We start from the raw sequence: 54,563 nt of genomic DNA, 5'->3' as shown, positions 1-54,563 counted from the left end.
CCGAGATTTGTCGTCATGAAGCCGCCAAGAGGACAAAAAGCAGTGAGACCGCCTGAGGTTTGTCGTCATGAAGCCGCAAAGAGGACAAAAAGCAGTGAGACCGCCCGAGATTTGTCGCCATGACACAAAAATCAGTAAGTTTATTAGAAAAAAGAAAAATTACCTGAAGCACACGTAAGTATTTAAAACAAACAGATCCACAGAAAGGAGCCAGTACCATTGAAGAATCAATCAAATCATGGTTTTGAGCCCTATAATATCTACAGCTATTTTGTCGGCACCAATCCACCAACATCTTGGAATCCCTGCCCTAAACCTCCAAAAATCCATCAGACTGCATTATTAAGCCCGTTTACCTTCGTTGCCGGGGATGTCACGATCCAGGAAAATACTTATGTCGCTCCGTTCGTCAGCATCAGGGCAGACGAGGGCACTCCTTTTTATATTGGACGTAACACCAATCTGCAGGATGGAGTCATTCTGCACGGACTTAAGGAAAAATATGTTGATAAAAACAACCAAAGATTCTCGATTTATATTGGAAATGGTGTATCATGTGCCCATGGGTCCCTCATCCATGGCCCAAGTTTAATAGAGGACGATGTCTTTATCGGGTTTAAAGCGATTGTCTATAATGCCGTGGTCGGAAAAGGCAGCTTTATTTCGTCTGCTGCAGTCGTGACTGCCGGGGTGACACTCAAGCCCAATAGCTTTGTTCCTCCAGGGGCTTACATTGATACACAAGCCAAAGCGGATTCGTTAAAAGCAGTGCCGACGACTGAAGAGGAGTTTGCAAAAGAAGTACAACGGGTTAATCAGGAATTCCCATCTGCGTACTCGTTGCTGTTAGGAAAAACGAGATGCTCCTGTGGGTTGGCCTGCTGATTCACTTCTAAATCATGAATACCATTTCACTCCTGGCAGAAGGGGAGTGAAATGGACGCAAAATTATCACTTTTATAAAAAATAAATAAAAAATAAATTTTCATTAAATCTTCATTGAATTAAAAAGAAAATCAATTAAAATAAAAGAAAACGATAACATGTTGTTTGAAAATGTTAACGTTAACATTATACTGGAGTTTAACACAGGGAGGCTGAATAATGAAAAAGTATGTCATTTGTGGGGTTAGTAATCGTGCAATTAATATGTTTATTAAACCTCTAATCAAAGAATTCCAAGAGGAGAACCAAATTGTTGGGCTGCTAGATCCTGATTCCCTTCGCTTTAACATTTGCAAAAAACAATTTCCACAGCTGGAACAAGTCCCAACCTATTTGCCAGACCAATTCGAACAAATGATGGAACAAACCAAACCGGATTATGTCATCGCAGCAGGCAGAGATGATTCCCATGTGGAATACATCATCGGCGCTTTACAAAGACAGGTAGACGTGATCACAGAAAAGCCGATGGTGACAAACGCAGCAGATGCTTTCAGAGTAATGCAGGCAGAAAAAGAGAGTCAGGCAAAAGTCATTGTGACCTTTAACTATCGATATAATCCATTCCATAGAAAAATTAAAGAAATGATCCTTGAAGGAAAACTAGGCAGAATAACCTCTGTTGATTTAAACTGGTATATCGATACCTTCCATGGTTCCAGCTATTTTAGAAGATGGAACCGAAACCGGGAAAACTCAGGGGGCTTATCCATTCATAAATCCACACACCACTTTGATTTAGTGAATTGGTGGCTAGATCAAAAACCTGAAGAAGTATTTGCCTATGGGGCATTAAACTATTATGGACCGAACGGGGAACACAATCCTCGTAAAGTTCCAAGCCGTTTTTGCGGAACCTGTGAGGATAAAGTAAATTGCGATTACTTCATGCGCTGGAACCCGCGCAGCGGCACCAACAATGTAAAAGATGACCATCTCCTTGCAGGCGTTTATAAGGAAGTTCCGTATTCCAACTATCGTCCGGATGCTTGTATCTATGATGAGGAAATCAACATTGAAGATACTTATACTGCGACAGTGAAATATGATGGCGGCAGTCTTTTAAGCTATTCGATTAACTTTTCGCTTCCGTATGAAGGTTATCGACTGGCAATTAATGGCACAAAAGGCAGGATCGAAACTACGGAATTCCATGAGCCGTCCCGGATCCCGTTTAAATACCCTGAGCAGACAATCGAATATTTTCCGCTTTTCGGAGCCAAAGAAACAATTGAAGTTGTTAAAAATGCAGGCGGACATGGCGGAGGAGATCCAGTGTTAATCGCAGACTTATTCCTCGGCCCAGACCCAGCAAGAAAATATCCAATTCTGGCAGGATCCGAAGCAGGTGCATATTCGATTGCTGTCGGGGAAGGCGTATGGCGCTCTGTTCAGGAAAATAAACCAATCAAGATAAAGGATTTATTACAGGAGCCTAAAAAACTAGTGAACAATTAAATTCATTTTTCAAAGAAAGAACATGCAGTGGGATTAGCCGCATGTTCTTTCACTTTCTTAAAATATTGAACAATATCCCAAAAATTATCAATTATGCTTGAAATCGTTTTCAATTATCATTAATACGAAGCTATTTTTGAAGGAGGCTAGGTGTTTTGTATAACATTCGAGAAAAAATTACTAGTTCCAAGCCGATTAAGTTAAAGCCTACGAGGTCTTGGAGGACCTATTTGGGCGGAAAAATGATTGATGAACTGCATGGCATTGATGATCCAAAGGATAGTCATTTCCCGGAAGAGTGGATAATTTCTATTGTTTCGAGCAGAACCATTGGCCGCGAGGACGACGGACTGAATAAAATCGACCTAAGTGATGCCGACATTACCCTAAAGGAAATTGTGGAGGCGGATCCGGAGGAATATTTAGGAAAAAGGCATGTTAAAAGATTCGGAGCTCAGACGGGGGTTTTAGTCAAGCTGATTGATTCCGCTGAACGTTTAATTATTCAGGTCCACCCTGATAAGGAGAAGGCCCAAGAATTATTCAATTCGAAATATGGAAAAACGGAGTGCTGGCATTTCGTGGGAGGCAGAGAAATAAATGGTGAGCCGCCTCACGTTTATGTTGGTTTTAAATCCGGTGTTACAAGGGAACATTGGGAAAAGTTGTTTCATGAACAAGATATCCAGGGCATGCTTAACTGCCTCCATAAGTATTATGTTTCACCAGGGGATACGTTCATAATTGAGGCTGGGCTGCCTCACGCCATAGGTCCAGGCTGTTTACTGGTAGAAATTCAGGAACCGACGGATTTCACCATTCGTATGGAGAAAACATCCCCTTCAGGATTGCATATTGAAGATTACTTGATTCATCAGGGGATCGGTTTTGAAAAAATGTTTGATATTTTCAAATACGAATCCTGCTCATGGGAAGATACGCTGAAAAAATGGCAGGTTGGACCCCGGATTTTAACAGAATCAAACGGGAATCGGGAAACAGAAATAATTGGTTATAATCGAACCCCGTATTTCCGGATGACCCAAGTGGATGTTGAAAATCAAATGGAGATACAAGGGAACAGCGTGTTTTCGGGTCTCTATATCCTATCCGGCAATGCGGAAATCGTTACGGATGGCAATCGCCAGGAAGTGAAAAACGGCGACCAATTGTTCATTCCTGCTCAAGTCTCCACCCTCACGATCGTGAATAATGGTAATGAACCTGTGAAAGCCCTAAGATTATTCGGTCCTGAAGTTTGAGAGGAAAATCACATGCTGACTGCTTCTCTGCTAGGGGCGGTCAGTATATTTCAAGTTGGAAAAATAGCAAATAAATTTTTTAGTGAGAAAACGGTTTAATAATTATGAAATATTGTTCAAAAATTTGCCCGAAATATCTTAAAATTTTAATCAAACATATTAAAATCTTTAATTTATTCGAGAAACCGTTTTCATTAGAATGAAATCAAGAAAGGAGGAAATCAGATGGATATTTCAAGTGGAGTCACTGAAACATCGATTGAAAGCAAGAAGACGGTGAAAAAAAAGAAAATAAACAAGGGAAGTATTGCCCCTTATCTTTTTATACTGCCTTCTCTTATTTTAATTATCGGATTCCTTTTCTATCCAATAGGAACCGTATTTTATTATAGTTTTCAAAACTATGATGTGGCGGCGCCATTCTATAATGGCTTTGCAGGTCTGGATAACTTTATTACCATTTTTACAGAAGATAAAATGTTTCTGCCCAGCTTGCTTAACAGCTTAAAGTGGGTTGTATCAGAGGTAGGACTTCAATTAATATTCGGTATGATTTTAGCTCTATTATTAAATCAAACTTTTAAACTTAGAGGTTTAGTTCGTGCAGTTGCCTTTATTCCATGGGCCATTTCCGGGGTGCTTGCTTCCACAATGTGGTCGTTAATCTTTAACGAACATATGGGAGTACTGAATGATTTGCTCATGAGATTGGGATTGATTGATGAACCGCAGGCTTTCCTGGCAAACACGGCAACAGCATTCACGTCGGTTATTCTCGCAGAGATGTGGAGAGGGATTCCATTCTTCGCGATCACCTTACTTGCTTCCCTGCAAAGTATTCCTGGTGAATTATATGAAGCTGCTAAAGTGGACGGGGCCAGCAGATGGAAGACATTTATCTATGTCACGATACCTCAGTTGAAAAATACAATTGTTTTAACGACACTACTAAGGGTTGTTTGGGAATTTAATAACGTCGATCTTTTGTTTAACTTAACTGGTGGCGGTCCGGCTCATTCGACAACCACACTCACGATGTACATCGCTGACTTAGCAGTCCACGGAAGCAATTTCGGGTATGGTTCAGCATTAACAGTGGTTACCTTCGCTATTCTGTTAATCTTTGCAATCGTTTATCTGAAACTATCCCGTTATGAAAAGGAGTGACGTCTGGGATGTTATTCAATAATAAAAAAGCTGACAAACTCATCACTTTCTATCTTCCGTTAGCCATGATGCTGTGTTTTACGATTTTTCCGATTTACTGGACGGTCAATACGGCATTTAAGCCTGAAGGAGATATTATCAAGCGTCCGCTGCAGTATCTTCCGACAAATCCAACCATTGATAACTTTGTCAATTCATGGACCAATATCGGTTTTGCCACTTTCTTTAAGAATAGTTTAATCGTTGGTGTCTCAGCTGTAATCGTGGTTCTCGTTTGTTCTACTTTATCTGGTTATGCACTGTCAAGGTATCAATTCAAAGGGAAAAGAGCGTTCATGCTCATGCTCTTGTGCACACAGTTCATTCCTAGAGCGATGATGATTATTCCGTTGTTCATCATTTTCAAGAACCTCGGGTTAATCAGTAATCCACTTTCATTGATCATTACGTATTCCGCGGTTGAAATTCCATTTACGACCATCTTAATGAGCGGATTCATTTCAAATGTTCCAAAGGAATTGGAAGAAGCGGCCATGATTGATGGCTGTTCCAAGCTGCAATCATTGCGGTATGTAGTCTTTCCGCTGTTATTGCCAGGTATTGTCGCAACTGGGGTATTCACCTTCATTTATACTTGGAATGAATTTTTAATTGCATTGATGCTGACCAACCAACAGGACAAGTTCACACTCCCTGTCGGATTAAGTACGATGATGGGCGAGTTTAACGTCAACTATGGAGCTTTGGCGGCAGGAAGTGTAATCGCTTTAATTCCAGCAATCATATTATTTGCCTATGCGCAGAAACACCTTGTCAATGGTATGGGTGGGGCTGTGAAAGGTTAATATAAAAAAAATTAGGAGGCAGTTTTATGTTAAAGAAAAAATTTGCAACGACTGCTCTTGCTCTGACCGTAGCATCCAGTATGTTTCTAACTGCTTGCGGCGGGGGCGGCAATGATGAAAAAGCCAGCTCATCCAAAAAATCAGCTGATAAATCTGACGAGCCGGTTACTCTAACGTTCTGGGACGAAAACGCAGGACCTGCACGTACACCGGTTTGGGAAGAAGTTATTAAGCGATTTGAAGCTAAGTATCCAAATATCACTGTGGAGTATGTTGGTATTCCTAACAGTTCCGCAAAATCAAAATATGATGCGGCCATTGCTGCTGAAGATACACCCGATATTGGTTCTGTACAAACGACATGGCTTCCAGAGTTCGCTATTCGCGGAGCTTTGAAACCGCTTGATTCTTATTATAAGGATTCAGAAATCAGCAAGAAGCTTAACAAAGGTGCAGTGGATGTAAACAAGGAAATTACCCAAGATAAAAAGCTTTATGGTATTCCTTACGCACAAAACTTGGATGCTCTATGGATCCGCACTGACTGGTTCGAGCAAGCAGGAATACAAGAGCCAAAAACTTGGGATGACTTCTTTGCTGATATTGAAAAATTAAGAGACCCAGCTCAAAACCGTTATGGTTTTACCATCCGCGGTGGTGCCGGAGCTTCTTTCACCATTCAAAGAGCCATGTTTGCTTATAGTGGATTGGATTACTTTGATAAGAACGGCAAAACCAATATTAATGATCCAAAACACGTTGAATTTGTTGAAAAGTACTTCTCTTACTATGATAAATGGACTCCAAAGAGTGACATTACAAATGGTTATAAAGAAATGATTGCTGCTTTTGATACGGGTGTTGTAGGAATGGTACACCATAACCCTGGTTCTTACGGCGAGCACAGCAAAGCGCTGCCTGAAGGCACATACAAAATGATTCCACTGCCAACGACAGATAAGGGCAATTATGTTGCTGAGGGCGGAAATGCGGTTAACCTAGCAATGTTCAAATCTACTAAAAATCCTGATGCGGCTTGGAAATTCATCGAGTTTGTAAACTCTGAAGAGGCACAAAGCTACTGGAACGAACAAACTGGCCAGATTCCAACCAACAAAGATGTCTTAGATGATGAATGGGTTCAAAATGCACAGCATATCAAGACGGCTTTTGAAGTGTACGATAATCCAAAAACCAAGATTTATATGCCGCCGTTCTATTTGCCAGACTACCGATCCATCCTTGATACGATTGTAGACCCAGGCGTACAGTCGGTAATGAGCGGAAAAATGACAGCGAAAGAATTCTTAGACCAATGGGCAAAAGCAATTGAAGACTCTAAAGCAAAATATGACGAGACCTTTAAGAAAAAATAAGATTGGTTTACTGGGTGTTGACGAACTTAGCACCCAGTTTCTCTATTGCATAGGTGAATGAAAAAAAATCAATTTCAAAGCAGGAGAGAGGAGAATGGGAATGACAACGAAACAAATCACAACACAAACTCCGCTGTTGATGGCGGAAAAAGCAAGCCGTGCACTGATGGAAAAATTCCGTGCGGAGGAGCTGCCTCCAGTGAATGCCTTCCATTATCATCAGGGAGTGTATCTTTATGGAGTATATCGAGTGTATCAAGCAACGGGAAATGAGGAGTATTTTGAATATATCAAAGCCTATTATGATAACTTGATAGATGAAGACGGTAATGTTTGCTTTGAGCGTGATCAATTGGATTCCACCATGGCAGGAATTCTGCTGTTCCCATTATATGAAAAAACAAAGAATCCAAAATATATGATTGCGGCGAAACGCTTAAGAAGTGCCTTGGATACCCTGAACAGAACCTCCGAAAATGGATTCTGGCACAAGGAAAAATATCCATATCAAATGTGGCTCGACGGCCTGTTTATGGGTGGACCTTTCATGCTGCTGTATAGCCAGCAGTTCCATGAAGAAGAACTGATCCAGATGGTCCTCTTGCAGGAAAAACTAATGAGAAAGCATATGACCGACGAAAAAACAGGCCTGCTTTACCATGCATGGGATGAGAAAAAGGTTCAGCCATGGGCAGATCGCGAAACCGGATGCTCTCCAGAGTTTTGGGGACGTTCTGTTGGCTGGTATGGCACAGCATTGATTGATTTACTAGAAATTCTAGGTGACAGAAACCGAGGACAAGAGGAATTAATCAAGTCCCTTCAAAGCTTTATTCCGGCGATTGTCCATTTCCAAGATGAAAAAACGGGTCTTTGGCATCAAATTGTGGATAAAGGCGATCGTGAAGACAACTGGCTTGAGTCTTCCTGCTCCGCATTGTTTATTTACTTCATTTCAAAAGCGATTCAACATGGCTATGTGGATGAGTCCTACCGTGCAGTCGTAGACAAGGCCTACCAAGGTTTGTTGGAGTACATGGTGGAAGAAAAGGAGACAACGATTGATCTGAACGGCATCTGTATCGGCACTTCTGCTGGCGTTTATGATTATTATGTGGAACGCCCTACATCTACTAATGATTTACATGGAATGGGTGCGTTTATTTTAGGAAGCATGGCCTACTACGACCTGATTAAATGATTTTGATTTTTGGCCTCTGCATATTCAACATATCATCAAAGGTATAAACCTTTTCTAATGCCGGTTTTTTAGGCAGGGAAAAGGTTTCTATACATTTTTAGGGGAAGGGGGACTATTGTACTAGACTGTTTTACAAAAGACATGTGAAAGGTGGAAAAGGAGTTGAAGAGATTGAAAGTGTGTCTTTCAATGATGTTAGTATTATTACTGTTTTTCAGTAATTTCGGTGCAAAAATACATGCAGAAACGCAAACGTCCGCACCAGCATCACCTGTAAACCTGCAGATACCGAACCTTGCTTTTGATGAAGACAGCATTACTCTTGTGTGGGATAAGCCAGAGAATTACAGTGATATTGTTGATTTTAATGTTTATATGAATGGCAAGAAAATCGGAAGCGCTTTAAAGGATAACAGCGGCCCGGCAAAGGCCTATATCGATAATTTCTATAAAAATATTGATCAAGACGATTTTCACGTGGATATTTTAATTCATAATTTCACAGTTGAAAATCTTAAACCAAACAGATCTTATGAATTTTATGTAACTTCAATCAATGCGGCTGGTGTGGAGTCGGCGCCATCCAACAAAATTGTTGGCCAGACAACGGCTGTTCCTGATGTTTTTAATATTGTTGATTATGGTGCTGTACCAAATGATGACAAAAAGGATACGAAGGCTATTCAGGCAGCCATAGATGCAGCAACCCCGGGAGCAAAGGTATTGATTCCAAAGGGTCAATTTATCTCAGGGGAGATCTGGCTGAAATCGGACATGACGTTACAAATCGACGGCTACCTGCTTGGCTCTCCAGATCCTGAAGATTACAGCCGAAATTTCTGGGTTTATGATTATTCAACGGATGAGCGCTCCTACGCCCTCATTAATGCTCACACCTATGATTATGGGAGCCTTAAGAATATTCGGATCGTCGGTAAAGGAACAATAGATGGAAATGGGTGGAAACAGGATCCGAGTTCCCCTGCCATTGATGAAGCAGGGAATGAACTCCCTCGGTTAATGGCTGGCAGCAATTCAAAAGTAACCGGTGATGTAAAAGTTGAAAATGGGAAAATGAGTCCGCTCGAACTTGCTTCCCCTAATACATATGGGATTTTGGCGGCAGCTCAAACCTATGCAGCTCAGGTGGATGGCATGAATGCCAAGTCTGCCTACTCTACCCGTTCCAATCTGATTACGGTACGTGGTGTTGATGGTATGTATTATGAAGGAATTACCCAGCTTAACCCCTCTTTCCATGGGATTGTCAATCTTCACAGTAAAAATATTGTAGTCAACGGTACAACGGCCAAAACATATGATGCTAATAATGCCGACGGCTTTGAGTTTGGAGATTCACAAAACATTATGGTGTTCAATAATTTTGTAGATACCGGAGATGATGCCATCAACTTTGCAGCAGGCATGGGACAGGCAGCAGCCGATGAAGAACCTACTGGCGAGGCATGGATCTTCAACAACTATATCCGCGAAGGCCATGGCGGAGTGGTGACTGGCAGCCATACAGGCGGCTGGATACAGGACTTTTTAGTAGAAGATAATATTATGTATAAAACAGATGTCGGTCTGCGTGCCAAAACTAACACGCCAATGGGAGGCGGAGCAAGAGATATCCTATTCCGAGATAATGCTTTGGAGGGTATAGATGGTGATGGCCCATTCGTGTTTACATCCTCTTATGAAGACGCAAATGCGGCGATCCTCTATGAGCCGGCACAGAAAATTTCTCAATTTAAGGATATTCGCGTAGAGAATACAACGGTCCGTAATCAAGGGGGAAGCAAGAAACAATCCATCTTGGTAACAGGCAATAGTGATGTGGGTGAGGTTTATCACGAAAATATTATTTTCAAAAATGTTAAGTTCGATAAAGTTTTCTCTGCCAACTTAAATTATGCAAAGGATTTAAAATTTATCAATGTTTCCTTTACAAATGTCCTTGATAATGGCGGAAATCCGTGGAGGATCCAAAACTCGACAGGGCTGGTTTTTGAAAATACAACAGCAGCTCCACAAAATGCGGCTCAAAAACCGCAATGGTCAGATGAAGCAACGGTACAAGCTGTGTCGTCGGATGATGGAAAGAGCGTCACATTAACTTGGAATGGTGCCTCAGACAATACAGGTGTCTCTGGATATACCGTCTTTAAAGATGGACAGAAAATCGGGACCGCGTATACCACAACGTCAGGTACTAGCTATACGGTAACGGGACTAACCCCAGCTAAAGAGTATACATTCAAGGTAGAAGCAGCCGACGCAACGGGCAATCGAACTTCAGACGGTCCACAAACTAAAGTGACAACGAGTGGAACAGCTGATGTAACTAAACCAGTTCTCCCTGCCAGCACTCAAATGAAAGAACCAACTACAATGATTCCTGCTAGTGATACTTTTAACGGACAAAAAGTAGAAGTGATTTACCCTGGATTTACCTGGGCATCCGTTACCTGGCAGCCGGCAAGTGATGACACTGGAATTGCCGGTTATAATGTATATGCTAACGGAGAATTTCATGGGTTTGCTGATTCCAATAACTATACCCTAACTGAGCTTCAGCCTGGTACAAAATATCGGATTGAAGTAGAGGCAGTCGACTTGGCTGGAAATAAAACACCATATGGATCCACGTATGAACTGGAAACTGCCGTCCCGTATGCAATTGGGGCACCGTCCTTTAAGGGCGGACTTCAAGCTCAAATGGGAGCCGATAAAAAAAGTGTCACTCTTTCTTGGAACAGGGCAACAGCGGAAAACCAAGAAGTCCTCGGCTATCGTGTTTATGTCAACGGTCAGCCTATTAAGCCAGAGGGAGCAGTATTTACACCTATTAATAATGAAGTAACCACGATTGAAACCACTTATACGATAACAGGCCTTAAACGAGGAAAGGAATATACCTTTAAAGTGGAAGCAGTCGGAAAAGGCATCAAATATTCCAAACGAGAAAGATTGGCCGGCAGTGTGGATTTTCCAGAAGGGCTTGTGGCAGTGGAAGGGTATAGATGGAGCGGGTTTGGACCTAGTAAAACCCTTACTCTCAATAAGGATTTTAACTCAAGCAACGGGGCAGGCAATGGCCAGATAAAATAGAAACAGCAAGGTATAAAAAGTTTTTTCTGAATAGAGGGCTTCTCGATTAGAGGGGGAGCTTTCTATTCACTTATGAAGAGAGAAAAATCACTTCATCATTTAGTAGTTTCAGATAAAAATAAACCTGTTTACCAAGCGGTAAATATAGATTATTGTTAAAAGGGAGGCAAACGCTTCCATGATCAGCTAACAGGGAGTCTGATAATGATGGCTGCAAAGATAAAAAACTTTTTCCAACATTATTTTTTCAATTCCTTTAAATCCACAATTAATACCCTTTACCTCCCTATCATTATTATTTTTATATTCATTTCAGGCTGGGTTTCATCCATGCTGGCTACCTCACAAATTGAAGAAAATGCCTATAAAAATGTCAATGATACTATCTTTCAGACAAAGAGTTATTTAGATTACATGCTATCAGATGTCTTCTTGCAGCTGGTGTCGCTGTCAAGTGACCCAAAGGTTCAGTCGCTCTTGAATGCGGAGGAATCAGAAATTTCACCTGAAACAAGGGTAGAGATCGATCGAAATTTACAGATGATCTATTCGCGCTATAGCGTGATTCTGGAGTCTGTACTGATTGATTACGAGCGGGGACAGCACCCGTTTTACCGTACTCCATATAATTCATATCCGTCTGTCAATTATGACGCTTATTTTTCAAAATATAAGGGGAATCGGGAGGGCTACTACTGGGAAAATCTTCACCCGGATGTCAATTTTAATAAAAACTATAAAGTTATCTCCGTATTGAGATTGATGGAAAGTGAAAAAACAAGAGGAATGGTGCTATTTAATTTAAGGACTGATTTCTTTGAACAGGTATTGAACAAATCATTGATCGGTAAAAATGGTTACTTGACGTTAATTAGCGCAGATGGAAATTTTGAATCAAAGACTGTGAAAGAGGAGTATAAGCTCGACAAAGAGACGCTGCATTCCTTGCAAATGGAGGACAAAGAAAACGGTCAGTTTACCTATAAGAGCAGTGTCGGCGAAAATATGATTGTCATTTACGATACCCTTGATTCGAATAATTGGAAATTGGCCGCCGTTGTGCCTGAAAGTGAAATTTTAAACAAGGTCAATTATATCAAGCATTTTACCATTTTGTTAATTGTCATTCTGGCCTTTTTTGCCATTTTTCTAGCTAACTTTATTGGTAGATTTATTTCAAAGCCAATCCAAAAAATGGCCAATCAAATGGCGGGATTTAATCAAAAGAACCTGGACCTTGACTATGATGTGACAGGCCCGGAAGAAATGAAAATTCTCCATAATGGCTTTAAGGAATTAATCGTGCGCATCCATACATTAATGGAGCAAATTCAATTGGAGCAAGAGGAGAAGCGCCAATTGGAATTTGCCATTATGCATGCCCAAATCAACCCGCATTTTTTATACAATACACTTTACTCTATTAAGGGCCTGTGTGATATGGGCCTTAATCAGGATGCCAGCCAAATGATCAGCGCGCTTTCCAGTTTCTTTCGGATCGGCATCAGCAAAGGACGGGAAATCATCAGCATTCAAGAAGAAATAGAACATATTCAGCATTACTTGTATATCCAAGAGATGCGCTACGGCGATGATTTCACTTACCAAATAGATGTAGATGAGGGAATTTTACCCTATAATATTATTAAACTCTCATTACAGCCCCTGATTGAAAACGCTATTTACCATGGTGTCAAGCAAAAGCGGGGCAAAGGGAAGATCACCATCAAAGGGAGCCAATCGGGAACTGACATTCTATTAGAAGTAACGGATGATGGTCAAGGGATTGAAAAAGGTAAATTAGATGAGATAAGGAGGGAAATGGAGTCTTCCTACCAAGATAAAAAGGCATTTATCGGGATTGGCCTGAAAAGTGTCAATGAACGAATTAAGATTCATTTTGGTAAAGAGTATGGTCTGACGATTTTGAGTGAACCTGGTCATGGGACAACTGTGAGGATGCGAATTCCCAAAACAAAAGGGGAGAGTGTGAAACATGCATAAAGTAATCGTTGTAGAGGATGATCGAATTATTCGCCGCGGGCTATGCAAGGCCATCCCTTGGGAGGAAAATGGATTTATCTTGGCAGGGGAGGCGGCTGATGGTGCCGTAGCCCTTGATTTAATCAAAAAAGAGCAGCCGCAAGTGGTGGTTTCTGATATTAATATGCCGTTTATGAACGGGCTGGAAATGGCCAAGCAGGTTAAGGAAGTCAGCCCGGACACGAAAATTATCTTTCTGACCGGTTACGAGGAGTTTAAATATGCCCAGGAAGCCATTAAATTGAGAGCGTTTGATTATTTGTTAAAACCCGTTACGGGTGAACTGCTGCTTCAGAAGGCAAAGGAGGCTGCAGCGGAATGGGAAGAGAAAGTGTTAAAGGACAAACGCTTCCATGAATCACTGCCGCTGCTTCAACAACATTTTTTCCAAAGGCTGGCCGAGGAAGGAAGCAGCCAGCAAATGGATATTGAACAGGAATTGGCTAATTTGGGCATCCAAATGGCGGGGCCATACTTTTCAGTCATTCTTATGCAGTACAACAGCGAGGGAGAAGTACAGGATTTTAAAGATCAGATGATGCAGCTGGCTGAAGCTTTGTTTGCCAGCTTAGATTCTATCGTGATGGAAGTGAGCATGAATCAACTGGCCATCCTAGTATCCTTGGAAAATGATTTCGATGGCACCAAGGCCATGCTTGCTCAAGAGTTATTTGATTTTGTTAAACAAAAAGCCAAGCAGCCAGTCACCATTTGCTATGGCAGAACCTATGCCAATCTATTTGAAATCCGCAAGGCTTTTCTGGAAGCCTGTCTCGCCATGGATTTGCGGCATATCATGGGAACTGGCAGAGTGATATCCTTTGAGGATACAGTTTCAAAGGTGGAACAGCAGGAAAATGAAATTGTGGAATTGCAAGTCAAAATGGAAAACCAAATTAAGCTGGGGCTGCCAGATAAGGCGAAACAAACCCTCGAGAACTTACATCAGGCAATCCTCGAAACAAAAGCGATGGGATTGGCTGACGTAAGGGTTCTTGCCTTGAAATTCAGCACCATGCTGTTTTTTGAAATAGAAAAATGGAATGAGGAACAAACCGGAAGCTTTAATTCTTCGGAAATGTATCAAGATATAGTAGGAGTGCAAACGCTTCCTGAGGTGATCGAGATACTCAATGAACTCATTCAGCGATGGTCTGAGGCCATGTCCAAACGGAAGGGGAAAAATCAATTCAGCCATGTTGACCAAGCGATCGAATACATGAAAGAAAATTATCAGGACCGAGGTTTGACCTTGCAAAAATTGGCTGATGTCATTCATGTCAGTACCCCTTATTTGAGCAACTTATTTAAAGTAGAGAAAGGGTTTAATTTTGGCGATTACTTGCTGGAATTGCGGATGAAAAAGGCGATGGAACTGCTTCAGGAGGGAAAGGTTAAAACGAGTGAGGTCAGTGATCGGGTAGGCTATAGTAACCCGCAGTATTTTAGTATTTGTTTTAAGAAATATACAGGTTATACTCCTGCTGAGTATCGGAAAAATTTTTAAAATAGACTCCATCAGCAGGGAAACGTTCATTTCTGCTGATGGAGTTTTTGCCATGTTTAATGGGTGCTTTAAAAAGGAAAAGCCGCATCTAGGTCCGCTAACAGGTTTTGCCTGCATTTGTTCATAGACGAGAGAGCGTTCTGCAGAACAGGTTCATTAACCCGATAATAAGGAATGCTGACACTAAAGGCACCGAAGTTTTTTCCGTTTAAGCTAAGACTCATGCCAATGCAAAATACTTCTTCCTCATGCTCTCGGTTATCAAAGGCATACCCCAGTTTGCGGATCCGGTTGATTTCCTCCATAAATGGCTGCTTTTCTGTAATCGTATACTGGGTGAACCGAGTAAGCTCTGTTTCACTGATATAAGTTTCGATTTCTGAATCCATCTGCTCAGCCAACATTGCCTTTCCCATGGCCGAACAGTATAGCGGCAGGTTTTTTCCTATTTGAGAATACAAACAAATCGGCTTATTGCTCTCAAGTTTATCGATATAGACAATGTGGGAGCCGTTCTTGATTCCAAGGTGGACAGTTTCTCCAGTTTCGGCTTGCAGCTGTTTTAAATATGGCTGGGCAAGGTCTTTAATGTCAAATTGATCCATCGCCCTGTTGGCATAGCGGATAAGTGATGGGCCTAATTTGAATTTTTTCGTTTCTTCATCTTTCCGTACATAACCAATTGCCGTTAATGTGTCGAGAATCTTTAAGGTGGTTGGATTCGTCAACCCTGCCCCTTTGGCAATTTGATTTAATGTTTGTGGAGTGTCCTTTTCGGTTAAGTACGTTAGTATTTGGTCTGCTTTAATCAGAACGGTGCCATAAAGCTGCTTTGTTTCTGCCATAGTTCCACCCGTCTTTTCGTATAATAAATTTTTTAGATACATAGTTTCGGATATTCATTGTAATCCCCAATATGATTATATATAATTGAGTTGTAAGTTTCTATATAATAAATGAAATTTCCAAATAAGAAATTAAAGGCAGGCAGGGAGATTCAATGAAAAAATTAAAAACGCTCACAAAACTAGTAGATTGTGGTGTAGTCGCCGTCGTTAGAGCAGACTCCAAAGAAGAAGCGATTAATATCTCAGAAGCATGCGTAAAGGGCGGAATTTACGGAATTGAAGTTACGTTTACTGTCAAGGATGCTGATGTGGTCATTAAGGAATTAACATCCTTCTATGAAACAAATCAAGATGTCGTGATTGGCGCAGGTACCGTTCTCGATGCTCAGACTGCAAGAATTGCCATCCTGGCAGGTGCCCAGTATATTGTCAGCCCAAGCTTTGATGCGGAAACCGCCAAACTTTGCAACCTATATCAAATTCCATATATGCCAGGCTGCATGACCATTACGGAGATGAAGCATGCTTTAGAAGCAGGTGTAGACATTGTAAAATTGTTCCCTGGAAGTGCTTTCGGTCCGGACTTCGTGAAAGCGGTTAAGGCTCCTCTTCCACAAGTCAATATAATGCCAACCGGCGGTGTAAGCTTAGAGAATGCAGACCAATGGATTAAAAATGGCTGTGTGGCAGTCGGTGTCGGCGGGAACTTGGTAGCCCCTGCAAAAACGGGCGATTTTGATAAGGTGACCGAAATGGCGCGGCTTTATGTAGAAAAAGTTCAAGCAGCAAGAGAGGCATAAATCTATGAAAAAAGTCGTTACATTTGGAGAAATTTTACTTAGATTATCGACCGATGTGGGAGAGCGGCTTTCACAGGCTAGACAAATCAATATGCATTATGGCGGTGCTGAAGCAAATGTCAGCGTGTCATTAGCGCTGTTTGGCCATGATGTTTATTACGTTAGCAAAGTGCCTAATAATGTCCTAGGAATAGCAGTGGAGAATCATTTGAAATCCTATGGCGTACATACGGATTATTTGTTAAAAGGCGGGGAGCGGCTGGGAACCTACTATGTGGAATCAGGTGTGGGCCCGCGCAGTGCTCAAGTCACCTATGACCGTAAAAACTCCAGTGTTTCGCAGCTGGCGGCCGATGAATTGAATTGGGATGAAATTTTCAAGGATACCTCGCTGTTCCATGTTACCGGCATCACCGCAGCATTGGCTCCAGCTATGAGAGAAGTAGTCTTATATTCTTTGAAAAAAGCCAAGGAATATGGAGTGGCGACCAGTTTCGATTTTAATTATCGGGCAAAGCTTTGGAGTCAGCAGGAAGCGGCCGAAGCGATTAAAACCTATTTGCCATATGTGGACATATGCTCATGCGGGGAATTAGATGCCATCTATCTTTTAGGAATGGAAAAAGCAGACGAGTCTTTGAAACCGGAAGAAAAGTTAGCTTACTACTATCAAATCTTAACAGAGCAGTATCCAAATATCCGCTATGTAAGCTCCACTTTCCGAGGCGTTCTCTCTGCTTCAACCAATACGCTTCAGGGGAATTTCTATAAGGATGGCGTACTGTACCAGTCAAAGGCATTTCAAATTGATCATATTGTCGACCGTGTTGGCGGCGGCGATGCCTTTGCTGCAGGAATCCTCCATGGCATTTTGAAAGGGCTTGCTCCAGAAGAGCTGATCACCTTTGCAACAGCGGCATCCGTGTTAAAGCATACGGTCCATGGTGACTGCAATGTATTCACGGAGGATGAAATTCTTGCTTTTGCCAATAGTGCACCTGGAAGAATTGTTAGATAACCATTTTTATAGTCAAAAATCATATTTTTAGGAGGAAAATGAAAATGGAAACACGTTATGCGAATCATCCAGAGGAAATTAAACGCTATACAACGGAGGAGTTACGGAAACACTTCCTAGTAGAAACACTGTTCGAGCTAGGAAAGGTTCACTTAACTTATACGCATGTTGACCGCATGATTTTTGGCGGCGTAACACCTGCTGAGGAAGAATTAACGATTACTCTTGATAAACAATTGGGTGTTTCTTATTTTCTTGAACGCCGCGAATTAGGAATCATAAATATTGGCGGGGAAGGCTCTGTTTTTCTTGATGGCGTTGAATATGATATGGTTCGCTATGATGGTCTTTATGTAGGAAGAGGCACGAAGGAAGTTTTGTTCCGCTCCAAGGATGCGGCAAATCCAGCAAAATTCTATATCAATTCAACACCAGCTCATCACACTTATCCAACGGTGAAAATTGATATTAATAAAATTAAGCCGCTTGAAGCAGGTGAACCAGGTACATTAAATGAAAGAAAAATTCATCAGTACATTCATCCAAATGTGTGCGAGAGCTGCCAGCTGCAAATGGGCTTGACGATGCTCTCGCCAGGCAGTGTTTGGAACACAATGCCATGTCATACGCATGAACGCCGTATGGAAGTATACCTATACTTTGATATGGAAGAAGATACTCGTGTATTCCACTTCATGGGCCAGCCAAACGAAACAAGACATTTGATTATGAAAAATGAACAGGCTGTTATTTCTCCAAGCTGGTCTATCCATACTGGAACTGCTACAAGCAACTATACATTTATTTGGGGAATGTGCGGCGAAAACATTACTTATGATGACATGGACCATGTCAAAATGGAAGAATTGCGATAGAACGACGGAAATGGATATAACTTTTATAAAAATATAAATATACCATTTGGAGGCTAAATCAGATGACTACGCAGTTAGACAACTTCTCATTAGATTTCTTTTCTTTATCAGGCAAAGTCGCTATTGTAACAGGAGGAAATACGGGCCTTGGCCAAGGTTATGCGGCAGCATTCGCAAAAGCTGGAGCTGATCTTTTTATCGTAACCTACGACAATAACTGGGATGAAACAAGAGAGTTGATTGAAAAACAGGGCCGCCGTGTTGAGTTTTTTCAAGCTGACCTGACAAATAGGGAGGCCATTAAATCCGTTGTGGCCGCCTGTTTGGATGCATATGGCCGAATAGATATTTTGGTGAACAATGCCGGCACCATCCGCCGTGCACCGCTTCTTGAGTACAAGCAAGAAGACTGGGATGCCGTCATGGATATTAACTTAAACTCTGTTTATTTCCTAAGCCAAGAAGTGGCTAAAGTTATGGTGGAACAAAAGAGCGGTAAAATTATTAACATTGCTTCGATGCTGTCGTTCCAAGGCGGTAAATTTGTTCCGCCATACACAGCCAGTAAGCATGCCGTAGCTGGAATTACCAGAGCATTTGCAAATGAACTGGCACAGTATGGTGTCCAAATCAACGCCATTGCTCCTGGTTATGTCGAAACAGCAAATACAGCTCCAATTCGTGAAGACGAAGAGCGCAAGGAAGAAATCACTGCCCGGATTCCGGCAGGCCGCTGGGCAACTCCGGCAGATCTTATGGGAGTAGTTGTCTTCCTGGCAAGTAAAGCATCTGATTATATGAATGGACATATCCTCGCAGTTGATGGCGGATGGCTTGCTAGATAATCTAGGATTGTCAAAGGAAAAGCCGTATCACACTGGAGAGTGATACGGCTTTTTTCCATCTAGTAGTGGCTGAAAAAGGGCAGGAGATTTGAATAGTGAACTAGTCGATTTTAGCACATGAACAATAGAACATTAATTTTCTATCTAAGCGGCAGGAGGCTGCAAAATGATAACAAAAGAGTTGTTTATTGAAAAAAAAGAAGTGTTAAAAAACATTGATCTACTAATGAATAATCTTACAACTATCAGGGATGATACAGGTGAATTTCTGCTAAACTTCGATGGCCTGGTGGTAGATGATAAGAGCTGGAATGTATGGAATTGGCCGCAAGGTGTTGGGTTGTATGGCATATATAAGTTTTGGAAATTGACCAATAGTGAACAGGCTATGGCCATCATCAAAGAATGGTTTGATGCTCGTTTTGAGGAGGGAGTTCCTCCAAAAAATGTGAATACAATGGCTCCTTTGTTAACATTAGCTTTTCTATATGAGGATACGAAGGAGCAGGTATTCGTTCCCTATTTAGAAAAATGGGCGGAATGGGTCATGCATGATATGCCTCGTACAAAAGAGGGCGGATTGCAGCATATGACCTATGGCCCCGAAAACAAGAATCAGCTTTGGGATGACACCTTGATGATGACTGTTCTGCCTCTGGCTAAAATCGGCAGATTATTAAATAAGCCAGAGTATATAGAAGAAGCGAAAAAGCAATTTTTAATTCATATTAAATACTTATCCGATAAGAGAACGGGACTATGGTTTCATGGATGGACATTTGAAGAAAACCATAATTTTGCAGAAGCATTATGGGCAAGAGGAAATTGCTGGATAACCATCGCAATTCCAGAAATTATTGAGATTCTTGATCTTAAGGCTGGAGACTTTTTCAGAGATTTCTTGATAGAGACATTGAATCGACAGGTGGAGTCGCTGGCAAAATACCAGCATGAAAGCGGCTTATGGCATACTCTGGTAAATGACCCAGCATCCTACCTTGAGGCCTCCGCAACTGCAGGCTTTGCCTACGGTATCCTTAAGTCCGTTCATAAGCGCTATATTAGCGGGGACTATGAGAAAGTGGCTTATAAAGCGATAAGAGGATTATTAAACGAGATAAGCGAGGACGGAACTGTCAAAAAGGTATCTGTTGGAACGGGGATGGGGGATACCCTGCAGTTTTACAAGGATATTAAAATTACGGCTATGCCTTATGGACAATCACTTACAATCCTTTGTCTATCTGAATTTTTGAATACGTATATTTAACAGATGCTCCCTTTCGATGGAGAAGCATATGTTCAATGGCTTATGCTTATCCTCACGTATGTGACGCAAGGAAAGGGGAATTCAGATTACTTAGATCCTCGGGTATTATGGGGAATGCCAGAGGCTTAAATCATTTCAAGGGGGAAATATGAATGACTTCACAATTAACTGATTTTTCGTTAGATTATTTTTCACTAAAGGGGAAAGTGGCCATCGTCACAGGGGGAAATAAAGGAATCGGTCAAGGGTTTGCTGTGGCGCTCGCCAAAGCTGGCGCCGACCTGTTCATTGTTACTCATGGCAGGGAGTGGGATGAAACTCGTGAGTTGATTGAAAAAGAAGGCCGCCGTGCTGAGTTCTTCCAAGCTGATCTATCAAATCGAGAAGTAATTGCGGATTTGGTAGCAGCCTGCAAACAGGCTTACGGCCATATCGATATTCTCGTGAACAATGCCGGCACAATCCGCCGTTCCCCTTTGCTAGAGTACAAGCAAGAGGATTGGGATGCCGTTATGGATTTAAACTTAGATTCTGTTTATTTCCTCAGCCAAGAAGCGGCTAGGGTAATGGTCGAACAAAAATCTGGAAAAATCATTAACGTCGCATCGATGCTGTCTTTCCAAGGCGGTAAATTTGTTCCTCCATACACTGCCAGTAAGCATGCTGTAGCTGGATTAACGAGAGCGTTTGCCAATGAATTAGCCCAGTATGGCGTTCAAATCAATGCGATTGCCCCTGGATATGTGGAAACGGCAAACACGGCTCCTATTCGTGAGGACCTGGAACGGAAAAAGGAGATCACTTCCCGCATTCCAGCAGGCTATTGGGCAACTCCAGTTGAGTTAATGGGATCAGTCGTTTTCTTGGCAAGCAAGGCATCCGATTACATGAATGGACATATTCTGGCCGTTGATGGCGGATGGCTGGCCAGGTAATCCTACAAAGAATAATGGGCCGTATCAATGAGGGTTGGTACGGCTCCTTCTATAAAAATACTTTTTCATTGGAGGAAACTGATGAAAGCAAATATTGGAATTAGAGCGCATGATGTTCCATCTCTTTCTTTAGAGCAATTGACGAAGGAAATTGCAGGCAAAGGGTTTACAGGGGTGCAGCTGGCATTGGCCAAGTCGTTTCCTGATATTAACACAGGGCTGGGAAGTTTAAGTCCCGGGCTTGCCCGATATATCGGGGGTGCCTTTCGTAAGGAAAACCTGCAAATAGCGGTGTTAGGCTGCTACATTAATATGATTCACCCGGATGTCACGGAAAGAAGAAAAGTGTTAGAACGGTTTAAAGAGCATATTCGCTATGCACGGGATTTTGGCTGCAGCATTGTCGGAACCGAAACGGGGAATGTGCATGCAGAAATTCATTATACAGAAGATAATTTTACCGAACAGCCCTATCAGCAGGTGGTTGAAAGTGTTCGGGAGCTTGTCAGCGAAGCGGAGAAATTCGGAGTCATCGTTGGGATTGAAGGGGGCGTCAACCACCCAATCCATACACCGCAGCGAATGAAGCGTCTGCTTGATGATATTCCATCCAATAACCTTCAAGTGATATTTGACCCGGCTAACTTTTTAACCATTGATAATTATCAGCACCAAGAGCAGGTCTTTGCAGAAGCATTTGAGCTGTTTGGCGACCGGATCGTGATTCTGCATGCCAAGGATTTTGTGATTGATGACAATTGGGTCAAAATGGCCCCGGTTGGGAAGGGGTTATTGAACTATGATGCAGTCTTTAAATATATCAAGTATCAAAAACCACATATCAACATCTTATTAGAGGATACAAGGGAACCCCATCTTAGCCATAGTAAAAATTATTTGCAGGAGAAATTTGAGAAAGCCTAGTATAACAGCGGCTGCAGACTCAGGCATGATCAAAAGCTTAAGTCTGTAACCGCTTTAAATTTATTTCTAAAAAATATTGCTAACTTTATTTTGCCAAGGTAAAATGGAGGAGAAGCTAAATTGTTAACGTGAACATATTTTTTTGCGGAAATTTGTTAACGTGAACATATTCTGAAAATATGAACCTATTCTATTGAAAGCTGGTGCTTTAAGTGAAGAAATTTATGGATGAAAATTTTCTGTTAAACAATGAAACTGCCATCCGCTTGTATCATGACTACGCAAAAGATATGCCAATCATTGATTATCATTGCCACTTAAGTCCAAAGGAAATTTTTGAAAACAAAACCTTTAAAAACATTACTGAGATTTGGTTATATGGCGACCACTACAAATGGCGGGCCATGCGTGCTAACGGGATTGAGGAAGAATATATTACCGGCAAAGCCAGCGATTATGACAAGTTTTTGGCTTGGGCAAGAACTGTTCCAATGACGATTGGAAATCCATTATATAACTGGACCCACTTAGAACTGCAGCGCTTCTTTGGTATAGATGAAATTTTAAATGAAAAAAGTGCACCGCAAATTTGGGAGAAGGTAAACGCCCTTCTTAACAGCGAAGGCTTTGGGGCAAGGGATTTGATCAAAAAATCAAAGGTAGAAGTGGTTTGCACAACTGATGATCCGGCTGACAGCCTGGAATACCATTTGAAATTAAAAGAAGATGCTGATTTTGATGTATTAGTATTGCCAAGCTTCCGCCCGGATAAAGGCTTGGAAATTAACCGCGATGGCTACCAGGAATGGGTACAAAAGCTGCAACAGGCATCTGGCATCGAAATCACTTCCTATGAGCAATTTTTACAAGCCATTGAACAGCGTGTCCGCTTCTTCCATGCAGCAGGCGGCAGGGTTTCTGACCATGCGATTGATACCATGCTGTTTGCTGAAACAACGAAAGAAGAAGCGGCGGCCATCTTTGCTGAAGCGTTAAAGGGCAATAAAGTTTCTCCTGAAGATGAGAAGAAGTATAAAACCTACACAATGAAATTCCTGGGCGGCCTGTATTCCCAACTAGGCTGGGCAATGCAGTTCCACATTAACGCATTGCGGAATAACAATACCAGAGGGTTCAGACAGCTTGGACCTGATACTGGTTATGACGCTATCAATGATGATCAAATTGCTAAACCGCTTGTCCGTTTATTGGATGCGATTGAGCAGGAAAACGGCCTGCCAAGAACCATTATTTACTCATTAAATCCAAGCGATAACACCGTTATTGCAGCGATCATCGGTTCGTTCCAAGGCGGCGGAATTCCAGGGAAAATCCAATTTGGTACAGCATGGTGGTTTAACGATAATAAAACGGGCATGCTTGAGCAAATGCAAGCTCTCTCCAACCTGGGTTTATTCACCCGGTTTATCGGGATGCTGACAGACTCAAGAAGCTTCCTTTCTTACACAAGACATGAATACTTCAGAAGACTTGTTTGTTCCTTAATTGGGGAATGGGTTGAAAACGGCGAAGTGCCAAATGATCTTGAATTCTTGGGCAAAGTGGTGCAAGGCATCTCCTATAATAATGCGAAGGACTACTTTCAATTTCAAGGGAAAGAGGCATTAGTTAGATAAAAAAATAACCTGGCTGGGCGGCTATCAATTATGTAATTTCCTGATATGATAAAATATAGGACAGCGAATGTGTAAAGGGTGAAATGATGGTTACTATTAAAGACATTGCTAAAATCGCAAATGTTTCCCATACGACAGTGTCACGGGCCTTAAATGACAGCCCGCTAATCAAACCAGGGACCAAGAAAAAGATTCTTGAGATAGCCTCTCAGCTGAACTATACACCAAACTATAATGCCAAAAGTCTTGTCATGCAGCGGTCCTATACGATCGGATTGTTTTTGACGAGCATTACTCAGGGTACTTCATCAAGCTTTTTTGTGGAAACGGTAAAGGGTGTTAATCAAATAATTAATCAGAATTATAATTTGTTTGTAAGAGGAATCGATGATATTCAAGACTATTCAATGATTCACAACAAACGGTTTGATGGCATTATTTTAATGAGCCAGAGTGAAGTCGACGATGATTTTATTGCCTACCTAAAGGACAAAGAAATTCCCTGTGTAGTATTGAACCGAGATATTGGCGACCAGTCCATCATCAATATCCTGTCAAATGACCGCGAAGGCTCCACACAGGTGGTCAAGCACCTGCTGCAAAACGGCCATCGTGACATCGGATTAATCGAGGGGATCAAAGGATTCAAATCCACTATGGAGCGGAGAGAGGGATATTTGAAAGCCCTTATAGATGGCAATGTTCCGCTAAAAAACGAATACATCATTCAAGGGAATTATGATATGGAAAGCGGCTATAATGCGATGGAAAAATTGCTGGCGCTGGACAATCCGCCGACAGCAGTATTTTGTTCGAACGATGATATGGCCATCGGTGCCATCAACGCTGCTTTTGCTCATGGCATAAGGGTCCCGGATGATATCTCCATTGTCGGGTTTGATGATATTGAATTCGCGCGCTACACCAATCCGTCACTGACCACTGTAAAACGTCCGATTGAAAAAATAAGTGCTCTCGGTGCTAAAAAGATTCTAGAAATGATGAATACAGAAGATCCTAAAGCTGGTGAAAAAATCTTTGTGGAAACGGAACTTGTCGTCCGACAGTCAGTGAAACCAGTTACGCCTTAAAACCTGCTAGCCAGCTGGCGGGCAGACATGATTTTGTTAACGTGTGCATAATCTGTATTAAACATGAGGAGGAGTTACAAATGGAAAAACTATCAAGGAATGTAGTGAAAAATGCTCCGAAATATCCGGAAAAGGTGCTTCAGTTTGGCGAAGGCAATTTCTTACGTGCGTTTGTCGACTGGCAAATTGATGTTTTGAACAAGGAAGCAGACTTTAACGGCAGCGTCGTTGTTGTTCAGCCGCTTGGCCAAGGTATGGTAGAAAAGTTAAATGAACAAGATGGACTTTATACGCTTTACCTGCAGGGGATGAAGGAAGGAAAAGCAGTCCGCGAGCATACAACGATTAACAGCATCAGCAGAGGCTTAAATCTTTTTAAAGAATATGACCAATATTTGGAGCTGGCGGCCAATCCAGAATTGCGGTTTATTTTTTCTAATACGACGGAAGCGGGGATTGCCTTTGATGAAAATGACCGCTTAGAGGACCGTCCACAAAGCAGTTATCCAGGCAAATTAACCGCATTCTTATATCATCGTTATCAAGTTTTCAACGGTGATAAAGAAAAAGGTTTTATCATCATTCCATGTGAGTTAATTGACCGCAACGGTGAAAAATTAAAGCAAATCGTCTTGCAATACGCAGAGCTTTGGAATCTTGGTAAAGGATTTGTTCAGTGGCTTGAGGAAGCTAACACGTTCTGCTGCAGTCTGGTAGACCGGATTGTTCCAGGATTTCCGAGAGATACCATCAATGAGATAACAGAGGAGCTTGGCTATAAAGATGATATGGTGGTTGTCGGAGAGCAGTTCCATTTATGGGTCATTGAGGGACCGCAATGGATTCGTGAAGAGTTTCCGGCACATAAAGCAGGGCTGAATACATTGTTTGTCAATGACATGACTCCTTACCGCACAAGGAAGGTTCGGATCTTAAATGGCGCCCATACTGCCATGACACCAGTCTCTTACTTATATGGTTTAGATACAGTGGCTGAAGCGGTTGATCATGAAGTGGTGGGCCAATATATTAAAGAGTTAATCTATGAGGAGATTATCCCGACGCTAGATTTGCCAATTAATGAACTAAACTCATTCGCGGCTGCCGTGTTAGAGAGATTTAGAAATCCATTTATCCAGCATTTCTTAATGAGCATCGCTTTAAACTCGATGTCTAAATTTACAACGAGGGACCTGCCGTCATTACTCGAATTCATTAATCGCAAGCAAGAATTGCCTAGAAAACTAGTATTCTCTTTAGCGGCACTGATTGCTTTTTACAAAGGAAAGCGCGGGGAAGAGGACATCAAGCTTGCGGATGACCAGGACATCCTTGAACTCTATACAGCACAATGGGGCGGCTATGATGGAACTATCGAAAGCGTGGAGACTATAGTTAAAAATGTGCTGGGTTATGAGAAAAACTGGGCAATGGATTTAAACCAAGTACCAGGATTAACGGAAGCTGTAACGAAGGATCTATTTGAAATTCTAACTAAGGGAATGCAGCAGTCGGTTCAGGCAGTGCTGGGTCAGAAAGCAGCGAATTAATAGGGGGGAAAGCAGATGTTGGATTTTACACAAATTAACGAGATCGATAATGTGGTTGTAGCACTGAGAGATTTACCAGCTGGCCATGTTATTACGGTAAAAGGGAAAAACATTGAACTGAAGCAGGACGTAAGCAGGGGCCATAAGATTGCCATTCAGCCAATCGCTGTTAATGAATATGTTGTGAAATATGGCTATCCGATTGGCCATGCGATTGCAGACATCTCGACTGGGGAACATGTTCATACTCATAATACGAAAACTAACCTGGATGGGATAAAGGAGTATCAATTCACTCAAAAGCTTAATTCCAACCCTTATCAAAAGGAGAGTCTGACCTTCCAGGGATTTCGCAGAAAGAACGGCGAAGTGGGCATCCGCAACGAGCTGTGGATTGTGCCGACAGTCGGCTGCGTCAACGGGATGGCAGAACGGATGATCAAGATTTTTGAAAAAGAAGTCGGAGATATCAGCCCATTTGACAATATCATGGTCGTAAAGCATAATCTTGGCTGCTCTCAGTTAGGGGACGACCACGAGAATACTAGAAAAATTTTACGGGATGCTGTACTTCATCCAAATGCCGGCGGTGTGTTAGTGCTAGGCCTTGGATGCGAAAACAATAATCTGCATGAGTTCAAAGAAAGCTTGGGCGAGTATGATGAAGAACGCGTGAAGTTTCTGGTATCACAAGAAGTGAGCAACGAAATTGAAGCGGGTGTGGAGCTGCTAAAAGAAATCTATGAAGCTGCTAAAAATGATAAGCGTGAAACCGTGCCTCTTTCTGAACTAAGGGTCGGCTTGAAATGCGGCGGTTCTGATGGATTTTCTGGTATCACTGCGAACCCGCTGTTGGGCAGATTCTCCGATTTTCTTGTTGCACAGGGAGGAACGACTGTTTTAACAGAAGTGCCTGAAATGTTCGGTGCGGAGACTATTCTGATGGAGCGGGCAGCAGATGAAGAAGTATTTGAAAAAACCGTTCATTTGATCAATGATTTCAAAGGGTACTTCCTAGAGAATAAACAGCCAGTTTATGAGAATCCATCTCCAGGAAACAAGGCGGGCGGAATTACGACTTTAGAGGATAAGTCACTTGGCTGTACACAAAAAGCAGGTACATCGACAGTTACTGATGTGGTTAAGTACGGTGACCGTCTGCAGAAAAAAGGCCTCAATCTGTTGAGTGCACCTGGCAATGATTTGATTGCTTCTTCTGCCTTGGCGGCAGCTGGCTGCCAATTGGTTCTATTTACGACGGGACGCGGAACTCCATTTGGTTCATTTGTGCCAACGATGAAGATTTCCACCAATACGCCGCTGTATGAAAACAAGCCGCATTGGATTGATTTTAATGCCGGGGTATTGTTAGAGAAGGAATCTGGTGTTGTGTTAAGGGAGTTTATTGATTACATCATTAGCGTAGCGAGCGGTGAACTTGTTAATAACGAGAAAAATGAATTTAGAGAGATTGCTATTTTTAAAACGGGCGTTACTTTATAGGATACCGGCTCGGGCAGCTTGCCCGAGCTTATATTTATCTGAATGGATGGCTATAAATAGTTAGTACGAATGTGAAATGGAGGGGGCTGTTTTGTAGCTAATTTGACCTCATGAGAACAAAAAGCATCCGAAACTCTCAAGAATTGTCTACAGGAAGGGCTGCCTCTCGCTCGATTTAAAAGCCATATGATGACTACAAACCCAGAAATAATCATTTTTTCCAAGATACTCATTTACCGCAATTTCTACTAACATCCTATAAGAAAAATGATTATATAGCCAATAGAATGCGAGCAATATACTCAATGTTAATAGAAACCCTGCCAATCTATTAAAGGGGGATGCGAGGAAATGACAACAGAACCAGGCAAAATACATCCATTCAACATTACCGTAGCTCAAGATGGAACGGGCGATTATCATACGGTTCAGGCAGCAATTGACGCCATACCAGAAAATAATAAAGACAAAATTGAAGTGTTTATAAAAAAAGGGGTCTATAAAGAACAGATCACTATCCCAGCAGATAAACCATTTATTACGCTAATAGGAGAAAATGACAAAAATACGATCTTAACCTACGACAACCACGCGAAAATTCCAAAACCTGAAGGCGGCATCATTGGAACCAGCGGCAGTGCAAGTATTTATATATTCGCTAGTGACTTTACAGCCAGAAATCTAGCAATGGAAAATTCGTTTAATCCAAAAAGAATGGCCGGAGAGACACAGGCAGTAGCTGTCTATGCTAGTGGTGAAAGGATGTTATTCTTTCAGGTGCGATTTCTCGGAAACCAAGATACTCTTTATGTGAAAAACGGAACCCACTATTTCAAAAAATGCTATATAGAAGGGGACATCGACTTTATTTTTGGAGGGGCAAGAGCTGTATTCGAAGAATGTGAGATAGTCTCCTTGGACCGTGGTTCTTCTACCGACAATGGATATGTCTCTGCTGCCAGCACCCACATTAATGAGCCATATGGGTTCCTATTTTTAAACAATAAATTTATTAGTCCAGCCCCAGATGGCACGGTATACCTTGGCAGGCCATGGCATCCAGGAGGAGACCCCTATTCAGCCGCAAACGTCGTTTTAATAAATAATTATCTGGGTTCACACATCCATCCAGAAGGATGGACGGATATGTCGGGATTTAGTGCTAAGGATGCCCGGTTCTATGAATCTAGAAATCATGGTCCTGGTGCCAATCCGGCCCGGCCGCAGCTGACAGATAAAGAGGCAAAAAAATTCACCATTGAGAATATATTAAATGGGTGGAACCCTGGAGTGAACTAAAGAAAAGGGGTGCAGTTTCATTTGTCTGCACCCAAACCATATTTATATCAAAATCCCTGTTGAGTTAACCACCCTGCACATAACTCTGTCCACTTTCCCACGATAGGTTCGTCTGAAGCAAGCCCTAATCCATGACGTCCATGTGGAAAAATATGCATTTCAAATGGGACCTTCTTTTTACTTAGAGCTGCAGCATACAAAAGACTATTTTCAACTGGAACCGACGCATCATCGGCAGTATGCCAAAGAAATGCGGGCGGGGTATCTGCTGTCACATTCCGGTCGCAAGACAATAAGGTTCGAGCTTCCTCATCAGGATGATCTCCCAGTAAATTGATCATTGACCCTTCATGAAAATGCTCCAATAAGGAGATAACCGGATAACACAGCACAGCAAGATCTGGGCGGCAGTCTTCTTGATCAACCAGATCAGAAAAATCAGTTCCATGATGATGGTACAAAGTAGACGTCGAGGCGGCCAAATGTCCGCCCGCTGAAAAACCAAGTATACCTACTTTCTGTTTATCCAAATTCCACTCTTCAGCATGTGAACGGACAAACCGGATCGCCCGCTGTGCATCAGTCAACGGGACGGGATGCTTATAGGGCGCTGTGCGATAATTTAAGACAAATGCCGAGATCCCAAGGGAATTTAACCATCTGGCAACAGGCTCTCCCTCATGATTGGCCCGATGGTGATAGCCGCCGCCAGGACAAACAATCATTGCTGCTTTATTTGCACTCTCCTTAACCAAAAAGGGAATAAGTGTTGGCGGATTTTCTTGGTCATCAAGTTGTAGAAAAGGAATTTCCCCATTCCAAAGAAAATGTTTCATTTTTTCAGCTCCTCTAAACAAAAGCATATAATCCTAATAACGGATGACAATCTGCTGCACAATAGAACTATTTTATACTAAATTATATAGCAATCTATATGTTATAAGGTATAATCATTATTTTTTACGATGTTCATTTTATCAGTTTTTTCTAACAACTGCCTTTTAAATCAGCATGAAGAAATGATTACGGGTGAGAAACGACATTGACATAAAAAATGAGATTCATTAAGGTAAAATTATGAAAGCGCTTAATGAGTGTTGAGGAGAGTTGAGAAAATTGAAGCATAAGCCAAAGTATTTTTATCGTATCTTTATTCCATTTATATTAGTTGGAACCATAGGAATGATCTTGTTTAATGGATTTGCTTATTTTTTTACCAAAAATTCTTTTGAGGAGAAAATCACAAAGGAAAAACAAGAAAATGTGGTCCAAACGATGAATACTCTTGAGCAAAAACTTCAGACATTGGATTATACGTTTAATTCATATATCCATGATACGGCCTATAAGTCCTATATACGGCAGCCGTTAACGGTAAAGCAATTTGATCAATATCGATCGATACAAGAACAATTAAATTATATCTCTTCTTTTGGGCCGAGCCAAACAACCGTCGATTTAGTTAGTCTTGAAGGAAATTGGGTGATCAATGAAAAAGGTTTGAAACAGCTTACCGAACAGGATAAAAAACAAATACAAGACACATATCTATCACTCCCGCATGATTCAACATGGCTTAAAGAAGAACAAAACGACCGAATCATTAAACTGGTTAAACGAACTCCTTTTTATCAGACCGCCAAATCCGGGGTAATCATTATTGATATTCCACTGAAATCTTTTTCAAATCTAATCTATCAATCTAACACTAATAATCCAATTTATATTTACAGTAAGGATGGAAAACGGCTTTATCCAACTCATATCGAAAAGGACCAAAGCATTAATATAAATACGCTCCAAAACTTAATAAATGAGCATGAGCCAACAGGAATAAAGGCTGTTGACCCAAAAGGGAAGGAAAAGTATCAAGTTGTGTATTCTAAGTCAGAATACAATGGCTGGCTATACGTATCCAAGATAAGTGATTCCGAATTGTCCCAGAATATGAAACCCACGATGGTTGCTTCTGTATTAATGAGCAGTTTTTTGTTAATCATTACGCTCATCATCGCCTACGTGAGCTCGGATTATCTTTCAAGACCAATCCGGGAACTGCAGAAATTTATCCCCTTGGCAAAGAAAGAGGGGATTAAGGATGAATTTGAACTAATCGGTAAGTCGATACGTGAGGTATTGGTGAAAAACCAGTCTTTAGAAGATATTGTGACAAGTCAGCAGGAACAATTAAAGACCTTGTTTATGTTTCATCTGTTCCATGGCCGGATGGAAGAAATAGAAATAATGGAAGAAATGCAAGGGTTTGACTATACACAGAGCTGGGCTTGTTTGTATGTAATTGTCATCCAATTTGATAGTTTGGAAAATAGCCAGTATACAAGAAATGATAAAGATCTGCTGCTGTTCTCGATCAATCAAATCGTGTCAGAGTTAATTGACCCAAGAGAGCGGCTGACACCAACTGTTTATGACTCAGAAACACAGGCGACCATTTTTATTTGCCAGGACACGGAATATGGGCAGCACGTGATTGAAATTAATCAATTCGGTGAAAAAATCCAAAGCCAGATTAAAGAAATATTCAATTTATCGATAAGTATTGGGGTCAGCAAACCCTTTGAAAATCTGACCGATAGTAAGAACGCATTACTGCAAGGTATTGATTCATTAAAATATCGTCTGAAATTTGGAAAAGGCTCAATTATCTTTTACGATAGCATTTCTGATATTTATACGAACAAGCAAATCAATACCTATTTTCCAAAAGTACTGGAAAATCAGTTGTTTGATTCGATTAAATTAGGGGAAAGTGAAAAGGCAAAGGAGATTTTGCATCTGCTGTTGGCTGACATGTACAAGCATAGCCCGACACCGCAAGAACTTGAACTTAACATCATGAGATTCATCAATGATTTAATGAGCTTAATGCAAGTGATGGGAATGGATACGATAGAGATTGATGGACAGAAGACCATTTACCGTGAGATATCAGACATGAGTACGGCAGAGGAAATTGAGCTGTTTATCAAGAACAAGATTGTCTATCCATTGACCGATATGATTGCTGAACGAACGGATTCCCAATTCAAAACGATTGCAGAAAAGATGGTTTATATAATCCATCATGAATATGATACTGACCTGTCATTGGAATCCATAGCTTCAAGGCTTCATTACAATAAAAACTATTTAAGCAGTATCTTTAAAAAGGAATTTAACCAGTCATTCAGCAAATATTTATCTTTATACCGGTTTGATATGGCGAAGAAATGGCTAATAGATACCAACTTATCGGTTAAGGAAATATCCGAAAGGCTTCAATATAATAACTCGCAGAACTTTATTCGTTCTTTTCAAAAAATTGAAGGGACGACCCCAGGGAAATATCGTGATCTCCATCGGGACGATACGCTCTTTTCCAGCTAATTGCTTATATCCACCAAAAAACAGCAGCCCATTGGCTGCTGTTTTTTGGTGAGCTCTTGTTTACTTCTTAATCAAGCTTTAACGGAACCCACCAAAGCTCCTTGGACAAAGTACTTTTGCAGGAATGGATATACGATTAGCATTGGAATCGTTGCTACGGTAATAACAGCCATTTTAACCGTTTGAGCAGGAGGTATGACATCAACTGCTGCTGAATCTGCCTGCATCCCGCTTGAAACAATAACGATTTGACGAAGTAACACTTGAATCGGCCACTTCGATGAGTCATTTAAGTAAAGAATAGCGTTTGTATATTGGTTCCAGTAAGCAACTGCATAGAACAGTGAAATGGTGGCAATCGATGGAAGTGATAATGGCAGCATGATTTTAAAGAAAATCTTAATATCGTTACAGCCATCGACTTTTGCAGATTCTTCTAAACTGTCCGGAATTCCTGAGAAGAAGTTCCTCATTATAATTAAGTTAAATGCATTAATGGCGATTGGAAGAATTAATGACCAGTAAGAGTTGATCAATCCCAAGTTTTTTACCACTAGATAGGTAGGAATCATCCCGCCGCTAAACAGCATAGTGAAAACCACTAAGAAGTTAATTAATTTTCTTCCATATAGGTATTTTCGTGAAAGAGCGTAAGCCATAAACGAGGTTAAAACCATACTTACGACTGTTCCGACCACCGTTACGACAATGGAGACTGTCAAACTTTTAAAAATCATCGGGGTTGAAAAGATATACTTATAGGCCCCCAATGAGAAAGTGGTGGGGAACAGGATAAAATCTTTTTGAATTACCTCCTCTGTAGTTGCAAACGAGCTGGCAATTACATTAATAAAGGGAATCAGACAGGCTAGTGAGATCAGTAATAGAATCGCTGCGTTAACAAAGTTAAACACGCGATTCCCAAGTGTTTTGTCGTGCATTTTATAAATCCCTCCATATGATGTTGATTTTTTCTTGATTTCACTATAGCAACGAGCAGATTGGTACGTCTATAATCATTTCTTCACCAACTATAATATGGAAATGACGGAGCAATCATCTGTATCCTCATGCGCATACGCAAAGATACGATGAAAATACTCATTTCCAAAAATACATAATCATTTCTTAAGAAAGGGCTTACATGATGGCAGCTAACAGACAATCTAACCGGATGATTGTAGACGTTATGGTTTTTTTTATATACCTTTGACATGTACTCAAAAAATCACAACAACGAAAAATTCAATGAAGGAGGAATTGTTAGTGAGAGAATCCGCTGCTGTTGCTGAAGATCAGCAAGGGGTCCTGATAGGTATCGATAAGAGCGCGAAAAAAATGGCAAGAAAAAAGACTCTCGCTGGTATGGTAAGAAATAGGTATTTGTACATAATGCTGATACCTGGGATTTTGTTCTTTATTATCTTTAAATATGTGCCAATGGGCGGTATCATCATTTCTTTCCAAGACTATCAGCCGTTTTTGGGGATTGCCGACAGCCCGTGGGTGGGATTAAAACACTTTGAACGGTTATTTACAGAACCAACGTTTTTTATGCTGTTAGGAAATACGCTGCTTCTATTTGCGTTAAACCTATTAATCTTCTTCCCAATTCCGATTATTTTGGCACTTATGTTAAATGAAGTAAGAAGCAAATTCTTTAAAAGTGCCGTACAAACGGTTATTTATATTCCTCACTTTATGAGCTGGGTTATTATCGTTTCAATCTGTTATGTATTTTTAGCCCAAGACGGAGGTGCCATCAATTCATTGATAGCGAGTATGGGCGGAGACAAGGTTCCATTCCTTACAGATGGCACATGGTCCAGAGTCGTTTACATTCTTCAAATCATTTGGAAGGAAATGGGCTGGTCAACCATAATCTATTTAGCTGCTGTGACCGCAGTCGATCCTCAATTATATGAAGCAGCCAAAATGGATGGTGCCAGCCGGATGAAACAAATTTGGCACGTTACTTTGCCTGCGATTCGCCCAATCATCATTATCATGTTGATTCTAAAAATTGGCCATACTTTGGATTTAGGGTTCGAACATGTTTATTTGTTAATCAACTCAATCAATCGTGATATGATGGAAATTTTTGATACCTATGTATATACAGCAGGTATGAAAAATGGCCAGTTGAGTTTCAGTACTGCTGTCGGACTATTTAAAGGGATCGTTGGATTAATCCTAGTAATGGGTTCAAACTGGTTAGCGAAGAAGTTTGGAGAAGAAGGCTTGTATTAATAGGCATATATTTTAGGAGAGGAGGTCCTGGGAGTTATGGATAGGCTGGGAGAACGTCTTAATGAATTGTGCATGTTGGTGCTGAAGCTTTTTTACATTCAAATATTATGGCTCTTATTCACCTTGCTGGGATTTATTTTATTGGGGGCAGGGCCTTCTACTTATGCGATGTTCACGGTGATGCGGCAATGGATCAGAGGAAATACTGACCTACCTATTTTCAAGACATTTCTTCAAGCATACAAAATGGGCTTTAAAGAGTCAGCAGGTTTTGGCATTTTGTATCTGGCGGCCGGAACGATTATATATGTGGACCTTCTATATGTGCACTCCCAATTATTAAGAGGTTTGCTCATTATAATCGGATTTATTTACCTAATCTCACTCACTTATATCTTTCCGATTCTCGTTCATTATGATTGGAAAGGCATCATGCTAAAAATGAAGTGTTCTGTTCTTTTTGGTATTTCACATTTGCAATATACGTTAATTTTATTTGTCGCACTTGCGGCGGTCTATTTTGTGCTCTTAAGGTATCCAGGGACACTGGCTTTTTTTGGAGTCAGTGCTGGCAGCTACATGATTATGTGGATGACTAATCAGGTTTTTAAACGAATTGAACTGCATGCAGCAGCTATAGATGCAAAGGACGAAGAACAGGCCATCAAAGGAGGTGGTGGGGCTTAAACGCCTTCTTTTTGAAAACGTTTTAAATCCTGCTAAAAAAAATAGGCTAGTTAAAAGGGAGAGGTCAAAATGGCACAATACAAAAAGTTTGGAAAAATTTTAGCGGCAGGCACATTGCTTGCTTCTGCATTGGTACTTGGTGCTTGCGGCAAAGAAGATGAGCAAGCCAGCGGTAAAAAAACGGATACGGGGAAGGTCGACTTGCATGCTAAAGCAGATATCAGCTGGAGCCCAATCCTATATGTGGCTACTGCCCCTACTGAAGTAGTAACCCAAAAGATTGAAGAAGCAACCAATACCAACCTTACGTTTAACTGGATTCCAGATGCCACGAAGGATGAACGGATGATCGCGGCTATTGCTTCAGGGGATATGACCGATATTGTTTCATTGCCAACAACATTGACAACTAACTCTTCTGTACGGCAAGCATTAAAATCAGGAGTATTCTGGGAAGTAAGCAAGTATTTGGATGACTATCCAAACTTGAAAAAAATCTCTGAAGACCGCCGTGAAGCAGCATCCATTGAGGGAAATTTATATGGTGTTCCATTCCAAAAAGATTTTGCGCGCGGAGGTTTGTTGATTCGGAAAGACTGGCTGGATAACCTTGGCCTAAAGGTACCTACTAATCTAGATGAATTATATGAAGTTGCTAAAGCTTTTACAGAGGATGACCCGGATGGAAACGGTAAGGATGATACTTTCGGATGGAGCGACCGGAATGAGTTAAGATATGGAAGCTTCAAAACACTTGCCTCGTATTTTGGTGTACCGAATGGATGGGCAGTGGATAAAAACGGCAAGTTTACTCCTGAACATGAAACCAAAGAATATAAAGAAACGATGGATTATTCCAGAAAGCTTTATAAAAATGGCTATTTAGATAAAGACTTTGCCGTAACTTCTAAAGATGACCAGCTGCAAAAATTTGCTCAAGGAAAAGCCGGTATTTATGCAGGTCTAATCAGCATTACTCAGCTAAAAAATATGGCTTCTGGAATCAATAATAAAATTGAAATTGTACCGCAAAATAAAATTGCGGGACCAGATGGCGAATACCGTATTTGGTCGGAAGGCAACGGTGTCAACGGCTTGTTAGCATTCCCTAAATCAGCCGTTAAAACAGAAGCTGAGTTAAAGCGGGTACTTCAATTTGTCAACGACATGATGAATGAAGATGTCTTCATGCTGATGACTGGCGGCATTAAGGAAACGCATTATACAATCGATGAAAATGGTGCTTACAAAATCCTGGACAATCCATTATGGCAGAAGGATGTTCAAGGCTTCTCCGGTTCAAGACCAAGTGAAATTACGTATAAATTAAAAGATGCTGACCCTGATAAACAATTAGTTAACGATATGATCTCAGAAAATGACGAAATCTCTATCATGGATCCAACGGTTCCACTTGAGTCCGCAACCGCCACTGAACGCGGCACAGAGCTTCAAAAAATCATCATTGACGCCACAATCAAGTACATCATGGGTGAAATTGATGAAAAAGGCTTTGACGCTGAGGTGAAGAAATGGAAAGAATCCGGCGGAGACCAAATGAAGAAGGAATACGAAGAAGCATATAAAAAAGCAAATAAAAAATAATTTCTAGGTTAATGGATGGTCCTTTCTTTTTGTACTCTTAAACTTAAGATTGAGAAGGAAGGACTATTCATTTCTACTGAAAAAAGATAACAATGAACATGCTGATTCTTTTAAAACCATATTTGCCAAAGGATTGGGTCATTATGTTTATTTTTATCTATTGCAGGATGAAATAGGGTAAAAAGCGATGAAATCGTTTACTATTAAATTATAGAAACAACAGGGAGGAATAGAAATGGAAGTAACCGCGGCATCTAGTATCTACGATATTCGTGATTTTGGAGGAGCAGGGGACGGAACCACTTTGAATACAAAGGCAATTTTGAAAGCGGTTGAAGCCTGTTCGGGAGCCGGCGGGGGAACCGTTTATGTCCCGGCAGGCGTCTTCTTGACCGGGGCAGTCATTTTAAAAAGCAATGTCAATTTGTATGTGGAAGCAGGTGCCACCCTGCTGTTTAGTAACGATGTGAACGAATATCCTGTCGTTGATTCCCGCTGGGAGGGTGTAAAAAGACAAGTGTATGCCTCCTGCATTTATGCAGAAAATGCAGAAAATATCTCCGTAACCGGCCGCGGCACTTTGGATGGAAATGGAAAGTTTTGGTGGGAACTTTTCCGAAGAAAGGAAAATGAATATCCAAGACCAAAGCTGGTCAGCTTCGACCACTGCAGCCATGTGCTGATTTCTGGGGTTAAGATGATTCATTCGCCAAGCTGGACTGTTAATCCCATTTGCTGTGAAGATGTCACGGTTCATAATATTAGCATCGTAAACCCAGCTAATTCGCCAAATACGGATGGAATTGACCCTGAATCATGCCGGAATGTCCGTATTTCCGATTGTCATATTGATGTAGGGGACGATTGCATTGCCATTAAAGCTGGCACGGAGGATACGGCAGAACGGGTTCCATGTGAAAATATCACGATTGCCAATTGTACGATGATTCACGGCCATGGCGGTGTAGTTCTCGGCAGTGAAATGAGCGGAGATATACGCAATGTCACAGTAAGCAATTGCGTATTTGAGGGAACCGACCGGGGCATCCGTTTAAAATCCAGACGCGGCCGCGGCGGCGTGGTAGAGGATGTTCGGGTGAACAATATTGTGATGAAAGGCGTTATCTGTCCATTTATCGCCAACCTTTACTATTTCTGCGGACCGCGGGGGAATGATAAATATGTATGGGATAAGAATCCATATCCAATCACAGAAGAAACCCCTGCGTTTAGACGGATTCATTTTTCCAATATTACCGCCCGTGAAGTAAGTGCGGCTGCCGGATTCTTATATGGTTTGGCTGAAATGTATGTCGAGGACATTACGTTTGATCAAGTCTCGGTTGCAATGGCAGAGGATGCCGAACCCGGCATGCCGGCCATGATGGCAGAGCTTGAACCAATGAAGCAGCGAGGGTTCTTCTGCTCCAATGTCAGGGATATCCGGTTTAATCAGGTAACGGTATCTAATCATGAAGGCCCAGCCTTCTATGTGGAAAATGGAGAGGATATCGAAGTGACGGGCTGCCGTACGAAACATCCGCGTACAAATGATCCAATGGTTGTGTTAAAAAATGCCACCGTTTCACAGTAATAGGTGTTAGAGGAGAAAAAACAATGGAATCCCAAAAAACGAATCGCCAGAAACTATTTTCATTGCTGGGGGATTTGCCTAGTGATGGTAGCCTTATAGCGACGACAACAATTGATGAAATAGATAAAGGACCGTATATACTGGAAGTCTTTGAAATGGAACCATACGAGAATGAACGGATCCCGGCATATTTTGCCCGTCCGAAGATCATGAACGGCAAGCTGCCGGTTGTATTATTCAACCATTCACACGGGGGGCAGTATCATGTAGGCAAAACAGAACTGATTCAAAGCAGTGCCTATCTCCAGCCAATTTCCTATGCTGAGCAGCTGACTTCTATGGGGTATGGGGTTTTATGTATTGATATGCTGGGTTTTGGTGAAAGACGCGGCAAAGCAGAAAGTGAAATTTTTAAAGAACTGCTTTGGAAAGGGCAGGTCATGTGGGGCAGGATGATTTTTGATAACATCCGTTCTCTCGATTATTTAGAAACAAGGGAAGACGTCGATACATCGAGAATTGCCACACTGGGCATGTCGATGGGCGGGCTGATGGCATGGTGGCTTGCCGCTCTTGATGAACGTGTGAAGGTTTGCATTGACATTGCGGCCCAAGTGGATGCGGAAACATTGGTGGCCAATCGCGGCTTGGACCACCATGGCTTTTATTCCTATGTCCCAGGACTATTAAAATATTTTCGCACCTCTGAGATTCAGAGTCTTATAGTACCCCGCCATCATTTAAGTGCGGCAGGAAACCATGACCGGCTCACGCCTTCCGCCGGTCTGGAAATTATTGATGAGGAATTGAGTACCGCTTATGCACAAGCTGGGTTTCCAGAACGCTGGAAGTTGGTCCGCTATAACTGCGGGCATATAGAAACTTCCGGGATGAGGGCCAAGGTTTGCCAGTTTCTTCAAAAAAATTTATAGGGTGATAGACATGATTGTTGCGCAAGATGGAACAGGTCAATTTACAACTATTCAAGAAGCGATTGACAGCATTTCAAAGGATAACACCAGCCGAGTGGCCATTTATATTAAGGGTGGTGTGTACAAAGAGAAATTGGACATCAATAAACCATTTGTTTCTCTGATTGGCACACATCGGGATCAAGTGAAACTAACCTTTGATGATTATGCCAAAAAACGGCTGGACAATGGAGAAAAAATGGGGACATTTGGTTCTTACTCCTGCATTGTGACAGGCGATGCATTTTTTGCAAAAAATATCACATTTGAAAATAGTGCCGGAAAAGGCAGTGTCGTCGGGCAGGCAGTTGCCATGTATGTGGATGCCGATCAAGCTGAGTTTCACGATTGTTCCTTCTTGGCCAGCCAGGATACATTGTTTACGGCACCGCTGCCGCCAAAGCCAATTGAAGGTGACAAGTTTGGCGGACCGCGCGAAGGGCTTGAAAAGCGGTCATGCCGAAGTTATTTTAAAAACTGCTACCTGGAAGGCGATGTTGATTTTATTTTTGGATCCGCCACAACAGTTTTTGATAATTGTGAGATTCATAGCTTGGATTTGAATCAGGATGTCAACGGCTATATTACAGCGGCTTCTACACCGCTTGGGCAAGAGTATGGCTATGTCTTTTTCAATTGTACATTATCCAGCAGGGCTGCTGCACAAACTGTGTATTTGGGCAGGCCATGGCGGGATTACGCGAAAACGGTGTTTATCGATTGCTGGATGGGCGGGCATATCAAAGAAGAGGGCTGGCATAATTGGGATAAGCCGCATGCGGAACAAACGCTCTTTTATGCAGAATACAACAGCAGGGGGCCTGGGGGGCGTTTGGGCAGACGTGTTCCCTGGGCAAAGGTCTTAACAGAGGAACAAGTAGCCGGGTACACACTTGAAAATATCTTTGGCTCGCTTAAGGGCTGGCCGACATTGGGCGGCAGTGAAACAAAGCCGCTAAGGGTCTTTTTAGCCGGTGATTCCACGGTGGAAGATGTAAAACCTGAGCAGGGGATGAAAAAAGGCTGGGGACAGCACATCCCGCCATTTTTTACCGATGACGTCCAAATTATAAATAATGCTGCAGGTGGACGCAGCACTAAAAGCTTCATTGATGAAGGACGGCTGGCAGAGATTCTGGATGAAATCAAGGCGGGCGAATTTCTGTTTATCCAATTCGGCCACAACGATCAAAAAATAGAGGATGAATCCCGAGGTACTGACCCTTACACGACATTCCAAGAATATTTGACCCAATATATTGAAGGGGCGCGGACGAAAGGGGCGGTCCCGATTCTTATTACATCGGTGAATCGCCGGACATTTGCTGATGACGGGAAATTGATCAATTCCCTGGGAGATTATCCAGAGGCAGTACGCCAGCTGGCAGCCGCACTGGAAGTTCCCTTGATTGATCTATTTGAAAAGTCAAAAGCCCTTTATGAACAGGTTGGCAGAGAGGAAGCGAAGAAGTTTTTCGCCTGGTATGAAGAAGTGCCTGAAACACGCGGCCCGAAAGTGGATGATACACATTTTAGTGCTTACGGGGCTACCAAGATTGCTGAACTAGTCATTGAGGGGATTAAGGAGCTTGGCCTGCCGATAAGTGATTATTTAATCGAAAAGAAATTTTAATATGTCAGCATTCAGTGGGGAACAAGATTCCCCGCTGATTTTTCTATGACTAAATCATATAGAAATGAGAGGATATACCCCATGTCTGATCAGGAGAGCAGAACCGAAACTTACGAAGCTGATTTTGTTTGGCAAAGTATCACCTTTGGACAATCAACCGATTTAAATTATGCAGCCAAGATTGTGCCTGAAAAAGTAGGGATCAACTATGCGTCACCAGAGTACCCCGGCACGATTGATGGAAAAATTACTTTGGAAAGCAGGGGCGGAAAGCTGGCTCCTGGTCATGATGGATTGACCTTTTATTATACAAGGTTAAACCCTGGACTTCATAATTTTGTGTTAGAAGCCGATTTAACGATTGAACAATTTGGCCCAGAAAATGGAGCCGGACCGAACCGGCAGGAAAGTGCGGGAATTATGGTAAGAGATACTATTGGAGCTCCGCGCCAGGACCCGATGATCTTAGGCTATGAGGAAGTCCCGGCTGCTTCCAACATGTTTGCTGCAGGGATGATGCGGCATGGGGTTTGCCCCTTGTACCGGACAGGAGTCGTTCATCCTTGGGGAAACGTCGGCAGCGTGTTAATCGATGCACCGTTCACAGATGCTCCCGAATATCATGTTCCTTGCGGGGTTCCTTTCAAGGCAAGGTTAGAGAGAACCGATACCGAATTTATTATGTCGGTCAGGTTTACACATTTGCGGGAGGAAAAAACCTTCGAGCATCGAGTTAGAGGAGCGGACAGTGTCCAAGTCTTGGACCCGGACAATATGTATGTCGGTTTTTATGCTGCAAGGAATGCCAAAATGACGGTGGAGAATGCTCAATTAACGATAAGTAAAGCTGATACGGTTCCTTCTCCCCCTGCAGAACCTGCAGCAGCAGCCCCGAGATTTACGATTGTTTCGGCTCCAGCGTCGGGTTCGGAGAATTATGATATTAAAGTACTGGCGAATTTTGACGGTACCGTCCATCTGCTCAAAGACGGTATGGAGGTGCTGAGCGGGGCTGCCATTCAAAAGAATGCGGTTTTTATATGCAGTACTTTATTGGAGAGGGAAATCACTGATTTTAAAATTAGCTGCACTCCAGAAAATCATTCAGCGGCAGAGCCTATTGTGCAACAGATTGCGGTCAAAAAGAGGATCTTTCTGAATCGGGAAAGCTTGTTTGTTTCACCTAAAGGGACCAGCTCAGGTCAAGGGACTATGGACGATCCGCTTGATATAGAGACGGCGGTGCAATATGTTCTTCCTGGCGGTATCATTAATCTGCTTCCAGGGACCTATTTGCCTCCTCAGATGATTAATATTAGGAAGGAATATAGCGGGACAGCGGAGCATATGAAAACATTGCTGGCCTATGAAAACGGTAAAGTGATCATTGATGGGCAGGAAAGTCTGGCTAATGTGCTGCAATTGAATGGCGACTATTGGAGGATAAAAGGTATCGAACTCACGAGGGCAGCCAGAAGCGGGATGAGAATGAGCGGCCATCACAATATTGTGGAGCAAATGGTATTCAGCTATAACGGCGATACTGGATTCATCCTTAGCGGTGCCGGCACGGCTCCTGAATGTTGGCCGGAATATAATTTAATCCTGAACTGTGAATCTCATGATAATCGTGATGCCACCGATGATAATGCAGATGGTTTTGCGGCTAAACTCGGTGTCGGAGCGGGCAATATCTTTAGAGGGAATATTTCGCATCATAATATTGATGATGGCTGGGATTTATTTAACAGGGCCAATGAAGGTCCAAATTGGCCGATTACATTAGAAGGCAATATTTCTTATTCGAATGGGAAACTCAGTGATGGTTATCGAAAGGATGGGAACTCCGGCAGCGGCTTTAAGCTTGGCGGAGAAGGTCTGCCCGTTGACCATGTTGTCCGAGGTAATATTGCCTTCGATAATAACTTGGATGGTTTTACCGACAACTTTAATCCGGGTAAACTCCTGCTGGAGGATAATATTGCTTTGAATAATAAAAGATGTAATTTTATTTTTAGAAAGAGTCCTTATTTTAAACCGGAGGAGCAGTCAGTGTTTAAAAATAATCTGTCGGTCCGAACTGAAGCGGGTGATCTGGAGGATTATGTTACTGGAAACGCAGATGAAACCAATTATTTTTGGGATGGACAAAAGACGGTTAATAGTTTGGGAGAAACGATAAATTTACAGGAGTTTCTCAGCATGGATTGGCCTGAGAAGTTTAACCGCGATGACATGGGGAACCTCCTTCTGGGTGATTTTTTGGCTCGTAGAATGAGATATTAGACTAGAACTGATTTATAAATAGGGGACGATCCTGAAAGGGAGTCCCCTGTTTTCTTTATAGGACCTTTTCGATTTCAGGTACAAGCTTTTCGGGCTCAGTTGTCGGGGCAAATCTTCCTGTCACATTGCCGTTCCGGTCGACTAGGAATTTGGTGAAGTTCCATTTGATATTTTTCGATAGAACCCCTTTTTTCTCTTCTTTTAAAAATTTGAAGAGCGGATCGGCGTTGTCGCCATTGACATCAATTTTGGCAAACATCGGGAACGTGACTCCGTAATTCAATTGGCAAAACTCAGTAGTTTCCTCAATGTTCTCGAATTCTTGGTTATTAAATTGGCTGCAAGGAAAACCAAGTACCTCTAAGCCTTGCTCATGATACTTCTCATACAACTTCTGCAAACCTTTAAATTGTGGCGTAAAACCACATTTGCTCGCCGTATTCACAATCAACAAAGGCTTGCCCTCATAATCACTTAAAGACCTCTCAGACCCATCAGGCAGCCTAACCGTGAAATCATAAACCCTCGTCATCAAAAAAACCTCCCCCAAAACAAAAAATAACTTCCAAATAATACAACCATATTATACCAAACTCTTCACCACTTTACCTCGCCGGGGGACAGTCCCCCACCTCATTAATGCGTTACTCTGATGGGGGACAGTCCCCAATCACCCTGTTTTTGAATATGAATTAATGAGGGGATTTTTGTTGATTCCTAAGTCGTGTCAGTGGAGGGGAAGCTTTGAAGTTTGAATATGATTATACGTTTGGATTGCCCCGGAAAATTGTGTGGAAGTATTTAAAGGATGAAGGGATCCTAAAAAAATCGATTCCCAATTGCAGGTCATTTGTTGAAACATCAAAAGGTTTGTATCATGGAAGGATTGACATTAAGCTGGGGCCAATCCAAGACCAGTTTGATATTTCCATTAAACGCCAAGTGGAGAAATCACCATCCTTGTACCGGCTGTTTGTAAAAGGAAAAGGGAGCCTTGGAGAAGTAAATGCCCATGCCAACATACTGCTAAAGGAAGCACAGCAGGGAACTAGCCTAAACTGCAAGATCGAAGGGCAGCTGAGCGGCGCTCTTTCTCTCGCAGAGCATCATCTCACACGAGGAATCTCTAACAAAAGCCTGGAAACCTTCTTTCAAGCCGTTGAAAAAGAAATCAAAAAAAGCCTTTATTACATGAAGAGGCGGTAATGGGAGCTCGAATTTTGAAAATAAGACTGAACGCGCCGTTTAAGGTTTTTTGCTTTTCCCACATAGATAACGCCTCCGCTTGAATCCTTCATAAGGTAAACGCCAGGGGTAGAAGGAAGGTGCTTGACCTTGTCTTTTAGCAGCAAAACTACCCAAGCCTCCTTTCAATATAAATCTGCGATATATCCCTATTTTAACAGTAATGGGGTCAGTCCCCCAGTGCTTTAAAGCACCGGGGGACTGACCCCCATCGGATTTTTGGTATATAATGAAAGGCGTAATGACTAATCCATTTATTGGTAGGTTCATAAGATGTTATGGAAAGAGGTGATATTCTTTGTTGAAATTAGGCCTGAAGTGTTCTTGCCAGCCGGAGCAGCTTAATGATCGATTAAAATATAGTCCGGATATAGTCGAACTGCATTTGTATGAGGATGATTTGTTTGGCGCTAAACGGCAGCAGCTTGAAAATACCATCTCGATGCTGACAAAAAAGGGGATCCAAGTTTTTTTGCATCATCCCACAAAATACCATGGAAGCTATTTGAATATCAACCATGAGCGGGAAGAGGATTATCTTTTCTATCATTTAACATCGAGAATACTTGCAGAGATTTGCTTAACCTATTCCATCAAATGCGTGATTCATCCTCATTACATAGTAACGGATGCCAGTGCGGTCAATAAAGAAAATACAGATAAGATTGTTAAAGAGATTCAAAAGATCATTTCTTACACTGGAGATGTTTTCTTATGGGAAAACTCCATCAATGGTGTGTTTACTGCTCAAAATCCAAACTGGTATGATGATGTAGTTAAACCGCTAAATTTGCCTTTGGCCTATGACATCAGCCATGCGTTTATCTCGTTTAAAGGGGATAATGACCTTTTGATAAAACAGATTATACAATTAGATTCCCATATACAATATTTTCATGTGGTTGACAGTGAGGGAAAAAGGCATGATGGTCTGCCCTTAGGGGAGGGAAGCATTGATTGGAAACCGATTATTCCCTATCTGTTAACCCGGCCGTATATATATGAGATTGTCTTGAAGGACAGAACCGATGCGAGCGAGATGGTGGAAAGCCATAACTATTTACTAGGTTTCATGAGCTAAAACTTATAAAAAAGGCAACAGCCCCCGCTGTTGCCTTGAAATTTTTGTAAGGTGAACATGAGAAAACAAGTAGATATAGTTATTTAATCAACATTGGACCAACCAGTGAATCCGGATTCCGTCCAAGTCCCAAAAGACATAGTTTGGGATACCCAATGCTTCCAAATTCTACGAAAATATCTTTTAATACTTTAAAATCAGGATCATTTTTCAGACACTGTAACTCCATTTTATATAAGCGAAGTACAGACCCATAGACAAACTCAGGAGTGCACCCCCTTGAATCTTCATCCATCAGCAGGCAGCCCATATACTGATATTTAAGATGCAGGGCCCGCGTAAGATTAACCACATCCAAAAACTTCTCAAAAAGCTCGGGATATTCTTTTTTTACATCGTTCAGGACATCCTTGGCAGCATTTAACTCAACAATACTCGATAAAGCAATCATACAGCTTCCCTCCTTTAAAATTCCCAAGGCTTATCCAACGAGATAAAGGCTTTCCTTTTTGTTTTTTTGAATAATCTAAAAAGGGATTTTCTTCTAAAAGTGTATGCCTTCCTATCTGTAAAGTAAAATGGTTTTATTTTATTTCAACTATAGACAATATCTATGTAAGCATTTTCAGTTGATAGCTGCAAAAACACAGCTTCTGTCAAACTAGTCTAACTAACTCATTTCTTGTAAAATTAATCCATTCTTTTGCTGCATAAGAAAGGTACTGGTCTTTATTCCAAACAACGGCCAGCTTCCAAGAAATAGAAGGGTTTGCCACTTTCACTGATTTCACCTTTTCATTTAACTGGCGGCAAATGCTTTCAGGCAATAGAGCAATGCCGAGCTTGCTGGCCACCATATCAACAATAAACGACTGCTGTCTGCTTTCAGAGACCACCTTCGGAAAAAAACCGGCCGTATTGCAGGAGAGAATAATCCGATCATTAAGAACAAAATCTTTATTAAATAAAATAAATAATTCATCCGCCAACTCGCTTACATTCACCAGTTCTCTTTTAGCAAAAGGGTGTGAAGCAGGCAGAACAAGTTTAAGATCTTCCTCCAAAATAGAGAACGAATCAAAAATCTCATGCTTGGTTGGCAGCACCACCACCCCAGCATCCAGAAGATTGGTTTCCACAGCCTCCTCAATTTTTTTTGAACCGTTCTCCACAAGCTGAAAAGTGACGCCAGGATACTTTTCATGGAATTTGCCAACAATCTCGAGGAAATGATGGGCATCAAAGATGGGCGGCAGTCCAATCCGGATATGGCCCTTTTTTAGTTCAGACAAATTTTCCAGCTCTGTATTTAAATTTTTCATCGCACGGTCAATTAATGCTGCCTGCTCGGCTATAACCCGTCCGGCATCTGTCAATAACAGTTGTTTTCGGGAACGGTAAAAAAGCTCAACGCCTAATTCCTGTTCGAGGTTTTTGATCATTTTGCTAATAGTTGGCTGAGTGATATATAAATGATTGGCCGCAAGCGAAAAACTATTATATTTAGCCACTTCCAGAAAATATTGCAAATGTTTAATATCCAATAACTCCACCTGCTTTTTGCAGTATTTACCAATGAGTTTATTGTAACATAATTTTTATAAAAATCTAAAAATATAAAATAATTAGATGCAAGGGGATTGACAATAGCAGATGAAATGCCATTTTTATGCAACTAAATAAAGTAATTGTCTTTTAAAATATTATAGTGTTATAATGTAGTAGCATGATAATATGGTAACGTACTAAAGCGAAATCCAAAACACAAATAAAGGGTGGTTTTTTAATATGAAACGTTTAGCAGCTATGCTTCTAGTAATTGCCGCGCTATTCACTGTTCTTACAGCCTGCTCTAGCAATACATCAGAAGCGAAGGAAAAAGAGAATACGTTGGTGATTGGAATTGACGATACATTCGCTCCAATGGGATTCCGAGATGAAAATAACAAAATCGTAGGTTTTGATATTGATTATGCCAAAGCTGCCGCAAAAAAAATGGGCATGGATGTAAAAATTCAGCCGATTGATTGGAAGACAAAAGAATCTGAACTAAGCAGCGGCCGGATTGACTTAATTTGGAATGGCTATACTATTACAGATGAACGAAAACAAAAGGTTCTTTTCACTAAACCTTATTTAAAAAATGCACAAGTTGTCGTCACTAAGACGGATTCAAACATAACGAAGCTGTCTGATCTCGAAGGCAAAGTGGTAGGACTTCAATCGCAATCCTCTGCCGCAGATGCTTTGAATGCCAGTCCGATTAAATCCAAGGTGAAAGAAGTAACCGAGTTCGGTGATAACGTAATGGCCTTGAACGACTTAAAGAGCGGACGCATAGATGCCGTTGTCATTGACGAAGTCGTGATCGATTACTATATGACAAAAGAAAAAGATACCTTTAAAGTCCTTGATGAATCACTTGCTCCTGAGGAATATGGTGTTGGAGTGAAAAAAGGAAACGAAGAGTTACTGAACAAGCTGCAAAAAGCATTGGACGAAATGAATGAAGACGGCACTGCAGCTGATATCTCAACAAAATGGTTTGGGGAAGACAAAGTTTTAAAATAATGAATATAGAGCAAAACAGGATTTCCAAAGGGAAGCCTGTTTTGTTTTTGGAGGATTTCTTCTATGTCGTTTGATTATTTTGTATCCATTTTGATGCCGATGCTGGAAGGGGCACAAATGACGATTCTGTTGTTTTTTATTGCCATTGTTGTCTCGATTCCGCTTGGCTTTTTGCTGACGCTGGCAGTAAGGAGCCGGTTCAAGCCGCTTTCCTGGCTGGCACAGGCTTATATCTATGTTTTGCGCGGGACACCGCTTTTGCTTCAGTTATTATTTATCTGTTTTGGTTTACCGATGATTCCAGGCATTGGGGAGTATTTGGTGCTGGATCGGTTCGTGGCAGCTTGTTTGGGCTTTATCCTTAATTATGCTGCCTATTTTGCAGAAATTTTCCGCGGTGGTCTTTTAGCTATTGAGAAAGGGCAATATGAAGCTGCCCAAGTACTGGGTTTTAATAGATGGCAGACAACAACACGGATCATCTTGCCGCAAATGTTTCGGATTGCGCTTCCGGCCGTGGCTAATGAATCGGTGACATTGGTTAAAGACACGGCATTGCTTTACGCTGTAGCCGTTCCAGAATTGCTTCACTATGCCGAGACGGCAGTCAACCGGGATTTTTCCATTTTCCCATTTGTCGTGGCAGGCGTAATTTATCTGCTAATGACGCTGATTTTAACGCTTGTTTTTAAATGGATCGAACGGAAAGTTACGTTTGAATAGGGAAGGGGTGGCAGCATGGCCATTATGGAAGTTTCTAATTTAAAAAAGTCTTATGGCAATCTGGATGTCTTAAAACAGATTACCTTTGATGTGGATAAAAATGATGTAGTCGCTGTTATTGGCCCCTCCGGTTCTGGTAAGAGCACCATGCTTCGCAGCTTGGTTCATCTGGAAAAAATTGATGGCGGAAGCATCCGGATTGGGGAGGATTACCTTGTAAAGGATGGGGCATACGCAAAGCCGCAGGAGGTCAAACAGATTACTGCGAAGATGGGCATGGTGTTCCAGCATTTCAATTTGTTTCCCCATTTGACGGTTAGGGAGAATCTAGAATTGGCGCCAAGAATGGTGAAGAAAGAGTCTGCTGCTGAAATCAGTCAGCGCAGCACGGAGCTTCTTGAAAAAATTGGTTTGACAGACCGGGCGGGTGCGTATCCTGCTAATTTATCAGGAGGCCAAAAGCAGCGTGTGGCGATTGCCCGGGCGTTGATGATGAATCCGGATATCCTGCTGTTTGATGAGCCGACTTCGGCACTGGATCCTGAGTTAACGGGTGAGGTGCTCCAAGTAATGAAGTCGCTGGCAGAAGAACATATGACCATGATTGTCGTCACCCATGAGATGGGTTTTGCCAAGGAAGTGGCGAACCGGGTCATCTTTATGGATAATGGGGAGATCATTGAATCCGGCCATCCGTCCGAGGTGCTGTCAAATCCGCAGCATGACCGAACGAAAGCATTTTTAAACCGAAGCTTGAAATAATCGTTTTTATAGAGCCTTCCTCTTAAGGGCTCTCTTTTTTTTACTCATGGTACGAGTCTTGGCCTGACCTAGAGCTGAAAAAAAAAAAGGGAGTCACGCAAAAGAATCGATTACAAAGCCAGTCAGCCAAGAACCACCCTCAAAGGTAAATAGGAGCAGCCCTAATGGGATATGATTGATTATTCATTCATTTTGCGTTAATCTTATTTTGTGAATATTTAGAAAAAATAGGATGAAACAAAAGGAAACGAGGTGGGAGCGATCACATGTTAAAGGTAGAAGAAAATCAAGGCGTGACATGTTTAGAGGGGAACGTGGTTAGTTCTGGCATCAAACTAGGCACAGTGTATGCTTTTTTAGTGGACGGCATGCTCGTCGATACCGGACCCCAAATCATTGAATCAGAATTCACTTCTTATTTGCTAGAACAATCCTTTGAGCTTGTAACCTTAACCCATAGCCATGAAGACCACTCGGGAAATGCTCCATGGATTCAGAAAACTAAACAGGTGCCCATCTATATTCACCCGTTAGGAGTAGAGATTTGCGCACAAGCGTCTCCCTATCCTAAATATCGCCAACTGACCTGGGGAGTACGCGAGAAATTTCGGGCCATCCCCCTTGGCGAGACCATCCAAACCCAGACAAGGCAATGGAGAGTTATCTATACCCCTGGCCACGCCGAAGACCATGTGTCCCTGCTGGACGAGGGCACAGGCAGGCTATTTTCCGGTGACTTATTCGTAACCCCCAGGACAAAAGTGATCATGGATAGTGAATCCATTCCCGTCATCATGAACTCTATCCGGACACTGCTTAAATATGGTTTTGAATCCATGTTCTGCTGCCATGCCGGATACATTCCAAATGGCAAAGAAATGTTAATCAAGAAACTCGAATATCTGGAAAATCTTTATGGAGAAGTTGAAAATTTATACAAGAAGGGCCTCTCTATTGAAGAAATCAAACACAAACTATTTCCTAAGGATTACCCTATTATTCGTTTTTCCTCTGGGGAATGGGACTCTCTACATATCATTTCATCCATCGCAGCCCATTTCGAACTAGAAAAAGACAAATCATGTTCATTTCCAGAAACTCTCTAGTAACATAATAGGTTGAAAGAATATTTGTTTGATATAATATGTAGGGATGAAAATAAAAAACTGGAGTGACTACCTATGCAACTTACAAACGCAGAAATCTTTAATACACAGCCGGAAAATTCAACATTTAATGTGCTTTTAACCTTCACTAATAATGGCAAGGCCATGTTAAACTGCCGTGTGGAGGGAGAAAAGGTAACTGCCTACAATATCGGAACCATGGGCGGTACTTGTCCTTGCTGCTTAAAGCCAACATGTTCCAGCCTATATGCCAAGCGCAATGAACTGTTGATCCAGGCTCAAGCATTTATCGATATTCCAACAAAGGAATTGCAAACAGTAAGATAGTGATTACACATAGAGTCTGATTTAGTACAAGATTCATCCGAATACACTTAAGTAACCTGATTTCCCGTCTGAAATATGGCTGTGAGAAGTCAGGTTATTTTTTTGCATCAAAAATGGAGCAAGCTTCGAAATGTTCGAGTCGAATGGAGAACGGTTTATCCCAATACACTCCATTGGTTCCAGGCTGGACCTGAAGGAGCTGCGGTATCGGAATTTTCTGCGAGAAGCACTGATGAAATCGTAGTTTCACGGATCCAAGAATTAAGCGGATTCCTGATAAGAATAATGTCCATATTGTAAGGCTGGCTTAAAGGGTATCACGATGATGCACTTTTAAGTCAGTTTTTTTGCTTAAGAACTTTCATATATAAAAAGAATGAATTGTACCTTTCTTCTCCCCTGATGTCATCTTGGCGCCAAAACTAGGGTGGTTAACCAGTATTTTGTCCTCATGAACATTGACTTTGTTACGATAACCTATCATATTTGCTTCGCGGTCACTGAATACCTTAGTTATTATAAGAACAATAAAAATAGACCCAATATATTATTTTGCATTATTCGAATATTGAATGATTATCATTTGAAGTATTCGTTTTAGTGGAGTAAAGTTTTAGTGGGTTATCAATACGAAAGAAGGTTTTACTTTGGATAAACTGCAGCAAGGAACACCGGCCTTTCGAAAGGCGAATTTTGCCTTGTTTGCCGGGGGATTCATCACATTTTCGATCCTTTACGACGTACAGCCTTTGATGCCGATTTTTTCAAAAGAATTTCATGTATCAGCCGCAGCAGGAAGCCTTACCTTGTCGGTTACCACCTTCACGCTCGCTGTTTCGATGCTGATCACCAGCTCGTTATCGGAAGCATGGGGACGAAAAATCATCATGGCGGCTTCCTTGCTGTTATCGTCACTCATTGTGATTTTTACAGCGTTTAGCCCTAGCTTTGGGTCATTATTAGGATTTCGCGTCCTCCAAGGGATTGTCCTTGCCGGACTGCCAGCCATTGCAATGGCTTATCTGGGAGAAGAGGTCGACCCCAAAAGCCTGGGGGTGGCAATGGGCATTTACATAAGCGGGAATTCAATAGGCGGGATGGCCGGAAGAATCATAACGGGAACCGTTACAGACTTCTTTTCTTGGCGGATTGCGATGGGCAGCATCGGCTTAATCAGTCTTATATTGAGCATGTGGTTTTGGCGGCATTTGCCGAATTCCAAGCATTTTGCGCCGCAGCCGTTAAAATTAAAACAACTATTCGCCTCCTTGTTTCGCCATCTAAAGGACCCGGCACTGCTTTGTTTATACGGAATCGCGTTTATATTAATGGGAAGCTTTGTCACTTTGTATAACTATATCGGTTTCCAGCTCTTGGAACCTCCCTATAACTTGAGCCAAACGATCGTCGGCTGGATCTTTCTTGTCTACTTAACGGGAACGTTCAGCTCCACTTGGATGGGGCAGCTATCGGACCGGCTCGGCCGAAAAAAAGTATTATCGATGGGTTTGGTGCTGATGATCAGCGGCGCAGCCATTACACTTGCTGCGCCGCTGCTTTTGAAAATTGCCGGAATTGCCTTATTTACTTTCGGTTTCTTCGGCTCGCATTCGATTGCTTCGAGCTGGGTGGGCAGGAGAGCGATATCGGAAAAGGCCCAAGCCTCTTCGCTCTATTTATTCTTTTACTATAGCGGTTCAAGTCTGGCCGGTACGACTGGCGGATTTTTCTGGACCCATTTTGAGTGGGAAGGGGTTATCGGCTTCATTGTTTGTTTGCTTCTATTCGCTTTTCCGCTGACGCTCAAGCTGTCTTCCATACCGGCTAAAGTGGTGCAGACTAGATAATTCTACTTGAAACATTCGAACAATGTGATGAAAAAAGAGATTTTTTAGTAGAATCGGCGATAAACAGATTAAAAGATTAATGAATCGAATAGTAGGCGTCAGGTACCTGTCCTTTTGACGGCAGGAGACGACACCTTTTCTTTTTTGCATTAAAAGGTTGATTCAGTTACATTAGTAGGTATGAAATTTCTGGGCAAAACCGCATCTGACAGCGGTTCGTTATGGCCAGTTTTGAGGTGAATGATATGCAGCTCCCAGAGCAATTTTTACTAAAAATGAAAGACCTATTAAAAGAGGATTTCGATGATTTTATTCATAGCTATGAGGATAACCGGGCTCAAGGCCTTCGGGTAAATACCTTGAAGATTGGACTTGAGGAGTTTCAAAACATCAGCCCATTTACATTGAAAAAAATTCCTTGGGTAAAAGAAGGATTTTATTACGGGTTGGAGGAACGTCCCGGGAAGCATCCTTATCATGATGCCGGATTGTATTATATTCAGGAGCCGAGTGCGATGGCCGCGGCCGAAATGGTCGATCCCAAACCTGGAGAACGGGTTCTCGACTTGTGCGCAGCGCCTGGAGGGAAAACGACGCATATCGCGGAAAAAATGGAGCAGCAAGGGTTCCTGCTGACCAATGAAATCCATCCGGCGAGGGCCAAAATCCTTTCGCAAAATGTCGAGCGGATGGGCATTACCAATGCTGTGGTGACAAACGAAACGCCTGCCCGGCTCGCCCAGCGATTTCCCGCCTATTTTGACCGGATCATGGTTGATGCCCCATGCTCAGGAGAAGGAATGTTCCGCAAAGACCCTGAAGCTTGTGCGGAGTGGAGCCCGAAGAATGTAGAAATCTGTTCTATGCGGCAGCTGGACATCCTGGACTCGGCTGCTGTCATGCTCCGCCCAGGCGGACGGCTGGTTTACTCTACCTGCACCTTTTCTCCTGAGG

The 54,563-nt window shown here is 41.9% G+C and carries 47 protein-coding genes and 1 pseudogene (1 of these 48 only partly in view); 41 read left to right on the top strand and 7 right to left on the bottom strand.

The features are described from left to right. Nucleotides 1-219 precede the first annotated feature (219 nt). The 10 genes from NFS43_RS10355 to NFS43_RS10310 all read left to right on the top strand — a co-directional run bounded on the left by NFS43_RS10355 (nucleotide 220) and on the right by NFS43_RS10310 (nucleotide 14,918). Nucleotides 220-885, top strand: coding sequence for an LbetaH domain-containing protein (locus NFS43_RS10355; protein ID WP_251551582.1), 666 nt, complete (start codon nucleotides 220-222; stop codon nucleotides 883-885). Between the two features lie 219 nt (nucleotides 886-1,104). Continuing rightward, nucleotides 1,105-2,403, top strand: coding sequence for a Gfo/Idh/MocA family protein (locus NFS43_RS10350; RefSeq protein ID WP_251551581.1), 1,299 nt, complete (start codon nucleotides 1,105-1,107; stop codon nucleotides 2,401-2,403). Between the two features lie 155 nt (nucleotides 2,404-2,558). Further along, on the top strand, nucleotides 2,559-3,665 hold the full coding sequence (locus NFS43_RS10345) for a type I phosphomannose isomerase catalytic subunit (protein ID WP_251551580.1): 1,107 nt from the start codon (nucleotides 2,559-2,561) through the stop codon (nucleotides 3,663-3,665). 225 nt (nucleotides 3,666-3,890) lie between these two features. Further along, nucleotides 3,891-4,832 (top strand): carbohydrate ABC transporter permease, encoded by a 942-nt coding sequence (locus NFS43_RS10340; RefSeq protein WP_251551579.1) that lies wholly within the window; start codon nucleotides 3,891-3,893, stop codon nucleotides 4,830-4,832. Between the two features lie 8 nt (nucleotides 4,833-4,840). Beyond that, complete coding sequence (locus tag NFS43_RS10335) at nucleotides 4,841-5,677, top strand: carbohydrate ABC transporter permease (RefSeq protein ID WP_251551578.1); 837 nt, start codon at nucleotides 4,841-4,843, stop codon at nucleotides 5,675-5,677. A 26-nt stretch (nucleotides 5,678-5,703) separates the two neighbouring features. Continuing rightward, the gene (locus tag NFS43_RS10330) at nucleotides 5,704-7,053 is read left to right on the top strand and encodes an ABC transporter substrate-binding protein (protein WP_251551577.1); all 1,350 of its coding nucleotides are present in this window, start codon (nucleotides 5,704-5,706) and stop codon (nucleotides 7,051-7,053) included. A 94-nt stretch (nucleotides 7,054-7,147) separates the two neighbouring features. Continuing rightward, nucleotides 7,148-8,254, top strand: a complete 1,107-nt coding sequence (locus NFS43_RS10325; protein WP_251551576.1) for a glycoside hydrolase family 88/105 protein — start codon at nucleotides 7,148-7,150, stop codon at nucleotides 8,252-8,254. A gap of 189 nt (nucleotides 8,255-8,443) precedes the next feature. Continuing rightward, entirely contained in the window at nucleotides 8,444-11,368 is a 2,925-nt protein-coding gene (locus NFS43_RS10320) for a fibronectin type III domain-containing protein (RefSeq protein WP_251551575.1), read from the top strand. 207 nt (nucleotides 11,369-11,575) lie between these two features. Then, complete coding sequence (locus NFS43_RS10315) at nucleotides 11,576-13,372, top strand: sensor histidine kinase (protein WP_251551574.1); 1,797 nt, start codon at nucleotides 11,576-11,578, stop codon at nucleotides 13,370-13,372. Next, on the top strand, nucleotides 13,365-14,918 hold the full coding sequence (locus tag NFS43_RS10310) for a response regulator (RefSeq protein WP_251551573.1): 1,554 nt from the start codon (nucleotides 13,365-13,367) through the stop codon (nucleotides 14,916-14,918). The genes NFS43_RS10315 and NFS43_RS10310 overlap by 8 nt, the downstream gene beginning before the upstream one ends. Before the next feature lie 68 nt (nucleotides 14,919-14,986). On the opposite strand, the gene NFS43_RS10305 is transcribed toward NFS43_RS10310, so the two are convergent. After that, nucleotides 14,987-15,763 carry an IclR family transcriptional regulator gene (locus tag NFS43_RS10305; RefSeq protein ID WP_251551572.1) on the bottom strand — a complete coding sequence of 259 codons (777 nt, stop codon included), beginning with the start codon at nucleotides 15,761-15,763 and terminating at the stop codon, nucleotides 14,987-14,989. 155 nt (nucleotides 15,764-15,918) lie between these two features. On the opposite strand from NFS43_RS10305, the gene NFS43_RS10300 reads away from it, so the two are divergent. The 12 genes from NFS43_RS10300 to NFS43_RS10245 all read left to right on the top strand — a co-directional run bounded on the left by NFS43_RS10300 (nucleotide 15,919) and on the right by NFS43_RS10245 (nucleotide 29,513). Next, nucleotides 15,919-16,566: a bifunctional 4-hydroxy-2-oxoglutarate aldolase/2-dehydro-3-deoxy-phosphogluconate aldolase gene (locus NFS43_RS10300; RefSeq protein WP_251551571.1), complete on the top strand. Its 648-nt coding sequence runs from the start codon at nucleotides 15,919-15,921 to the stop codon at nucleotides 16,564-16,566. 4 nt (nucleotides 16,567-16,570) lie between these two features. Further along, complete coding sequence (locus NFS43_RS10295; RefSeq protein WP_251551570.1) at nucleotides 16,571-17,584, top strand: sugar kinase; 1,014 nt, start codon at nucleotides 16,571-16,573, stop codon at nucleotides 17,582-17,584. Nucleotides 17,585-17,628: 44 nt separating this feature from the next. Continuing rightward, nucleotides 17,629-18,459 carry a 5-dehydro-4-deoxy-D-glucuronate isomerase gene (gene kduI, locus NFS43_RS10290; protein WP_251551569.1) on the top strand — a complete coding sequence of 277 codons (831 nt, stop codon included), beginning with the start codon at nucleotides 17,629-17,631 and terminating at the stop codon, nucleotides 18,457-18,459. 62 nt (nucleotides 18,460-18,521) lie between these two features. After that, nucleotides 18,522-19,304 (top strand): 2-dehydro-3-deoxy-D-gluconate 5-dehydrogenase KduD, encoded by a 783-nt coding sequence (gene kduD / locus NFS43_RS10285; RefSeq protein WP_251551568.1) that lies wholly within the window; start codon nucleotides 18,522-18,524, stop codon nucleotides 19,302-19,304. Nucleotides 19,305-19,470: 166 nt separating this feature from the next. Further along, on the top strand, nucleotides 19,471-20,574 hold the full coding sequence (bglB, locus tag NFS43_RS10280; RefSeq protein ID WP_251551567.1) for a beta-galactosidase BglB: 1,104 nt from the start codon (nucleotides 19,471-19,473) through the stop codon (nucleotides 20,572-20,574). 152 nt (nucleotides 20,575-20,726) lie between these two features. Next, nucleotides 20,727-21,509 carry a 2-dehydro-3-deoxy-D-gluconate 5-dehydrogenase KduD gene (kduD, locus tag NFS43_RS10275; RefSeq protein ID WP_251551566.1) on the top strand — a complete coding sequence of 261 codons (783 nt, stop codon included), beginning with the start codon at nucleotides 20,727-20,729 and terminating at the stop codon, nucleotides 21,507-21,509. Between the two features lie 81 nt (nucleotides 21,510-21,590). Then, nucleotides 21,591-22,433 (top strand): sugar phosphate isomerase/epimerase family protein, encoded by an 843-nt coding sequence (locus tag NFS43_RS10270; protein ID WP_251551565.1) that lies wholly within the window; start codon nucleotides 21,591-21,593, stop codon nucleotides 22,431-22,433. 224 nt (nucleotides 22,434-22,657) lie between these two features. Beyond that, nucleotides 22,658-24,070: a glucuronate isomerase gene (gene uxaC / locus NFS43_RS10265; RefSeq protein WP_251551564.1), complete on the top strand. Its 1,413-nt coding sequence runs from the start codon at nucleotides 22,658-22,660 to the stop codon at nucleotides 24,068-24,070. 86 nt (nucleotides 24,071-24,156) lie between these two features. Next, the gene (locus NFS43_RS10260; protein ID WP_251551563.1) at nucleotides 24,157-25,161 is read left to right on the top strand and encodes a LacI family DNA-binding transcriptional regulator; all 1,005 of its coding nucleotides are present in this window, start codon (nucleotides 24,157-24,159) and stop codon (nucleotides 25,159-25,161) included. An 80-nt stretch (nucleotides 25,162-25,241) separates the two neighbouring features. Next, on the top strand, nucleotides 25,242-26,711 hold the full coding sequence (locus NFS43_RS10255; protein WP_251551562.1) for a tagaturonate reductase: 1,470 nt from the start codon (nucleotides 25,242-25,244) through the stop codon (nucleotides 26,709-26,711). Nucleotides 26,712-26,726: 15 nt separating this feature from the next. Next, nucleotides 26,727-28,214, top strand: coding sequence for a UxaA family hydrolase (locus NFS43_RS10250; RefSeq protein ID WP_251551561.1), 1,488 nt, complete (start codon nucleotides 26,727-26,729; stop codon nucleotides 28,212-28,214). A 351-nt stretch (nucleotides 28,215-28,565) separates the two neighbouring features. Next, the gene (locus NFS43_RS10245) at nucleotides 28,566-29,513 is read left to right on the top strand and encodes a pectinesterase family protein (protein WP_251551560.1); all 948 of its coding nucleotides are present in this window, start codon (nucleotides 28,566-28,568) and stop codon (nucleotides 29,511-29,513) included. Nucleotides 29,514-29,560: 47 nt separating this feature from the next. Here NFS43_RS10245 and NFS43_RS10240 read toward each other — a convergent pair whose 3' ends face one another. Further along, the gene (locus NFS43_RS10240) at nucleotides 29,561-30,349 is read right to left on the bottom strand and encodes an alpha/beta hydrolase (protein WP_251551559.1); all 789 of its coding nucleotides are present in this window, start codon (nucleotides 30,347-30,349) and stop codon (nucleotides 29,561-29,563) included. Nucleotides 30,350-30,629: 280 nt separating this feature from the next. On the opposite strand from NFS43_RS10240, the gene NFS43_RS10235 reads away from it, so the two are divergent. After that, complete coding sequence (locus tag NFS43_RS10235) at nucleotides 30,630-32,900, top strand: AraC family transcriptional regulator (RefSeq protein ID WP_251551558.1); 2,271 nt, start codon at nucleotides 30,630-30,632, stop codon at nucleotides 32,898-32,900. A 71-nt stretch (nucleotides 32,901-32,971) separates the two neighbouring features. Here NFS43_RS10235 and NFS43_RS10230 read toward each other — a convergent pair whose 3' ends face one another. Beyond that, nucleotides 32,972-33,841 (bottom strand): carbohydrate ABC transporter permease, encoded by an 870-nt coding sequence (locus NFS43_RS10230; protein ID WP_251551557.1) that lies wholly within the window; start codon nucleotides 33,839-33,841, stop codon nucleotides 32,972-32,974. 397 nt (nucleotides 33,842-34,238) lie between these two features. Here NFS43_RS10230 and NFS43_RS10225 point away from each other — a divergent pair, with 397 nt between their 5' ends. The 8 genes and pseudogenes from NFS43_RS10225 (at nucleotide 34,239) to NFS43_RS10190 (ending at nucleotide 43,926) form a co-directional block, all read left to right on the top strand. Beyond that, a complete protein-coding gene (locus tag NFS43_RS10225; protein WP_251551589.1) occupies nucleotides 34,239-35,150 on the top strand; it encodes an ABC transporter permease in 912 nt (303 codons plus the stop codon). A gap of 36 nt (nucleotides 35,151-35,186) precedes the next feature. After that, complete coding sequence (locus NFS43_RS10220) at nucleotides 35,187-35,837, top strand: YesL family protein (RefSeq protein ID WP_251551556.1); 651 nt, start codon at nucleotides 35,187-35,189, stop codon at nucleotides 35,835-35,837. 69 nt (nucleotides 35,838-35,906) lie between these two features. Next, nucleotides 35,907-37,442: an extracellular solute-binding protein gene (locus tag NFS43_RS10215; protein ID WP_251551555.1), complete on the top strand. Its 1,536-nt coding sequence runs from the start codon at nucleotides 35,907-35,909 to the stop codon at nucleotides 37,440-37,442. A 235-nt stretch (nucleotides 37,443-37,677) separates the two neighbouring features. Then, complete coding sequence (locus NFS43_RS10210; RefSeq protein WP_251551554.1) at nucleotides 37,678-39,036, top strand: glycoside hydrolase family 28 protein; 1,359 nt, start codon at nucleotides 37,678-37,680, stop codon at nucleotides 39,034-39,036. 23 nt (nucleotides 39,037-39,059) lie between these two features. Further along, nucleotides 39,060-39,968: a dienelactone hydrolase family protein gene (locus NFS43_RS10205; protein WP_251551553.1), complete on the top strand. Its 909-nt coding sequence runs from the start codon at nucleotides 39,060-39,062 to the stop codon at nucleotides 39,966-39,968. A 10-nt stretch (nucleotides 39,969-39,978) separates the two neighbouring features. After that, a pseudogene (locus NFS43_RS24530) lies at nucleotides 39,979-40,896 on the top strand (pectinesterase family protein); the annotation flags it as partial. A 42-nt stretch (nucleotides 40,897-40,938) separates the two neighbouring features. Next, nucleotides 40,939-41,640, top strand: a complete 702-nt coding sequence (locus NFS43_RS24525) for a rhamnogalacturonan acetylesterase (RefSeq protein ID WP_251551588.1) — start codon at nucleotides 40,939-40,941, stop codon at nucleotides 41,638-41,640. A gap of 81 nt (nucleotides 41,641-41,721) precedes the next feature. Then, complete coding sequence (locus NFS43_RS10190) at nucleotides 41,722-43,926, top strand: right-handed parallel beta-helix repeat-containing protein (RefSeq protein WP_251551552.1); 2,205 nt, start codon at nucleotides 41,722-41,724, stop codon at nucleotides 43,924-43,926. Nucleotides 43,927-43,981: 55 nt separating this feature from the next. On the opposite strand, the gene NFS43_RS10185 is transcribed toward NFS43_RS10190, so the two are convergent. Next, the gene (locus NFS43_RS10185) at nucleotides 43,982-44,458 is read right to left on the bottom strand and encodes a glutathione peroxidase (RefSeq protein WP_251551551.1); all 477 of its coding nucleotides are present in this window, start codon (nucleotides 44,456-44,458) and stop codon (nucleotides 43,982-43,984) included. Between the two features lie 212 nt (nucleotides 44,459-44,670). On the opposite strand from NFS43_RS10185, the gene NFS43_RS10180 reads away from it, so the two are divergent. Next, complete coding sequence (locus NFS43_RS10180; protein ID WP_251551550.1) at nucleotides 44,671-45,132, top strand: SRPBCC domain-containing protein; 462 nt, start codon at nucleotides 44,671-44,673, stop codon at nucleotides 45,130-45,132. Here the strand turns inward: NFS43_RS10180 and NFS43_RS24605 are convergent. Beyond that, nucleotides 45,114-45,224, bottom strand: coding sequence for a GIY-YIG nuclease family protein (locus tag NFS43_RS24605; protein WP_420910320.1), 111 nt, complete (start codon nucleotides 45,222-45,224; stop codon nucleotides 45,114-45,116). The two genes, NFS43_RS10180 and NFS43_RS24605, sit on opposite strands and share 19 nt — an antisense overlap. Nucleotides 45,225-45,469: 245 nt before the next feature. On the opposite strand from NFS43_RS24605, the gene NFS43_RS10170 reads away from it, so the two are divergent. Next, nucleotides 45,470-46,252 (top strand): sugar phosphate isomerase/epimerase family protein, encoded by a 783-nt coding sequence (locus NFS43_RS10170; protein ID WP_251551549.1) that lies wholly within the window; start codon nucleotides 45,470-45,472, stop codon nucleotides 46,250-46,252. A 79-nt stretch (nucleotides 46,253-46,331) separates the two neighbouring features. Here NFS43_RS10170 and NFS43_RS10165 read toward each other — a convergent pair whose 3' ends face one another. Both NFS43_RS10165 and cidR read right to left on the bottom strand, forming a co-directional pair. Further along, nucleotides 46,332-46,703, bottom strand: coding sequence for a hypothetical protein (locus NFS43_RS10165; protein ID WP_251551548.1), 372 nt, complete (start codon nucleotides 46,701-46,703; stop codon nucleotides 46,332-46,334). Nucleotides 46,704-46,908: 205 nt separating this feature from the next. After that, complete coding sequence (gene cidR / locus NFS43_RS10160) at nucleotides 46,909-47,796, bottom strand: cidABC operon transcriptional activator CidR (RefSeq protein WP_251551547.1); 888 nt, start codon at nucleotides 47,794-47,796, stop codon at nucleotides 46,909-46,911. A 244-nt stretch (nucleotides 47,797-48,040) separates the two neighbouring features. On the opposite strand from cidR, the gene NFS43_RS10155 reads away from it, so the two are divergent. The 8 genes from NFS43_RS10155 to NFS43_RS10120 form a co-directional block, all read left to right on the top strand. Continuing rightward, nucleotides 48,041-48,823: an amino acid ABC transporter substrate-binding protein gene (locus tag NFS43_RS10155; protein ID WP_251551546.1), complete on the top strand. Its 783-nt coding sequence runs from the start codon at nucleotides 48,041-48,043 to the stop codon at nucleotides 48,821-48,823. Between the two features lie 63 nt (nucleotides 48,824-48,886). Then, nucleotides 48,887-49,546, top strand: coding sequence for an amino acid ABC transporter permease (locus tag NFS43_RS10150; RefSeq protein WP_251551545.1), 660 nt, complete (start codon nucleotides 48,887-48,889; stop codon nucleotides 49,544-49,546). A gap of 15 nt (nucleotides 49,547-49,561) precedes the next feature. Then, nucleotides 49,562-50,308, top strand: a complete 747-nt coding sequence (locus tag NFS43_RS10145; protein ID WP_277613926.1) for an amino acid ABC transporter ATP-binding protein — start codon at nucleotides 49,562-49,564, stop codon at nucleotides 50,306-50,308. Between the two features lie 266 nt (nucleotides 50,309-50,574). Next, nucleotides 50,575-51,414, top strand: coding sequence for an MBL fold metallo-hydrolase (locus NFS43_RS10140; RefSeq protein WP_251551544.1), 840 nt, complete (start codon nucleotides 50,575-50,577; stop codon nucleotides 51,412-51,414). A gap of 75 nt (nucleotides 51,415-51,489) precedes the next feature. Further along, complete coding sequence (locus tag NFS43_RS10135) at nucleotides 51,490-51,762, top strand: hypothetical protein (protein WP_251551543.1); 273 nt, start codon at nucleotides 51,490-51,492, stop codon at nucleotides 51,760-51,762. Nucleotides 51,763-51,837: 75 nt separating this feature from the next. Next, nucleotides 51,838-52,062 (top strand): hypothetical protein, encoded by a 225-nt coding sequence (locus NFS43_RS10130; protein WP_251551591.1) that lies wholly within the window; start codon nucleotides 51,838-51,840, stop codon nucleotides 52,060-52,062. A gap of 347 nt (nucleotides 52,063-52,409) precedes the next feature. Continuing rightward, nucleotides 52,410-53,609, top strand: coding sequence for an MFS transporter (locus NFS43_RS10125; protein WP_251551542.1), 1,200 nt, complete (start codon nucleotides 52,410-52,412; stop codon nucleotides 53,607-53,609). 221 nt (nucleotides 53,610-53,830) lie between these two features. Continuing rightward, nucleotides 53,831-54,563: the 5' portion of an RsmF rRNA methyltransferase first C-terminal domain-containing protein gene (locus NFS43_RS10120; RefSeq protein ID WP_251551541.1), read on the top strand. Its footprint extends 665 nt past the window's final position; 733 of the gene's 1,398 nt are visible here — the first part of the coding sequence; its start codon is at nucleotides 53,831-53,833; its stop codon lies beyond the right edge, outside the window.

This window comes from Neobacillus muris (assembly GCF_943193175.1).
Classification (GTDB): domain Bacteria; phylum Bacillota; class Bacilli; order Bacillales; family Cytobacillaceae; genus Neobacillus; species Neobacillus muris.
The sequence above is the reverse complement of the archived record's forward strand: the minus strand, read 5'-3'. Positions and strand labels throughout refer to the sequence as shown.

Coding starts and splice junctions, on each gene's coding strand:
- NFS43_RS10350 (WP_251551581.1), top strand. CDS start 1,105: ATGAAAAAGTATGTCATTTGTGGGGTTAGTAATCGTGCAATTAATATG.
- NFS43_RS10340 (WP_251551579.1), top strand. CDS start 3,891: ATGGATATTTCAAGTGGAGTCACTGAAACATCGATTGAAAGCAAGAAG.
- NFS43_RS10335 (WP_251551578.1), top strand. CDS start 4,841: ATGTTATTCAATAATAAAAAAGCTGACAAACTCATCACTTTCTATCTT.
- NFS43_RS10330 (WP_251551577.1), top strand. CDS start 5,704: ATGTTAAAGAAAAAATTTGCAACGACTGCTCTTGCTCTGACCGTAGCA.
- NFS43_RS10325 (WP_251551576.1), top strand. CDS start 7,148: ATGGGAATGACAACGAAACAAATCACAACACAAACTCCGCTGTTGATG.
- NFS43_RS10320 (WP_251551575.1), top strand. CDS start 8,444: ATGATGTTAGTATTATTACTGTTTTTCAGTAATTTCGGTGCAAAAATA.
- NFS43_RS10315 (WP_251551574.1), top strand. CDS start 11,576: ATGGCTGCAAAGATAAAAAACTTTTTCCAACATTATTTTTTCAATTCC.
- NFS43_RS10310 (WP_251551573.1), top strand. CDS start 13,365: ATGCATAAAGTAATCGTTGTAGAGGATGATCGAATTATTCGCCGCGGG.
- NFS43_RS10305 (WP_251551572.1), bottom strand. CDS start 15,763: ATGGCAGAAACAAAGCAGCTTTATGGCACCGTTCTGATTAAAGCAGAC.
- NFS43_RS10300 (WP_251551571.1), top strand. CDS start 15,919: ATGAAAAAATTAAAAACGCTCACAAAACTAGTAGATTGTGGTGTAGTC.
- NFS43_RS10295 (WP_251551570.1), top strand. CDS start 16,571: ATGAAAAAAGTCGTTACATTTGGAGAAATTTTACTTAGATTATCGACC.
- kduI (WP_251551569.1), top strand. CDS start 17,629: ATGGAAACACGTTATGCGAATCATCCAGAGGAAATTAAACGCTATACA.
- kduD (WP_251551568.1), top strand. CDS start 18,522: ATGACTACGCAGTTAGACAACTTCTCATTAGATTTCTTTTCTTTATCA.
- bglB (WP_251551567.1), top strand. CDS start 19,471: ATGATAACAAAAGAGTTGTTTATTGAAAAAAAAGAAGTGTTAAAAAAC.
- kduD (WP_251551566.1), top strand. CDS start 20,727: ATGACTTCACAATTAACTGATTTTTCGTTAGATTATTTTTCACTAAAG.
- NFS43_RS10270 (WP_251551565.1), top strand. CDS start 21,591: ATGAAAGCAAATATTGGAATTAGAGCGCATGATGTTCCATCTCTTTCT.
- uxaC (WP_251551564.1), top strand. CDS start 22,658: ATGGATGAAAATTTTCTGTTAAACAATGAAACTGCCATCCGCTTGTAT.
- NFS43_RS10260 (WP_251551563.1), top strand. CDS start 24,157: ATGGTTACTATTAAAGACATTGCTAAAATCGCAAATGTTTCCCATACG.
- NFS43_RS10255 (WP_251551562.1), top strand. CDS start 25,242: ATGGAAAAACTATCAAGGAATGTAGTGAAAAATGCTCCGAAATATCCG.
- NFS43_RS10250 (WP_251551561.1), top strand. CDS start 26,727: ATGTTGGATTTTACACAAATTAACGAGATCGATAATGTGGTTGTAGCA.
- NFS43_RS10245 (WP_251551560.1), top strand. CDS start 28,566: ATGACAACAGAACCAGGCAAAATACATCCATTCAACATTACCGTAGCT.
- NFS43_RS10240 (WP_251551559.1), bottom strand. CDS start 30,349: ATGAAACATTTTCTTTGGAATGGGGAAATTCCTTTTCTACAACTTGAT.
- NFS43_RS10230 (WP_251551557.1), bottom strand. CDS start 33,841: ATGCACGACAAAACACTTGGGAATCGCGTGTTTAACTTTGTTAACGCA.
- NFS43_RS10225 (WP_251551589.1), top strand. CDS start 34,239: ATGGCAAGAAAAAAGACTCTCGCTGGTATGGTAAGAAATAGGTATTTG.
- NFS43_RS10220 (WP_251551556.1), top strand. CDS start 35,187: ATGGATAGGCTGGGAGAACGTCTTAATGAATTGTGCATGTTGGTGCTG.
- NFS43_RS10215 (WP_251551555.1), top strand. CDS start 35,907: ATGGCACAATACAAAAAGTTTGGAAAAATTTTAGCGGCAGGCACATTG.
- NFS43_RS10210 (WP_251551554.1), top strand. CDS start 37,678: ATGGAAGTAACCGCGGCATCTAGTATCTACGATATTCGTGATTTTGGA.
- NFS43_RS10205 (WP_251551553.1), top strand. CDS start 39,060: ATGGAATCCCAAAAAACGAATCGCCAGAAACTATTTTCATTGCTGGGG.
- NFS43_RS10190 (WP_251551552.1), top strand. CDS start 41,722: ATGTCTGATCAGGAGAGCAGAACCGAAACTTACGAAGCTGATTTTGTT.
- NFS43_RS10185 (WP_251551551.1), bottom strand. CDS start 44,458: ATGACGAGGGTTTATGATTTCACGGTTAGGCTGCCTGATGGGTCTGAG.
- NFS43_RS24605 (WP_420910320.1), bottom strand. CDS start 45,224: ATGAAGGATTCAAGCGGAGGCGTTATCTATGTGGGAAAAGCAAAAAAC.
- NFS43_RS10165 (WP_251551548.1), bottom strand. CDS start 46,703: ATGATTGCTTTATCGAGTATTGTTGAGTTAAATGCTGCCAAGGATGTC.
- NFS43_RS10155 (WP_251551546.1), top strand. CDS start 48,041: ATGAAACGTTTAGCAGCTATGCTTCTAGTAATTGCCGCGCTATTCACT.
- NFS43_RS10150 (WP_251551545.1), top strand. CDS start 48,887: ATGTCGTTTGATTATTTTGTATCCATTTTGATGCCGATGCTGGAAGGG.
- NFS43_RS10145 (WP_277613926.1), top strand. CDS start 49,562: ATGGCCATTATGGAAGTTTCTAATTTAAAAAAGTCTTATGGCAATCTG.
- NFS43_RS10140 (WP_251551544.1), top strand. CDS start 50,575: ATGTTAAAGGTAGAAGAAAATCAAGGCGTGACATGTTTAGAGGGGAAC.
- NFS43_RS10135 (WP_251551543.1), top strand. CDS start 51,490: ATGCAACTTACAAACGCAGAAATCTTTAATACACAGCCGGAAAATTCA.
- NFS43_RS10130 (WP_251551591.1), top strand. CDS start 51,838: ATGGCTGTGAGAAGTCAGGTTATTTTTTTGCATCAAAAATGGAGCAAG.